The following is a 57671-nucleotide window of genomic DNA, read 5'->3' on the forward strand; positions in this document are numbered from 1 at the left end:
GATGGCATTTTCTGATCATTCTCGTCGTGATTCTGCTCTTGTTCGGCGCTCCGAAACTGCCAGGGCTCGCCCGCAGTCTCGGTCAGTCGATGAAGATCTTCAAGAGCGAGATCACCCCGGAGCGCACCGAGGAAACACCGACCGACAGCAGCTCCGGCACCGATTCGAGCGGCACGCCTAACCCGAAGGTCTAGGCCAGATGGTCGTGCAGGGGGTGCGGAGCGCCCCGGATAAAGGTGCAAACAAGCGCACAGGCAAGATGTCTCTCGGACAGCACCTGCTGGAGTTGCGCAAGCGGCTCTTTCTGGCGGCCCTCGGCATCCTGGTCGGTGCGATCGCCGGCTGGTTTCTGTCGAGTTTCGTCTGGGACGGCCTGCGCGAGCCGATCTACGCGATCGTGCGAGCCCAGAATCGCAACGCGCAGATCAACTACCCCGACATTACGAGTGCGTTCGACCTCAAACTGCGCATCTCGTTCTATGTCGGCCTGATCGTCTCGAGCCCGATGTGGCTCTACCAGATTTTCGCGTTTCTCACCCCCGGGCTTACCCGCAAGGAAAAGCAGTACACCTTCGGTTTCTTCTTCACTGCCGTGCCGCTGTTTCTTTCCGGGTGCGCGGCCGGTTGGTACGTGCTGCCGCACGTGGTCGAGCTCATGACGAGCTTTGCGCCCCGACAGGATGCTGCGCTCATCAACGCGCAGAACTACTTCGACTTCGTGCTCAAGCTCATGATCGCCATCGGAATCGCGTTCGTGCTGCCGGTGTTCATCGTGCTGCTGAACTTCGCCGGGGTGATCAGCGCGCGCTCCATCATCAAATCCTGGCGCGTGGCGATGCTCGTCATTATTCTGTTCACCGCCATCGCGACCCCGGCCGCCGACCTGGTGTCGATGTTCCTGCTCGCCATTCCCATGGTGGTGCTCTACTTCGCCGCCTACGGTATCGCGGTGCTCCACGATCGCCGGGTGGCTCGCCGGCTACCCCCGGTCGGCAGCGACGGGCTCCTGCTCTGACTCGCTAGCTGGCACGAGCGGGCGCGGGCTGCCGGCATCCGCTCTGCTGGCGTCCAGTCGCGCCGGAAAACATACAGAACGCACAAACCTACAAAGTGAGCATAATTCTTATCGTTTGCTTACGTCCGTGTCCAGCCATCCGGGAGATTGATTTGAGCGGGTAGGTTGCCGTTGTTACTTCAGACCCACCCGGCACATTCGCCAATCGACAGGAGAACAAGAATGTTTGATCAGGGTTTCATTACCAGCGCTATCAACCGCAGTGCAGAGAATTCTTCGGACCGCCGAAACTTTCTGCGGGCGGCTGGTGTGGCCGGGTTCGGTGTGGGAGCAGCCATGCTCGCCACTGGCTCACCGGCTTTGGCCGCGGAATCGACCGGCCCGGCAGCCGCGCCGAGTGACGCGTCCATTTTGAACTTCGCACTCAATCTCGAGTACCTCGAGGCAGAGTTCTATCTGCGGGCTACGACCGGCAGCGGGCTGCCCGACAGCATGACGACCGGAACCGGTACCCGCGGCGGCGTGACCGGTGGTCGGATGGTGCACTTCAAGACGTCGATCATCAAGAAGTACGCCGCCGAGATCGCCGCCGACGAGAAAGCTCACGTGGCCTTCCTGCGGTCCGCGCTCGGTAGCGTCGCCGTGTCACGCCCCAAGATCAACCTCGACGCGAGCTTCACCGCCGCCGCCCAGGCGGCCGGACTGGTCAAGCCCGGACAGAAATTCGACGTGTACGCGAACGAGGCGAACTTTCTGTTCGGCGCGTTCATCTTCGAAGACGTCGGAGTCACCGCCTACAAGGGCGCGGCGCCACTGATCTCGAACAAGACCTACCTCGAAGCGGCCGCCGGCCTGCTCGCGGTCGAGGCCTACCACGCCGGCGTCATCCGCAGCACGCTCTACGCGCTCGGTGTGGCACTGCCCTCGGTGTACACGACCGTGCAGGCGATCTCCGATGTGCGCGACGCCGTCGACGGCCCGACCGACCTCGACCAAGGCATCGGCAACGCCTCGAAGTCGAACCTCGTGCCGACCGACGCCAATGGCCTGGCGTTCAGCCGCAGCGCCGCCCAGGTGCTCAACATCACCTATCTCAACGCGGCTCCGGTGCGGTCGGGCGGGTTCTTCCCGGCCGGCGTGAACGGTGTCATCAACACCAGCGGTGCCAACGGCTAGCCCGTCAATACCAAAGCGCGCGGGAGTTGCGCCAGTACGCGGGAGGCGAAACTCCGGCGTACTGGCGCAGCTCCAGCGTCGCGCGTGACGCGGAAGTGCAGGTGGGGCCGCGAACACTGACAGTGACAGTGACAGTGCCGGTGGCCGCTGAGGCCGAGCGGGCGACGCTGTGGCGCGACGTGATCGTGGCGAGGGCGTCGTTCTTCGCGCCCTACGAGCACAAGGCTGGCTGCACCGTGCCGATCGCGGTGCTTCGCCCCCGCTAGACCGGCCCGGGTGCAGGTTCAATCATGAGCTCGGCAGGCAAACCTGCGCCCAGCGCGTCACTTACGAGACGGACACCGAGATCTCGTGCAGTCCGGTGGCCCCGTCGGGCGCGACGTCGGCAGTGGCTGACGTTTGCACGAGACCCTCGGCATCCGTTGCCCGCACCTTGACGGTATGGTTACCGATGGTCGCATCGCTCCAGGTGTAGGCCCACTGCCGCCAGGTGTCGACGGAGATCACGTCGGCGAGGGTGGCGTCCTTCCACGGGCCGTCGTCGATCTGCACGGAGACACTGCTCACTCCCACGTGCTGCGACCAGGCGACGCCGGCGATGACGACGGATCCGGCGGGCACCGAGGTGCCGTCGCGCGGCACGTCGACCCGGGAGGACAGCTTGACCGGGCCGAGTTCGGACCAACCGCGCGGAGTCCAGTAGCCCTGTTCCTGGTCGAATCGGGTGAGTTTGAGCTCGACGACCCACTTCGTGGCCGAGACGTAGCCATACAGCCCGGGCACGACCATGCGCACCGGGTAGCCGTGCTCGAGCGGCAGTGGTTCGCCGTTCATACCCACGGCAAGAATGGCGTTGCGACCGTCGGTCAGCGCTTCGATCGGGGTGCCGGCCGTGAAGCCGTCCTGGCTTGTGGAGAGCACCATATCCGCCCCGCTCGTGGGCGTGGCGCGGGCCAGCAGCTCGCGAATTGGGTAGCCGAGCCAGGTGGCATTACCGATCAGGTCGCCGCCGACGTAGTTCGACACACAGGCCAGGGTGGTCGTGCTCTCCTCGAGTGGCAGCGCGAGCAGCTCGGCGAAGTCGATCTCGACCTCATTCTCGACCATGCCGGTGACTCTCAGCCGCCAGGTCGTGGGGTCGATCCGCGGCACGCTCAGGGCGGTGTCGATGCGATAGAAGTCCGCGTTCGGCGTGATCAGCGGGGTGATGCCCGCCACGTCGAGGCTCGCCCCGGCCGGTATTGCGGCCTGCCGAACGGATGCCGCTGGCAGCGTGAATAACGCGCGCGCGGCATCCGCTGCCCTGGTCGCTGCGGCGCTGAGCTGGCCGCCGACCAGGGCGAGCAGCCCGATGCCCGCAGCGACGCCGGTGTAGACGAGAAAGCGGCGGCGGTCGGGGCCGGGCGTCTCGGCGCGGTCCGAGGTGTCAAAGGGTGCGCCCAGTTCGAGCGCCCCGTCGGGTGTGGCGGCGGTGCTCTCGGTGGCTCGAAGTGTCGGCAGCCTCGTGGTGAGGAAGGTCAGCGCGATCGCGGCGACCCCCATGGCGACAACCGCCGGCACCGCGTCTAGGGTGGAGGCGCTCGAGCGGGAGAGCGCCGCGAACAGGGCGATCGCGCCGATCAGCACGACAAGCAGACGGCCGAACGGTGGACGCCTCGATTCAAGAATGCCGGCCAGAGCGGCGACCACGGCCAGCACGAGCACGATGGTGACGATGAGCACGAACTTGTCGGCCGTGCCGAACAAGCCGATCACGAGTTCTTTGACACCGGGCGGAACAATGTCGATGACGAGCGCGCCGACGGTCAGCACCGGGCTCGCGCCGGGGGCGATCCATGCGGCAGTCAGCTCGGCCAGGCCCAGGCCGGCCAGGGCTGCGGCGAGTCCCGCGGCCGCCGGGCGCCAGAGGGCCCGGGCGCGGCGGGGGGTCCGAGCCGCAGCGGTATCGGGGGTGACATAAACCATGCAGCCAGCCTAGAACCGGCGGCTGTGATTAGCACTCTGCCCGGGGTCCGCGCCGGTTTCGTCAGACATCCGTCACATCTTGGCTCCGGGTTTGGTGGCTAAGTCAGGAGATCGGCGATGAAATGACCGATTGCCCCGCCTTCGTGCACCTTTCCGAGGGGATTTCCGGAATTAGCCACGGGGGAGGGACGGCGTGGGTACCGTTCGTGGGCGGGAGCGGCAGAAGTAGTGCAGTGTTAAGGGACTATGTCTTTGCTTGTGCGCCTCGAAAACGAAACCGACCCCGACGTTCTCTTCGAGGCGTTCGAATCCTGGGCGACCGACCAAGGCCTCACCCTGTACCCGGCCCAGGAGGAGGCGGTCATCGAGATCGTCTCCGGGGCCAACCTGATCCTCAGCACCCCGACCGGAACCGGCAAGTCGCTCGTGGCCGTCGGCGCGCACTTCGCCGCGCTCTCGGCCGGCAAGCGCAGCTTCTACACCGCGCCAATCAAAGCCCTCGTGAGCGAGAAGTTCTTCTCCCTGGTCGAAACCTTCGGCGCCGAGAACGTCGGCATGATGACCGGCGACTCGAGCGTCAACGCCGACGCCCCGATCATCTGCTGCACCGCCGAGATTCTCGCCAACCTGGCACTGCGTAACGGCGAAGACACCGAGGTCGACCTCGTCGTGATGGACGAGTTCCATTTCTACGGCGACCCGGAACGCGGCTGGGCCTGGCAGGTGCCGCTGTTGCTCCTGCCGCGCGTGCAGTTCATCCTCATGTCGGCCACCCTCGGCGACGTGAAATTCATCAGTGACGACCTGACCCGGCGCACCGGGCGGCCAACCGCCGTCGTCACCGGGGTGGAACGCCCGGTCCCGCTCAGCTACTACTACGAGCAGACGCCGGTGCATGAAACGGTCGAAGAGCTGCTGCACACCGACAAAGCGCCGGTCTACATCGTGCATTTCTCCCAGGCGGCCGCCCTGGAACGCGCGCAGGCCCTCGCGAGCGCCAAGGTCGCCACTCGTGAACAGCGCGACGTCATCGCCGAACTGATCGGCGAGTTCCGGTTCACGACGAGTTTCGGCAAGACCCTGTCGCGGCTCATCCGCATGGGAATCGGCGTGCACCACGCCGGCATGCTGCCCAAGTATCGGCGGCTGGTCGAGCAGCTCGCGCAGCGCGGCTACCTGCGGGTGATCTGCGGCACGGACACCCTCGGCGTCGGCATCAACGTACCGATTCGCACCGTGCTGTTCACCGCCCTCACCAAATACGACGGCGTGAAAATGCGCCAGGTGAACGTGCGGGAGTTCCACCAAATCGCCGGGAGGGCCGGGCGGGCCGGCTACGACACGGCTGGCACGGTGGTCATCCAGGCGCCGGAGCACGAGAGCGAGAACCTCAAGGCCATCGAGAAGGCCGGCGACGACCCGAAGAAGAAGCGCAAGATTGTGCGCAAAAAGGCGCCGGACGGCTTCGTGTCCTGGGGCGAACCAAGCTTTCGCCGTCTGGTCGATGCCGAACCCGAGACCCTGTCGCCCTCCATGCAGATGACCGCGGCGATGCTCATCAACGTGATCGGGCGCGGCGGCGATGCCTTCGCCCACGTGCACTCCCTGGTCTTCGACAACCACGAACCATGGCGCCGCCAGCTGGTGTTAGCCCGACGCGCCCTGGGCATCTACAAGACCCTGCGTGAAGCTGGAATTGTGGAGCAGAGCGCGAGCGGCAGCATCCGTTTGACCGTTGACCTGCAGGCGAATTTTGCGCTCAACCAGCCGCTGTCACCGTTTGCGCTGGCCGCGTTCGAACTGCTCGACCCGGAATCGCCTACCTACTCGCTCGACATGATCTCGATTCTGGAGTCGACCCTCGACAACCCGCGGCCCGTGCTCATGGGGCAACAGTTTGCCGCCCGGGGTGAGGCCGTGAACGCGATGAAGCGCGAGGGCATCGAATACGACGAGCGGATGGCGCTGCTCGAGGAGATCACGCACCCCAAGCCGCTCGAAGAACTGTTGAACTACACCTTCGACACCTATAAGGCTTCGCAGCCGTGGATCGCGGACTTCGAGCTCCGGCCCAAGTCCGTGGTGCGCGATATGTATGAGCGGGCGATGTCGTTCGGCGAGTTCATCGCGTTCTACAAGCTGGCCCGCAGCGAGGGCGTGGTGTTGCGCTACCTCTCGGACGCCTATCGGGCCGCGCGGCAGACCATTCCCGACGAGGCCAAGAGCGAAGACTTGCTCGACCTCATCGAATGGCTCGGCGAACTCGTGCGTCAGGTGGACTCGAGCCTGCTCGACGAGTGGGAAGAGCTGCTGCACCCCGACCTAGCCGCGCACGAAGCGGATGCCCACGCGATCCTGCCGCCGCCGCCTCGCCGCCTGACCACCAACGTGCGGGCCTTCCGCATTCTGGTGCGCAACGAGCTGTTCCGTCGGGTGCAGTTGGCCGCGCTGGAACACTACGACGAGCTCGGTGAACTCGATCGCGAGCATGGCTACTCGGCCGATGTCTGGGCAGACGCGATGGACGGCTACTTCGCCGAGCACGACGAGCTACTCACCGGCGGCAACGCGCGCAGCTCCGACCTGCTCATGATCGGGGAGGGCGTCGAGGAGTGGACCGTGCGGCAGATTCTCGACGACCCGGCCGGCGACCACGACTGGGGGATCAGCGCGAGCGTGAACCTGGCCGATTCCGACGAGCTCGGCGCGGCGGTCGTGCGCGTCACCGGGGTGAATCGCCTCTAGCGCGGCGTCGCGCAGGCGCGTGCCAGTGGATCTGCCCAGGACTGTGCCCGATCTCGGTGGCCGCTAACGAACCGACCTAGCGGCCACCGAATTCCGGCGCGCTCATCCGCGGCGGGCGTCGGCGCGGGTGCTGTGGGCTACGCGCCGGGCGCGTTCAGCGGCGCCGCGGCGTCGGCGGCCCACTCGTCGAGCGAGCCGTCGTAGATCGATACGTGCTCGTTACCGGCGCGGATGAGCGCGAGAGCACTCGCTGCCGCGGCGATACCGCCGCCGCAGTAGGTGACGAGGTGACCCGACGCACCCGCCGCTGAAGCCGTGACGGCCGGGGAAAGCGTTGCATCGAGCTGGTCACCGCGCAGGAACGCGTTCGTGGCAGGATCCACGAGCGTGCTGGCCGGCAGGCTGATGCTGCCGGGGATGTGCCCGGCCCGCGAGCGGGACCCGGCCGTGCCGGCGAATTCCGCCGGCGGCAGGGAGCAGACGAGGGCGGCATCCGCTACGCCTGCCACGATGGACTCGACGAAGCTCTTGTCGACCCACAGCTCGGGACGCGGCGCTGCCGTGAACCCGCCGACAACCCGCGGACGCACGCCGCCGGTCGCAAAGGGGCGTGTTTCGGCGTGCCACTTGGTGAGGCCGCCGTCGAGCACGGCGACATCGTCGTAGCCAAAGGCGCGGAACAACCACCAGATGCGGGCCGCCCACTGGCCGACCACGGCGTCGTAGACGACTACGGTCGTGCCGTTGTCGATACCGACGGATGCCGCCGCCTTCTCGAACAGGTCGGCGTTCGGCCGGGAGAAATCAAATTCACCGGCCGGGTCGGAAAAGACGTCGAACAGGTCGGCGAACACGGCCCCGGGAATGTGCCCCTTGGTGAGGTAATCGTCACGACCGCTGAGGTAGCGGGGACCCGCCGCCCCCGACTCGGTCGTGGACGGGGCTAGCGCAAACACGGTGGCGTCGAGAATGACCAGGTTGTCGGAACCGAGATGATCGGCAAGCCACTGGGTCGAGACAACGGGGCTGGAGACAACGGGGCTGGACACAAGGCGCGAAGGCGGAACGGGAGAACTCATGGTGCAAGGCTAGCGGGGGCCGCCGACAGCCGACGGAACCGGTGCCGGGTCGAGTCATCCGGCGACACAGTGGCCGGTGAAACTCCGGCCGGTTAGCGCGTCGTGGTCCAGTCCAGGTTGATGACCTGCTTGATGTAGATGTTTTCGCCGAGCCCCGGTACCGAGGGGTTCATGGTGAGCAGCAATTGCACCGGAATATTGAACCGCTGAGCTATGTCGAAGAACGCGTCGCCTTCGACGACGGTGTAGGTGAGTAGTGCGCCCGCACCGTCGGCGGTCGTGGTGCCGCGGGCTCCAGGCGTAGCGCCCTGGTCAGCCGCCGGCCCCTGCGGGAGCGGCACCGGCTCTGCGTTGGGAACGAGGTCGGGCACCGTCGGGTTCGGAATCAGCGCCGCCTCCTCGGTGGGAACGGGCGTCGGTGTCGGCGTGGGACTCGGTGTGGGCGTCGGCGTGACGTCCGGGGTGATGGTCACAGTGACGGCCGGAGCCGGTTCGCCGGCACAGCCAGCCATCGCCACGAGCAGGAGAGTGGCGACGATGATGCCCCACGGGCGGCGTGCGAGTGTGCTGCGAATGGTTCAACCCTTTCAAGAGGCGCGATGCGACATCGTCGATGCACGCGTTCAGCCAGTTTAGGCTGCCGACATGGCGGCAACACGGAGCTGACTACCCCCATTCAGGGGTGTCCGTCAGCACTCGATGACGTTCACGGCGAGCCCGCCCTCGCTGGTTTCCTTGTACTTCGTCATCATGTCAAGTCCGGTCTGCCGCATGGTCTCGATCACGGTGTCGAGCGAGACCAGGTGGGTTCCGTCGCCGTGCAGCGCCAGCCGGGCTGCCGACACCGCGGTCGACGAGGCAATGGCGTTGCGCTCGATGCAGGGCACCTGCACGAGGCCCCCGACCGGATCGCAGGTGAGCCCCAAATGGTGTTCCATGGCAATTTCGGCCGCATTCTCCACCTGTCGCGGAGTGCCGCCGAGCACAGCGCAGAGCGCGCCGGAGGCCATGGCGCAGGCCGCGCCCACCTCGGCCTGGCAGCCGCCCTCGGCTCCGGAGATCGACGCGTTGGCTTTGACCAGGGAACCGATGGCCACAGCCGTGAGCAGATACCGACGGATGCCGGCGGCATCCGCTCCGGGAACGAAGCGCAGGTAGTAGTGACCGACGGCCGGGATGATGCCGGCCGCCCCGTTGGTCGGTGCGGTGACCACCCGGCCGCCAGCCGCGTTTTCCTCGTTCACCGCGAGCGCGAAGGCGTGCAACCACTCGGTGGAGGTATCGCGGTCGCGCAGCGGCAGCCCGTCATATTCCTCCAGGCGCATACGTACCGCCGCGGCCCGACGCTTGACCTTGAGGCCCCCCGGCAGCAGCCCCGTGTGACTGAGCCCGGCGTCGACGCAGGTGTGCATGGCATCCCAAATGGCGTCGAGGCCCGCGTCGAGCGTTGCGGCACCGTGGATCGCTTCCTCGTTGCGGCGGGCAACCTCGCAGATGGTGAGCTCGTGCGCGTCACACAGGGCGAGCAATTCGGCACTGGAATCGTAGGGGAGTGGTTGAGCGACACGGGCCTGTGCGCTCGAGCGTTCGGTGCCGCGGCGGATGAACCCGCCACCGATCGAATAGAAGGTTTCCTCGAGCAGGGGCGGGGCATCCGTTGCGCTGTCGGTCGCCCAGGCCGAGAGGGTGAGCGCGTTGGGGTGGCCGGGCAGACGGGTGCGCGGCTCGAAGAGCACGTCGCTCGTGCTGATCGGAATGCGGTGCCTACCGAGCAGAGTGAGGGTGGCGCCATCGCGCAGGCCGGACCAGGCGAAACGTACCTGGTCGGGGTCGCAGGTCTCCGGGCGCAGCCCGGTCAGCCCGGCGAGGACGGCATCGGGCGTACCGTGGCCGAGACCGGTTGACCCGAGCGATCCGAAGAGGGAACAGCGGATGCGTCCCACCTCGGCCAGACGGCCGGTCGCCACGAGGTCTTCGGCGAAAACGCGGGCAGCACGCATCGGACCCACCGTGTGGGAACTAGACGGGCCGATTCCGATGGAAAAGAGGTCCAGGGCTGAGACGTACGCTGTCACGGTCTTCATGGTACGGCACCCGCACGCGGGAGTTAACCCAACAATGCCCCGCACCCTGAGGTGCGGGGCATTACCCGAGAGGTCCATGGACCTGCCGAGAACGGTGGCTACGCGATGGTGAACGTGATGGTCGACACGCAGGGGTCGACGGCGGTACTGCCGACCGCATCCGAGTAGTTGGAACGGAAGGTGTTGGCCGGAACGCTCAGGGCGAAGGTCGGGGCGAGCGTGAGGGTGCCCTTGCCAAGGGTCGTCGTGTAGACGAGCGACTGGGCGACGTTGCGGATGGTGAGGGGGCAGCCGTAGGCGCGGCGTCGGAACCGGTTCCGGCGGTGGTACTGCCAATTAACTGCATCAGGCCGCCTCCCAGAGGGGAAACGGCCTGAGGCAAACTGGGTGGTGTTAGTGCGTGCGGAAGCGTTGCACCATTGGGCAATCGAACGGGTCACGCGCGGCCAGGCCCACCTTGTTGAGGTAGGCGATGACGATGCCGTAGCTCTCGAAGACGCCGGTTTCGGTGTACTTCACGTCGTGGGAGATGCAGTATTCCTTGGCGATCTCCTGCGCCTTCCGCAGGTGCGGTCGGGCCATGTTCGGAAACAGGTGGTGTTCGATCTGGTAGTTGAGCCCACCCATGTAGGTGTCGATGAAGGTGCCACCGCGAATGTTGCGGCTGGTGAGAACCTGGCGGCGCAGAAAGTCGACGCGGCTTTCGGCCGGAAGCTGCGGCATCCCCTTGTGGTTGGGAGCAAACGATGCGCCCATGTAGACACCGAACACGGCCATCTGCACACCGATGAAGGCGAAGGCCATGCCGAGCGGCAGAAAGTAGAAGATGACGGCGAAGTAGGCGGTGATGCGCGTGACGAGCATCGTGATCTCGACCCAGCGTTCGCTGACCTTGTTCTTACCGAAGACGGTTTTGAAACCCTGGATGTGCAGGTTGATGCCTTCGAACATGAGCAGGGGGAAGAACAGGTAGCCCTGCTTGCGGGTGACGATAGCGCCGAGCCGGCTCACCTTCTTGGCGTCTTCTTCGCGGAACACGATGAAGTCTGGCTCGATGTCGGGGTCCTTGCCGATGACGTTCGGCTGGGCGTGGTGCCGGCTGTGCTTGGTCATCCACCAGGCGTAGCTGATGCCGACGAAGAGGTTGGCCAGGACACGGCCGGCCCGGTCATTTGCCCTGCCGGAGGTGAACACGGCGCGGTGCGAGGCTTCGTGGGCCAGAAAAGCGAACTGGGTGAAGATGATGCCGAGCGCGCCGGCGATGATCAGCTGGTACCAGGTATCGCCGAGCAGAACGAACCCGGCAGCAGCGCCGAGCGTGGCCACGACGAGAATGGAGAAGACCATCCAGTAGAAACCGGTGCGACGGCCGAGAAGGCCGAGATTGCGCACGGTATGCAGGAGCGCCGAATATTCGGTTGTGGGATTCTTTGTGTCTCCACCCGGCCGGGTCCTGATGATGCGGACCGAGGGTGCGGCTAGTGCTTCCGACATGAGGCCTTTGTGGATCGGGACTTCTCAGCCGGGACGTGAGCAATTACTCGTGGATCAGATAATCGTCAGTCTACGTTCGCCGGAGCGTAATCCGTGCCTCATTCACACAGCATTCTCAGTCATTATATGCCAAAAATGGAATGTATCTGACCGATCTATCGCCAACTTGGCATCCAAATGTGGAGCTGCCAAAACGCGAATGGAGTCTGCATTCCGGTCCATTCCGGGAAGAAGAACGCGGTCAGCAGCAGCGCCACCCCGAGGCCGACAATGACGGCGCCAAGCGCTCCGACCCGCGGTTGGGGGTCATATTCGTACACCTGCGAATGTGCTGAATGCCGGTGTTCTGGCCTGGACAGTTCGGGAATTCGCTTGAGGAACATGCCGATGACGAAAACGAGGCCGAGCAGCAGATAGGGTTCGAACGCGATCGTGTAAAACTGAAAAACCGTGCGGTTCAGGTACATCAGCCACGGCAGGTAGCCGGCGACCATTCCCATGAGAATGAGGCCGACCCGCCATTCCCGGTAACGGGCCAGTCGGTAGACCAGGTAGAACAGCGCGGCGGTCGCCGCCCACCAGATCAGCGGGTTGCCGACCGAGGTGATCGCCTCGGAGCAGTTCTGAAACTGGCAGCCGAATTCGCCCTGACTGGAACCGCGGTAGTACATGCTGGTCGGGCGAATCATGAACAGCCAGGTCACCGGGTTGGCCTGGTACGGATGCGGCGTGGCGAGGCCCACGTGGTACGTGTATGCGGCCGCCTGGTAGTGCCAGAAACTCTGCAGGGTGTGCGGAACCCAAGCGAGCGGACCGGTCCAGGCCGCTCCAGCCCCGTCTGCCCACTCCCGGTAATACCCGCCGCGGGTGACGAACCAGCCCGTCCAGGACACGAAGAACGTGGTGACGGCCACGGGAACCAGGAGCAGGAACGTGGCGGGGGCCTGCTTCAGAATGGCGGCACTGGCCCAGAAAGTGACGCCGTTACGGCGCCGAGCGAGCGCGTCGACGACAACGAGGTAGACGCCGAAAGCGGCCAGAAAGTACAGCCCCGACCATTTCACCGAACTGGTCAGGCCGAAGGCGAGACCGGCGGCAAGCAGCCACGGTCGCCACCACAGGGTCGGGCCCCATCCGACGTCGCTCACCCTGGCCATCCGGGCGGCCAGACGCGTCGCGTGCCATTGCCGATCCATCAGGATCGCCCCGAAACCGAGCAGTGCGAAGAACATCACGAAGTTGTCGAGCAGAGCAACCCGACTCATGACGATGGCATGACCGTCGATGGCGAGCAAAAAACCAGCGATCACGGCCAGTAGGCGCGACTGGAACAGCTTGCGGGCCACGAGCATGATGAGCACGACCGCGAGCACTCCGACCACCACGGTGGCCAGGCGCCAGCCCCACGGGTTGCCGGGACCGAGCAGGTTCATGCCGAGGGCGATGAGCCACTTACCGAGCGGCGGGTGCACCACGAACGACGGATCCGTCGTGAAGATGTCGGTCTGCCCGGCCTCGAACAAGGGATTGGCGTCGGCCGGCCAGGTGGACTCATACCCGTTATTGAAGAGGGTCCAGGCGTCCTTCACATAAAAGGTCTCATCAAACACGAGAGCGTGCGGCACGCCGAGGTTCCACAAGCGTAATCCGGCGGCCAGCAGGACCACGAGGAGGGGCGCGCCCCAGCGAACCCATCGACTAGTTGCGAGCACCTGACTATCGTACCGAGCAAGCGAAGAACGAAAGGCTCGCCCGAGGCTGCGAGAATTGCAGCATGATCATCCTTGCTGCCACCCCGATCGGAAATCTCGGCGACGCCTCCCGGCGCCTGATCGAGACCCTGAGTACCATCACGATCGTGGCCGCCGAGGATACCCGCGTCACCGTGCACCTGCTCAAAGCCCTCGGCATCGAGAATCGGCCCAAGCTCATTGCCCTGCACGACCACAACGAACGCGGCAAGGCCGCCGAACTGGTCGAGCTCGCCCGCGACGTCGACATCCTCGTGCTGAGCGACGCCGGAATGCCCACCGTCTCCGATCCCGGCTTTCATTTAGTGGATGCCGCGGTGGCGGCCGGCGTGCAGGTCACCGCCCTGCCCGGGCCGTCCGCAGTGCTGACCGCTCTCGCCGTCTCCGGGCTGCCGACCGACCGGTTCACCTTCGAAGGCTTCCTGCCGCGTAAGCACGGTGAGCGGATCAAGCTGCTGCGTGACCTCGCCGCAGAACGCCGCACCATGGTGTTCTTCGAATCGCCCAACCGTCTGGCCGACTCTCTGCTTGACCTCGCGGCAACGCTCGGAGCTGACCGTCGCGTCGTGGTCTGCCGGGAACTGACCAAGTTCTTCGAAGAGGTCAAGCGCGGCACGGCGGCCGAACTGGCCGAGTGGGCGGCGGCCGGCGTGCGCGGCGAGATCTGCATCGTCGTTGCGGGTGCTGAAGTGCGGGTACTGGACCTGGCCATGGGCGTGGCGGAGGTGCTCGACCTGGTAGCGGGTGGCATCCGCTTGAAGGATGCTGCGGCCGACGTGTCGGCGGCCAGCGGCCTCGGCAAGCGTGAACTCTACGAGCACGCGCTGCAGGCCAAGACCGGGGCATCCGCGCCGAAACCCGACCGGTCGGCCTTTCCGCTCGGTTAGGCCGAGGCCCGCCCGGCGTAACAGGGAGGAGAGTCGGTGGCCTGGCGCATAAGATGAACGCATGTCCGCTGGCTCTTTTTACATCACCACGCCCATTTTCTACGTGAATGATGTGCCGCACATCGGGCACGCCTACACCGAGGTCGCTGCCGACGTGCTCGCGCGCTGGCACCGGCAGTCCGGCGATGACGCCTGGCTGCTCACCGGCACCGACGAACACGGCCAGAAAATTCTGCGCACCGCCATCGCCAACGGCGTCACGCCCAAGGAATGGGCCGACCGTCTGGTCGAGACCGCGTGGAAGCCGTTGCTGGAGACCGTCAATATCGCCAACGACGACTTCATTCGCACCACCGACGAACGCCACGAGGTGAACGCGCAGAAGTTTCTGCAGCACCTGCACGATGAGGGTCATATCTACACTGGCGAGTACGAGGGCTACTACTGCGTCGGCTGCGAGGAGTACAAGCAGATCAGCGACCTCGTCGACGGCACCGGTGACTATGCCGGCCAGCCGGTCTGTGCGATTCACTCCAAGCCGGTGGAACTGCTGCACGAGAAGAACTACTTCTTCAAGATGAGTGCCTTTGCCGACCGACTGCTGGCCCTGTACGAGGAGAACCCCAACTTCGTGCAGCCGGAAGCGGCCCGCAACGAGGTCATGTCCTTCGTCAGGCGCGGCCTGAGTGACCTGTCGATCTCCCGGTCGAGCTTCGACTGGGGCATCAAGGTGCCGTGGGACGAATCGCACGTCGTCTATGTCTGGTTCGACGCTCTGCTGAACTACATCACCGCGGCCGGCTACGGCCAGAACGACGAGGAATTCGCGAGCCGCTGGCCTGCCACCCACATCGTCGGCAAGGACATTCTGCGCTTTCACGCCGTCATCTGGCCGGCCATGCTCATGGCCGCCGGCATCGAGGTGCCCAAGCAGGTCTTCGGCCACGGCTGGCTGTTGGTCGGCGGAGAGAAGATGAGCAAGTCCAAGCTCACCGGTATCGCCCCGAGCCAGATCACCGACACCTTCGGTTCCGACGCTTTTCGGTACTACTTCATGCGCGCCATCAGCTTCGGCCAGGACGGCTCGTTCAGCTGGGAGGATCTCTCGGCCCGCTACCAGTCTGAGCTCGCCAACGGCTTCGGCAACCTCGCGTCCCGCGTGATCGCCATGGTCGTGCGGTACTGCGACGGCGTCGTGCCCGAAGCTGGCACGTTGACGGCCGACGACCTCGCGATTGCCGCGACCGAACAGCGCGTGACGGATGCCTCGCGCGCCTTCATCGTGACCCTCGCCATCCACGACGCCCTCGCGAGCGTGTGGGAACTGGTCGACGAGCTCAACGGCTACATCACCCTGCAGGAGCCGTGGGCGCTGGCCAAGAACCCGGAGACGCGGGCGCGCCTGGAGAGCGTGCTGCACACCGCCGTGCGCGGCCTCGGCACCCTCACCGTGCTGCTCTCGCCGGTCATTCCCATCGCGACCGGCAAGCTGTGGACCGCCCTCGGTGGCGACGGCGCGCTCGCCGACCAGCGCATCGACCGGGCCTGGGAATGGGCCGGCGGCGCACACGCCAGCCCGCTCGAGCCGCTGTTTCCGCGCATCGAATCGATCGTGGAGCCGGCCGATGCCTAGCGACGCGGTGCCCAGCGATTCCCTCACCAGTCTCGACGGAGGCGTCGACGGCTACGGCAGCGCCATTCGGAAGCGCGAGAACACTCAGGGCCGTGACCTGAGCTACCCGCCGCTGCCGGAACCGCTCACGGTGCCCGTCTACGACAACCACACCCATCTCGAAATCAGTGACGGCGAGCATCCGCTCAGCTATCGGGAACAGCTCGATCGCGCCTCGAGCGTCGGCGTGCGCGGGGTGATCCAGGTCGGCGGTGACGTGGAAACGTCCCGCTGGTCGGCCGCGTGCGCCCTGATCGAGCCGCGCATGCTGGCCGCCGTCGCCATCCACCCCAACGAAGCGCCAGCACTCGACGCGGCCGGCACCCTCGACGACGCCCTCGCCGTGATCAACGAACTCGCCGGACAGCCGCGCGTGGTCGCGGTCGGCGAGACCGGCCTCGACTTCTTTCGCACCGGCGAAGAAGGCCGCGCCGCCCAGTTTCGATCCTTCGAGGCGCACATTCGCATCGCCAAGGAGAACAACCTGGCGCTGCAGATTCACGACCGCAACGCCCACGAAGCCGTCATCGAAACCCTGCTCAAGGTGGGCGCCCCCGAACGCACCGTCTTTCACTGCTTCTCCGGCGACGCCGACATGGCTCGCCTCTGCGCCGATCATGGCTGGTATATGTCGTTCGCCGGCAACGTCACGTTCAAAAACGCCTCCATGCTGCGCGACGCCCTGTTCGCTGCCCCACGCAACCTGCTGCTGGTCGAAACGGATGCCCCCTTCCTCACCCCCCTGCCCTACCGTGGCCGGCCCAACGCGCCCTACCTGCTGCCGAATACGCTGCGCGGCATGGCTGCCCACCTCGAAACGGATGTCTCCCTGCTCTCCGCTCAAATCACCGCCAACACCGAGCTGGTCTACGGCCGCTGGGACGCCGAACCGGTCACGGCCGCCCACGACGATCCAGGCCCGGACCCCACCCCGCGCGGCGGCATCGCATGACCGACGTTGCTGACGAGCCGAAGCCCGCGAAGACCCTCCTCGGTCCGGCTGAGATTCGCGACCTCGCCGAGATGCTCGGCGTCAACCCCACCAAGAAGCTCGGCCAGAACTTCGTCATCGACGGCAATACCGTACGGCGCATCGTCAAGGTCGCCCGGGTCGCACCCGGCGACACCGTGGTCGAGGTCGGACCAGGCCTCGGCTCGCTCACCCTCGGCATGCTCGAGGTCGGCGCCGTCGTCGTCGCCGTCGAAATCGACGACCGCCTGGCCGAGCAGCTGCCACTCACCGTCGAACTCATGCAGCCCGGCGCCAGACTGTCGGTCATCCGTGCCGACGCCCTGAAGATCACCGAGCTGCCCGGCGACCCCACCCGGCTCGTCGCCAACCTGCCCTACAACGTCTCTGTGCCGGTGTTGCTCTACCTGCTCGAGCACTTCGAGTCGATTCGCGCCGGTGTCGTCATGGTGCAGGCCGAGGTCGGCGAACGCCTCGCAGCCCCGCCCGGCAACAAGATCTACGGCAGCCCGAGCGTCAAAGCCGCCTGGTACGGCGATTTTCGCACCGCTGGCAAAGTAAGCCGCCAGGTGTTCTGGCCGGTCCCCAACGTCGACTCGATCCTGATCGCCTTCGACCGGCGGCCCCAGCCGCTGGAATCCGAGGAGCTCCGGCTCAAGACCTTCGCGCTCGTCGACGCCGCTTTCCAGCAGCGCCGAAAGATGTTGCGGCAGTCCCTGTCGGTCGTCCTTGGGGACTCGGCCACGGCATCCGCTCTGATGAGCGCGGCGGGCATCGACCCCGAGGCGCGGGGCGAGCAGCTCACCGTGCACGATTTTCTCGCCATCGCGCGCGTCTGGTCACCCGCGTAGCTGCGGCGGCGGTCGGTGCGGGCACACGGGCTGGGCTAAGTTAAAAGCATGATGACGACCGCCGGTACCACCGCTGTGCACGCGCGGGCACCGGGCAAAATCAACGTCTTCCTCAAGGTCGGCGCCGTCATGGAAGACGGTTACCACGACCTCGCGACCGCCTACCAGGCTGTCTCCCTGTTCGAGGACGTGCGTGCCACGCCGGCCAGCGACTTCTCGGTCGAGTTCAGCGGCAGCATCGACACCTCCGGCCTCGCCACCGGCGGCAGCAACCTCGCCATCAAAGCAGCCAGGGCCCTCGCCCGCAAGACCGGCTATCGCGGCGGCGTGCACCTCGAGATCGAGAAGAACGTGCCCATCGCCGGCGGGATGGGCGGCGGCTCGGCCGACGCCGCGGCCACCCTGCTCGCCTGCGACGCCCTGTGGGGGACCAGCGCCACCAAGGACGAGCTGCTCGCCATTGCCGCCACCCTCGGCGCCGACGTACCGTTCTCCTTCACCGGCGGCACCGCTATCGGAACCGGTCGCGGCGACCAGCTGAGCCCGGCGCTGGCCAAGGGAAAATTCCAGTGGGTACTCGCCCTGGCCGACTTCGGTATGTCGACGCCCGGTGTGTACCAGGAGCTCGACCGGCACCGCGATCGCCACGCGCAGGACATCTTTCCGGCCGAGCATCAGCCCAGTGTCGACGCGAACGTGCTGCAGGCACTGCGCGCCGGCGACCCGCACATGCTCGCCGACGTGCTGCACAACGACCTGCAGGCTCCGGCGCTGCACCTCGCGCCCGGGCTCGGCAAGGTGCTGCAGCTCGGCGAAGAGAACGGCGCCCTGGCCGGCATCCTCTCCGGCTCCGGCCCGACCGTGGCTTTTCTGGTAGCGGATGCCGACAGCGCGCTCGAATTGCAGGTCGCGCTCTCTGCCTCCCGCCTCAAGGTCGTGCGAGCCACCGGCCCGGTGCATGGGGCCCGCCTCATCTGAGCCTTCGCATTCGGCCCGGGATGACAGCGCCCAGCGTGCCGTAAACTCGGAGGCTATGGCACATCTTCTCGGGGCTGAGTCCCTGCACCTCGAATTTCCCACCCGCGTTATCTTTGACAGCGTCACCGCCGGCCTCAACGAAGGCGACCGCATCGGCGTCGTCGGCAAGAACGGTGACGGCAAATCCACCCTCATGCGTCTGCTGGCCGGCCGCATGGAACCCGACGAAGGCCGGGTCACCCGTCGCCGCGGCGTCACTATCGGCATGCTCGACCAGTCCGACGACCTCGCCAGCGGCCAGACCGTCGGCCACACCATCGTCGGCGGCATCGAAGAACACGTCTGGGCGGGCGACGCCAAGGTGCGCGACGTCATCGGCGGCCTCGTACGAGACATTCCCTGGGACGCCCTGGTCGACGACCTCTCCGGTGGCCAGCGCCGTCGGGTAGCCCTCGCCGCCGTGCTCATCGGCGACTACGACTGCATCTTTCTCGACGAGCCCACCAACCACCTCGATGTGGAAGGCATCTCCTGGCTCGCCGGGCACCTCAAGACCCGCTGGGCCGCCCAGTCGGGCGGACTCGTGGTCGTCACCCACGACCGGTGGTTCCTCGACGAGGTCTGCAACATCACCTGGGAGGTGCACGACCGCCTGATCGAGCCCTTCGAGGGAGGCTACGCCGCCTACATTCTGCAGCGCGTCGAGCGCGACCGCATGAGTTCGGTCGTCGAGTCCAAGCGCCAGAACCTCATGAAGAAGGAGCTGGCCTGGCTGCGCCGCGGCGCCCCGGCCCGCACCGCCAAGCCCAAGTTCCGCATCGATGCCGCCAACGTGCTGATCGAGAACGAGCCGCCGCCCCGCGATACCGTCACGATGCAGTCGATGGCCATGCAGCGCCTCGGCAAGGACGTCGTCGACCTCATCGACATCGGCGTGAAGTTCGGCGACAAGACCGTGCTGAACGACATCACCTGGCGCATCGCACCGGGGGAGCGCACCGGAATCATGGGCGTCAACGGGGCGGGCAAGTCCACCCTGCTGAACCTCGTCGCCGGCACCCTGCAGCCGACCAGCGGGCACGTGAAGCGCGGCAAGACCATCAAGGTCGCCGTACTCACCCAGCAGCTGTTCGAACTCGACGAAATCCGCAACGACCGCGTGAGCGACGTCATCGGCCGCCAGAAAACCAGCTACATGGCCGGCGGTAAGGAGATCACGCCCGGCCAGATGCTCGAACGCATGGGCTTTCTGAGCGCGCAGCTCACCACCCAGGTCAAGGACCTCTCCGGTGGCCAGAAGCGCCGACTGCAACTGCTGCTGATCGTGCTCAGCGAGCCGAACGTACTCATCCTCGACGAGCCCACCAACGACCTCGACACCGACATGCTCGCCGCCATGGAAGACCTGCTCGACTCCTTCCCCGGCACCCTGCTGGTCGTCTCGCACGACCGGTACCTCATCGAGCGCGTCACCGACAACCAGTACGCCGTCATGGACGGCGGCTTTCGCCACCTGCCCGGCGGCGTCGACCAGTACCTCGAGGTGCGCCGCAAAGCTGTCGCCGGCCCCGCTCAGGGGTCGCCGACGGATGCCGCTGGCAAGGCCAAAAAGATCCCCACCCTGGGTGGCGCCGAACTGCGCAACGCCCAGAAAGAGCTCGGCTCGATCGACCGCAAGGTGGTCAAACTGCAAGAGCGCATCGCACTCAAGCACGAAAAGCTCGCCGCGCACGACCAGTCCGATTTCGCCGGTCTCGGCGCGCTCGGCGTGAAACTGACCGAACTGGAAGAGACCATCGCCACGCTCGAAACCCGCTGGGTCGAACTTACCGAGTTGATCGAGGGGTAACGTCGCAGAAGCTGTGACGCAGTGTGTCGGGGGAGGCCACGCGTCGCAGTTTCAGCGCGTATCGTTGTTGAGTGCCTCGCAGAGCTGCGGCACAGACCCCCACCCCCAACACCCGGGGTTGATCTGTGCCCAAAAAATCGCTGTGCCCATAATCGCCATCGGCGCTCTCGGGGAATTCACACAGCGAAAGAGACCCTCCATGAAAAAGCCACGTTCCTTCAAGAAGTCCGTACTGGCCGCACTCGCGATTCTGCCGCTTGCGGCACTGCTGGCCGGGTGCGCAGGCGCTGCTGGTGGCGACGACGTCGTGAAGATCGGGGTCGTCGACGCGAGCGAACCGTACTGGGATGTCTTCACACAAGCCGCAGCCGACGCAGGGATTACGGTCGACCTGGTCAACTTCGCCACCTACGAACAGCCGAACCCTGCCCTGACCGCCGGCGAAATCGACCTCAATCAATTTCAGACCATCGTCTACCTCGCAAACTACAACGTGGCGAGCAGCCAGGACATCTCGGCAATCGGCGCCACCGCAATCTACCCGCTGGGTCTCTATTCCACGCAGTACACCAGCGTCGATGAGATTCAGAAGGGCGACACGGTCGCCGTGCCCAACGACCAGAGCAACATGGCCCGCGCCCTCGTCGTACTCCAGTCAGCCGGTCTGATCGAGCTCACCGACGGCGGCACGATTTCGTCGTCACTCGACGACATCGACACCGCCGCCTCGCGGGTGAAAGTGACGGCTCTCGACGCGTCGCTCACGACGACCTCGCTGCCCGACGTCGCCGCCGCGATCGTCAATAACGAGTTTGTTGGAAAGGCCGGGCTCAGTTTCTCGGATGCCATCGCCCAGGACGATCCGGCCGACTCCAAGTCCGTGCCCTATGCGAACGTCTTTGCAGCGCGCGCCGAGGACAAAGACAACGCGACATACCAGAAGCTCGTCGAGATCTACCAGACCACGAAAGCCGTTCAGGATGGTGTTCGCGAAGCGTCCGGCGACACGGCAGTGCTGTTGACGACCCCGGTTGCCGAGCTTGAAGAGTCGCGCGTCGCGGTCGAGGCCGACACCAAGGCTCAGAAGTAAGCATCAGCGTTACCGCGTGAGCAGTTTCGGTTCTTTCTAAGATTTACGCCCAATAGCCGAGACTGCTCGTTCGCGTTCCCGGCGCGACATCACGATAGACCAGCAACGAGAAGGTTTTTGAGGAACAACGGATGGCTCTAGTAAGCCTGAGGAATGTCAGCAAGGTGTACCCGCCCGCGAGCAAGGGTGCACCGAGTGTCACGGCGATCGACTCGGTCAGTCTCGACGTGGAGGCCGGGGACATCTACGGGATCATCGGATACTCCGGTGCCGGTAAGAGCACACTTGTGCGACTCGTGAATGCTCTCGAACATTCAACGAGCGGCGAGATCATCGTCAACGGGCAGGATATCGCCCTGCTGTCGGAGCGCGAGCTGCGCAAGGTGCGCCTCGGCATCGGCATGATCTTTCAACAGTTCAACCTGCTCGGTTCACGCACGGTGGCGCGCAACGTGGCCTACCCGCTCGAAGTGGCCGGGCATCCCAAGGAGCAGCGCGCCGCCCGCGTGGCCGAACTACTCGACTTCGTCGGCCTCTCTGATAAGGCCGGGTCCTTTCCCGACCAACTCTCCGGCGGGCAGAAACAGCGGGTGGGCATCGCCCGCGCCCTCGCTACCCAGCCGAGCATTCTGCTGGCTGACGAAGCCACGAGTGCTCTCGACCCGGAAACCACGCACGAGGTGCTCGCCCTGCTGAAGCGGGTGAACGCGGAATTCGGCGTCACCATCATCGTGATCACCCACGAAATGGACGTCATCCAGACCATTGCGACCAAGGTCGCCGTGATGGATCAGGGGCGAGTCATCGAACGCGGCCCCGTCTTCGACGTGTTCTCGAACCCGCAAGCCGCGGCATCCGCTCGTTTCGTTTCGACCGTGGTCAAGGGGATTCCGTCGCCCGACGAACTCGCCGTGTTGCGTGAGCGGCACGCGGGCCGCATCGTGACGCTGGCCTTTCGCGACAGTGCGGTCGACCAGAAGGCCGTCTTCGGCGAGTTCTCGAGTGCCGGAGTGGCGTTCGAGGTCGTCTACGGTGGCATCAATGAGATACAGGGGCGCCCGTTCGGGCATCTCACCCTCGCGCTCACTGGCTTAGACCCGGTCATCGACCAGGTGCTCGCCCACATTCGAACGCTCACGACCGTCACGGAGGTGCGCTGACATGGATGCACTCATCGACCTGCTGCCCGAACTGTGGACGGCCACCTACGAGACCCTGTACATCGTCGCGCTGACCCTGTTCTTCGGTGGCTTGGGCGGCCTGCTGGTCGGTCTCGGGCTCTACTTGACCCGTGCCGGCAGCATCCTCGAGAACAAGCCGTTGTTTTTCGTGCTGAATCTGCTGGTCAACTTCATTCGCCCGATTCCGTTCATCATCTTTCTGGCGGCGGCGCAACCACTGGCCCGGGCCGTCACCGGCAGCGGCATCGGTAATAACGCGATCATCTTCACGATCGCTCTCGCAGCCTCCTTCGCCATGGCTCGAATCGTGGAGCAGAACCTGCTCACCGTGACGCCCGGCGTGATCGACGCGGCCCGCAGCGTCGGCGCCGGGCCGATTCGCATCATCTTCACCGTGTTGCTGCCGGAAGCGCTCGGACCGCTGATTCTCGGCTACACGTTCATCTTCGTCGCGCTCGTGGACATGTCAGCCGTTGCCGGTTACGTCGGTGGCGGGGGCCTTGGTAATTTTGCGCTGCTCTACGGCTACCGTCAGTTCAACCCCATCGTGACCTGGGCGGCGGTGCTGCTGATCATCGTGCTGGTGCAGGTCGTGCAGTTCTTCGGCAACTACCTCGCGCGCAAGGCTCTTCGCCGGTAGCGGTAGCTAGTCGAAGTCGAGGCTGAGCTTTCGCAGCAGGCCGGCCAACCGCTCCTGGTCGGTCACCGAGAGGGTATCGAGCAGGTCGGCTTCGGCGTCGACCAGCCGGGTGATGGCGGCATCCACTCGTGCAAGCCCGGAAGGCGTCATGCCCACCAGGATGCCGCGACCGTCGTTGGGTGCGGAGCGGCGCGTGACCAGACCGCGGTCAACGAGCCCGTCGATGCGGTTCGTCATGGTGCCACTTGAGACGAGCGTCTGCAGCAACAACGCCTTCGGGCTGAGCTCGTAGGGCGTGCCGGCGCGGCGCAGGGCCGAGAGCACATCGAACTCCCACGATGCGAGCTCCGACCGGGAGAAGGCGGTGCGGCGGGCCCGGTCGAGGTGCTTCGACAACCGGGCAACCCGGCTGAGCACCTGCAGCGGCGCAAAATCCAGATCGGGCCGTTCGCGCAGCCACGAATCGACGATTCGGTCGACTTCATCATGGGCAGGCATTGCTCCATTATCCCGCTTACCCGGGGGTTTCTTCGCCCAGAGGCTGTCTGGCCGCCGTCAGCGGTGCTGCGCGCCGCTCAGAATCTGGCAGACTTGACTGGTTGCTGGCCTCGGCCAGCATGGTCCGCCATAGTGTAACGGCAGCACGGCAACCTTTGGAGTTGTTCGGTCCAGGTTCGAATCCTGGTGGCGGAGCCCTCACTTTCTTCACCAAATGCGTTAGGAATCTCGTGACAGACGCCCGCCTCGCCATTGTTGTTCTGGCCGCCGGCCAGGGTACCCGCATGAAGTCCAGCCTGCCCAAGCTGCTGCATCCGCTCGCCGGCGTACCGATCGTCAGCCACGTGCTCGCGACCGCGCGGGCGCTCGACGCCGCCCACGTAGTGACCGTCGTGCGGCACGAACGCGACCTGCTGGCCGCCGTCGTGGCCGAAGACCTGCCGGAGAGCACGATCGTCGACCAAGACGAGATTCCCGGCACCGGCCGCGCCGTCGAGCAGGCGGTCGCCGCGCTGCCGGCCGATTTCGACGGTGACGTGCTCGTGATCAACGGCGACGTCCCGTTGCTGAACGCCGCAACGCTCGCCTCCTTCATCGCCTCGCACCGCCAGGGCAACGCGGCGGGAACCGTGCTGTCCGCCTATCCGGACGATGCGACCGGCTATGGCCGCATCATCCGCTCGGTGGAGGGTGCGTTCGACCGCATCGTCGAGCAGAAGGATGCGACGGATGCCGAACTGGCCGTCACCGAGATCAACGCCGGCGTCTACCTGTTCGGCCTGGCCGCGCTGCGCGAGCAGCTCGCCCAGCTCACCACCGCCAACGCCCAGGGTGAGAAATACCTCACCGATGTGATCGAACTGTTGCGCCGGGCCGGCTCCGAGGTGAGCGCTGTTCCGGTCGCGGATGCCTGGATCGTCGCCGGAATCAACGATCGCGCCCAGCTGGGCGACACAGCCCAGAAACTCAACGCCCTCATCGTGCGCGGCTGGCAGCTGGCCGGAGTGACCGTGCAGGACCCGGCCACCACCTGGATCGACCTCAAAGCCGTGCTCGCGGCCGACGTCACCCTGCTGCCCGGCACCCAGATCATCGGCGCCACCGTGGTCGCAACCGGTGCCATCGTCGGCCCGGACACCACCCTGCGCGACTGCGAGATCGGCGAGAATGCCCGGGTTAATCGCACCGACGCGACCCTCGCGGTGATCGAGGCGGGGGCATCCGTCGGCCCGTTCTCCTACCTGCGCCCCAATACCGTGCTCGGTGCCGACGGCAAGATCGGCGCCTTCGTCGAGACCAAGAACGCGCAGATCGGTGCCGGCAGCAAGGTGCCGCACCTGAGCTACGTGGGCGACGCCACCGTCGGCGAGGGGTCGAATATCGGTGCCGGAACAATCTTCGCCAACTATGACGGCGTGGCCAAACACCACTCGGCGATCGGGTCGCACGTGCGCACCGGGTCGCACAACGTGTTCGTCGCGCCGATTACAATTGGTGACGGGGCGTACACGGGAGCAGGCACGGTCGTTCGCAAGAGCGTTCCGGCCGGCGCACTGGCCATCAACGTGGCCCCGCAACGCAACATGGACGGCTGGGTTCACGCCAACCGTCCGGGCACAGCCGCGGCTCACGCCGCGACCGCCAGCCTGAGCAACACAGAACGCGCGGACAGCACGAAGACTGGAGAATAGGTGTCGGAAATCAAGACCAGCGGCGACAAACGACTAGTACTGGTTTCGGGGCGAGCGCACCCGCAGCTCGCTCTCGACATCGCCACGGAGCTTGGTTCTGAGCTGCTCCACACCGACGCACGCACCTTCGCCAACGGCGAGCTGTATGCCAGGTTCGACGAGAGCGTGCGCGGCTCGGATGCCTTCGTCATCCAGTCCCACACCGCTCCGATTAATGAATGGCTGATGGAACAGCTCATCATGGTCGACGCGCTCAAGCGGGCCTCTGCCAAGCGCATCACCGTGGTCGCTCCGTTCTACCCCTATGCCCGGCAGGACAAGAAGGGTCGCGGACGCGAGCCGATCTCGGCCCGCCTCGTCGCCGACCTGTTCAAGGTCGCCGGCGCCGATCGCATCATGTCGATCGACCTGCACGCCGCCCAGATCCAGGGTTTCTTCGACGGTCCCGTCGACCACCTCTTCGCGATGCCGGTTCTGCTCGAGCACTTCCGCGAGAAGCTCGACCCGGCCACCCTCACCGTGGTCTCGCCCGACATGGGTCGCGTGCGCGTCGCCGACATCTGGAGCGACCGCCTCGGTGTGCCGCTCGCCATCATCCACAAGCGCCGCGACCCACTCGTGCCCAACCGGGTCTCCGTGCACGAGATCGTCGGCCAGGTCAGCGGCCGCGTCTGCCTGCTCGTTGACGACATGATCGACACCGGACGCACGATCGCCCTGGCCGCCGAGGCACTGCGCGAGGCCGGCGCCATCGGCGTCGTCGTCGCCGCCACGCACGCCGTGTTCAGCGACCCGGCCGTTGACATGCTGCAGAACCCGGCCATCAGCGCCGTCGTCGTCACCGACACGCTGCCGATCCCGCCGGAGAAGCGCTTCCCGACGCTCACAGTGCTGCCGATCGCTCCGTTGTTGGCCCGCGCCATCCACGAGGTCTTCGACGAGGGTTCGGTCACCTCGATGTTCGACGGCGCCGCGTAGGTTTAGGCGCTGCCGAGGTGTGAGTTCGAGCCTGATTTTCGTGATTTTCGGGTCAAAACTCACACCTCGTTAGAGAATTATGTGCGCGTGGCCGGGGCGAGCTGGTGCGGCGCGGAGGGAATGATGCCGAGCGGCGTCACGAAGGTCTCGCGCTCGTTCACGTCGATCGCGTAGCACTGCCAGCCGAACCCGCCGGGCCCGGCGAACTCGAATCGCGCGTCGAAGTCCACGGCTGAGGGATAGTACTGGGCCACCGCGGTCACACAGGCGTTGCTGGCGGTGTCGGAGGCGACGCGCATGGTTGTGAGCACGCCCGGCACGACCAGGGCGATCAGCCCGAGCACCACGACGACGCGCAAAATGGCCGTGAAGTGCTTGCCGCGCAGGGGGCGGTAGTCGTCGTTCGGCTCGTAGCCGGAGAGCTCGGGGTGATTGTCAGTCATGGGTACCCCCATTCTCCCAGACCTGGGTGTGAAGCGACCCGGTTACACGAAGCGGCCGGCGGCATCCGTTCTCTACGCGTGAGAAGTGGATGCCGCCGGCCGACACGGCCGCTAGTGCGTCGACGCCTCGGTGGCGATCTCGGTGCGGTCGCCGGACCACAGGGTGTGGAAGGTGCCGGGCATGTCGACGCGGTGGTAGGTGTGCGCACCGAAGAAGTCGCGCTGGCCCTGCACCAGGGCGGCCGGCAGGCGTTCGCTTGCGAGCGAGTCGAAGTAGCTCAGGCTCGAGCCGAAGCCGGGAACCGGGATGCCCGACAGCGCGGCGGTGGATACGACGCGGCGCCAAGCGGCCTCGCCGGCGGCGATGGCGTCGGCGAAGTACTGGTCAACGAGCAGACTCGGGATGGACGGGTCGTTGTTGTAGGCATCCACGATGCGATTGAGGAACTGGGCGCGAATGATGCAGCCGCCGCGCCAGATGGTGGCGATGGCGCCCTTGTCGATGCTCCAGTTGTACTTGGCCGCACCGGCGATGATCGCGTCGAAACCCTGGGCGTAGGCAATGATCTTCGAGGCGTAGAGCGCCTGGCGGACGTCTTCCTGGAAGGTGTGGCCGACGACGGCGACTTCGGGGCGGGCGGTGATGGTGGCCCGCACCGGTTCGCGCTGCTCCGGGTGGGCCGAAACGGCGCGGGCGAAGACGGCCTCGGCGATGCCGCCGACGGGAACGCCGAGGTCGAGCGCGTTCTGTACGGTCCAGACGCCGGTTCCCTTGGAGCCGGCCTCGTCGAGCACGACGTCGATGAAGGGTTCGCCGGTCTTCGCGTCGACCTGGCGCAGAATCTCCGCGGTGATTTCGATCAGGTAGCTATTGAGCTCCCCGCCGTTCCAGTCGGTGAAGATATCGGCGATGGCCTCGGGGGAGTGCCCGCCGACCTTGCGCAGCAGGTCGTAGGCTTCCGCGATGAGCTGCATGTCGGCGTATTCGATGCCGTTGTGGATCATCTTGACGAAGTGACCGGCACCGTCGGTGCCGATGTGGGTGACGCAGGGCACACCGTCGACGACGGCGGCAATGGACTCAAGGATGGGGCCGAGAGTTTTGTAGGCCTCCACCGAGCCGCCGGGCATGATGCTCGGGCCGTTGAGGGCGCCCTCTTCGCCACCGGAGATGCCGGCGCCGACGAAGTTGATGCCCTTGGCGCTCTGCTCCTTTTCGCGACGAATGGTGTCGGTGAATTCGGCGTTGCCGCCGTCGACGATGATGTCGCCGGGTTCGAACAGCTCAGAGAGCTGGGAGATGACGGCGTCGGTGCCGCGGCCGGCCTGCACCATGACGATGGCGGTGCGCGGCTTCGTCAGCGAGGCGACGAAATCGGCGATGTCCTCGGAGGCGACGAAGTTCGCCTCCGGGTGCTCGGTCGTGAGCAGGCGGGTGCGTTCGGGGGAGCGGTTGTAGACCGCGACGGTGTTCCCCTCGCGGCCGGCGAGGTTGCGGGCGAGATTCGAGCCCATCACCGCCAGACCCACGACACCAATGTTTGCCTGTGCTGAACCGGACTCTGACACGTTTTCTCCTTTGGGGCTGTACTGAACAGACCACCCACGAGTTTAGCGCACAGGCCTGAATGGTCCCGCAATCGGGGGACAGCATTGCGCAATGCTGGTCCTATTTCGTGGGCTTGCCGTCCCAGATGGAACTCATCTCGTTGAAGGCGCGTTCCATGATGCCGAGCATGGCTTCGTGGGCTGCCTCCGGGTTGCCGCGCTGAATCGCGCTGGCCACATCGACGTGCAGTTGCAGTGCTTCGTTGTGCGGATGCCGCGGCATCAGTCCGTAGTTCGTGCGCCCGGTCAGCACCTCGGCCACCAGGGTGTTGAGTTTGGCGAACATTTCGTTGCCCGAACTGGCCAGCACAAGACGGTGAAACTCGATGTCGAGCACGAGGAAGGCCTCGGGATCGTCGGCCTGGCCGGCGGCCCACAGCTTGCCGGCCAGCCCCATTAGCTCGCTGGCATCCGCCAGGGGAGCGCGGATGGCGGCGAGCCGGGCGGCCTGCGGTTCAATGGCGGTGCGCAGCTCGGTCAGGGAACGCAATTGGGCGATGCGGGCCGGCGACGCGAGCCTCCAGCGGATGACCTGTGGGTCATACAGGTTCCACTCGGAGGCTGGCAGAATCTGCACGCCGACGCGACGGCGAGAAGCGAGCATACCCATGGAGGCGAGCACGCGGATGGCTTCGCGCACCACCGATCGGGAGACACCGTATCGTTCCTCGAGCTCTTCGATGCGGAAGACCGACTTGCTGGCAAGTTCACCGGCGCAGATGGCCAGGCCCAGCAGATCGACGACGCGCGCGTGCAGGCTGGTCGAGGGGGTTCCGTCGTCAAGGTTCTGGGGCAAGTCGACGAGCGGGTCGGCGCCCGGCCCGGTCGTCAGATTGTGCGTCATGCGGTTGATCATATCGTTCCGGCAATAAACTTGAATAAGTATGCTTTATTCGGTAACGTTTTCTCTCGAGACAGATGTAAAGATGCATTCTGTTGGGAACCGTGGCTCAAAGCGCCGGTTCTTTCGAATGGAGACACAGTGAAGCGTCATTCAGTTGTTCGCGTTGCGGCCATCGTCGCAGCGACATTCTTCGCGGCGGGCACACTTACCGCGTGCAGTGCCGGTGCCGGTGATGACGGGGGCTCGAAGACTCTTCGAGTGACCCTCGCCAACCACGTGTGGACCGACACGATCAAGAGCAAACTGCCCGAGTTCGAGGCAGCCACCGGCCTCACCGTCGAGCTCAGCCAGTACGGCGAAGACCAGCTCTCCGATCAGTACAACGTGAAGCTCAATGCGGGCACCGATGAGATCGACGTCATGATGTATCGCCCGCTCCAAGAAGGCAAGCTGTTCGCGAAGAACGGCTATCTGGCCGACCTGACTGACAACGTCGAGTCGAACGCCGACTGGAACTGGAGCGACTTCCAGTCCGGGCCGGTCGAGTCGACCACCTACGACGGCAACGTCGTTGGCGTGCCGATCATCACCGAGCAGGAAGTGCTCTACTACCGCAAGGACCTCCTCGCCAAGGCCGGACTCGAGGTGCCGACCACGATGGACGAGCTCGAAGCCGCGGCCAAGGCAATCAAGGAACAAAACCCCGGCGTGGCCGGCTTCGTCGCCCGTACCGGCAAGTCCGCCGCCGTCACCCAGTTCTCCAGCTTCCTCTACAGCTTCGGCGGTGACTTCATCGACGAAGACGGCAACTCAGCTATCGCCAGCCCTGAGGCCAAGGAAGCCTACGCGTTCTACGGCGGACTGATCCGCGACTACGGTCCGGAGAATGTCAGCACCGACATGAGCTGGCCTGAGGCCATGGCCATCTTCACCCAGGGCCAGGCCGGACTGTACACCGAGGCCGACAGCCTCTACAAGAACGCGACCGACCCCGAGACCTCCAAGGTCTCCGACACCGTCGGCTTCGCACCGATGCCGGCCGGTCCTGGCGGATCGGCCGCCTACAACGTGCCGTCCTGGGCACTCGGCGTCAACGCTGAATCGGCCTACACGGATGAAGCCTGGTCGTTTATCGAATGGGCCACCAGCGCGGACCTGACCCTGGAGGTGCAGCAGGACGGCGTTCCCGGTGCGCGCCAGTCGGTCTGGGAAGACCCGGAGGGCACGTCGACTTACCCGGCCGACCTCGCCGCCGCGATCGCCACGAGCACCAAGAACGGTGTCGGTCATGACCGCCCCCTCGTCATCAAGGTGCCCGAAGCACGCGAGATCGTAGGAGACCCCATCGTCATCGCCATCACCGGCGGCGACTCCGACGCAGCAGCGGATGCCGCGAGCGAGGCGTTCCAGGGAATCCTCGACGACGAATAACCCGCACCACTGAGGCGGGGCGGATGCCCGAACGCGGTCGTCCGCCCCGCCACCCCCTTCTTTCTGAACGTGCAATACCAAGTGTGAGGTGAACGATGACCACAATGGTCACCACCAAGCCCTCAATGTGGAAGAACTATTCCACCTGGGCAAACCGTCATCGCAAGTGGCTCTTCGCCTCCCCAGCGATGATCTTCGTCGGGCTGCTCATCGCGGTGCCGCTGGGCTGGACGCTGTACCTCAGCGTGACGGACTCCGAGGGCTCGGTGCGCGCAGCATCCAACCTGGTCGGATTCAGCAACTACGTCGAGGTGCTCACCGACACGGATCGCTTCTGGCCCGCCGTGATGCGCACGTTCGTCTTCACCGGCGGAGCGCTGGCCATTGAGCTTGTCCTCGGCATGTGCATCGCCCTGCTGCTCTGGCGCCCGTTCCGCGGCGAGAAATGGGTTCGCGTCGCGATCCTGCTGCCCCTGGTCGCCACCCCGGTCGCCGTCGGCATGATGTGGCGCCTCATCTTCGACCCGAACATCGGCTTCGCCAACCAGGTGCTCAGCTGGATCGGTATTCCGGCCCAGCCCTGGCTGTCCGGCCAGTACACCGCCCTGCCGACGCTCATGTTCGTCGATATCTGGCAGTGGACACCGATGGTCGTACTGATGCTGCTCGCCGGCCTCACCTCACTCTCCGACGAACCCGACGAAGCTGCGCGCATTGACGGCGCCAACGCCTGGCAGCGATTCTGGTTCGTCACTCTGCCACTCCTGCGGGCCACCGTCATCGTGACCATCGTGCTGCGCGGAATCGACGCCCTCAAGACCTTCGACATCCTCTATGCCACCAAGGGCAAGGGCGGCGGGTCATTCCACGAAGTCGAGACGCTGAACATCTATGCCTTCGGCCTGAGCTTCGACTACAACGACTACGGGATCGCGTCCACCGTGCTGATCCTGTTCTTCCTGCTCATCATCGCGATCATGTGGGTACTCACCTACCGCAGAAAGGCGAACCGGTCATGACAACGACCCTGCCAGCCCGTCCTGTCACCCAGACTCCGCGCCCGGTCGCGATTGCACCGCGGCGCCGCAAACCGCGAGCGTACAAAATCTTTCGGGTCGTCGCCCTCACCCTCACGGTGCTGCTGTTCGTCGCTCCGCTGGTCTGGATGTTCGTCGCGTCACTCAAGACCAATGTCGACATCTACGACGCCAGCAAGACCCTGTTCTTCACGCCGACGCTCGACAACTACGACAACGTGCTCAGCCGCAATAACTATTTCGGATTCATCTTCAATAGTTTCTGGGTGGCGCTGTTGTCCACCGTCTTCTCCCTGCTCATCGGAGTTCCGGCCGCCTACGCGATGAGTCGTTTCGCAATGCACCGCTCCGCGCTGGTCGTCCTCATGGCACGCATCATTCCGGGCGTCAGCCTGCTCGTGCCGTGGTACTTCATCTTCGCCAACATGCGCATGGTCGGCGGCTTCGGCGTGCTGATTCTCTCGCACATGTTCGTCGCCCTGCCGCTCATCGTGTACATCATGATCAGCTACTTCGACTCGACTCCGCTCGAACTGGAGGAGCAGGCGCAGGTGGACGGCCTCACCCACATCGGCGCGTTCCTACGGATCACCCTGCCGCTGTCGGTTCCGGGACTCGCGACAGCCGGCATCCTCTCCTTTATCTTTTCGTGGAACAATTTCATGTTCGCGCTGGTGCTCTCCGGCGCGAATACCAAGACCCTGCCGGTGGCGATCTTCAACTTCGTCTCGTATGCCAGCATCGACTGGGGAAGCCTGATGGCGGCAGCCGTCGTGGTCACCGTTCCGATCATGGTCATCGCGCTGTTCACCCAGAAGTACATCGTGTCCGGCCTCACCGCCGGTGCGACCAAGGGCTGAGGGTGGGCCTCCCGCCGATCGTCGTCATGGGGGTGCAGGGCTCTGGCAAATCGACCATCGGTGAATTTCTGGCCGAGCGCCTCGGCGCCCGGTTCCTCGACGGCGATACCCTGCACCCCGTCGCGAACAAGGCCACCATGGCCGCCGGAAACGCGCTGCAGGATGAACACCGGCTGCCGTGGCTGCATGAGGTGGGGCGCTGCCTGGCCGGGGACTACCCGAACGGCATCGTCATCGCCTGCTCGGCCCTCAAACGCAGTTACCGCGACCTGCTGCGCGATCACGCCGTTGACCTGTTCGTGGTTGATCCGGAAGGGTCGATCGACCTGATCGCAGCCCGGCTACGCGCACGCACCCACGAATTCATGCCTCCCGCGCTGCTGCAATCGCAGTTCGACACGCTCGAGGTACGCACAGACGATGAACGCGGCGTAACCGTGGACATCGTCGAACCGCCCGGCACCATCGTCGAACGGATCCTTGCGGCTCTCGCCGCCGAAACAGAAAGCGGTGAGGCTGCCCGTGTCACACATTGAACGAGTGGAAACTTTTCTCGTGGCACCCCGTTGGCTATTCGTGCGGCTTGAAACCAGCGATGGCGTCGTCGGCTGGGGCGAAGCCAGCCTGGAAGGGCATTCGGATGCCGTGCGCGCGGTCGTCGAACAGTTCGCGGAATATCTCATCGGCGCCGACCCCGACCGCATTGAAGACCACTGGCAGGTATTGACCAAGAGCGGTTTCTACCGCGGTGGACCGGTGTTCGGCAGCGCTGTCTCCGGCATCGACCAGGCTCTGTGGGACCTCAAGGGCAAGTCGCTCGGGGTACCGGTCTACCAGCTGCTCGGCGGCGCGGTGCGCGATCGCATCCGCATGTACGGCTGGGTCGGCGGCGACGACCCGAGCGGCATCGCCGACGCGATCGCGGCGCAGATGGCCGTGGGGCTGACCGCCGTCAAGATGAACGCCTCCGGCATCATGAGCCGAGTCGGCACGGTCGCTGAAATCGACGGTGTGCTCGAACGGGTCGCCGCAGCGCGGGCCGTGCTCGGCCCCGACCGTGATGTGGCCGTGGACTTTCACGGTCGGTTCACGCTCGCCAATACCCGCCGGATCGCCCCGTTGCTCGAACCCCTGCGGCCGTTCTTCATTGAAGAACCGGTCGTGCCGGAGAATTCCCACCTGATTGGTCAGCTGGCCCAGGCCACCTCGATTCCGATCGCGACCGGGGAGCGGCTCTACACCCGGCAGGATTTTCTGCCTGTGTTCGAGGCTGGCATCGCCGTGGCGCAGCCCGACCTCTCCCATGCCGGCGGAATCTCCGAAGTACGCCGCATCGCGGCGATGGCCGAGGTGTACGACGTACAGCTGGCCCCGCACTGCCCGCTTGGCCCGATCGCGCTCGCCGCCTGCCTGCAGGTGGGCTTCGCCACTCCCAACTACCTGATTCAGGAGCAGAGCATCGGCATCCATTACAACCAGGGCGCCGAAGTTCTCGATTACGTGCTCGACAAGGAGCCATTGAAATTCGTCAACGGAAACATTGAACTGTTGACCGGCCCCGGTCTCGGCATCGAGATTGACGAGGCCGCAGTACGGGCCGCCGACTCGCGCGGGCACACGTGGCGGTCGCCGATCTGGCGGCACGCGGACGGCGCACTGGCGGAGTGGTGACGGCCATCACCCTGCCGAGCCCCCTTCTGATGACACGCACGACCAAGGAGAACCATGAAGATCGACAGAGCAGAAGTCATCGTCACCAGCCCGGATCGCAATTTCGTGACCCTGCGCCTCACCACCGACGACGGGCTCGTCGGGCTCGGTGACGCCACCTTGAACGGCCGCGAACTGGCCGTGGTGGCCTACCTGCAGGAGCATGTCGTGCCGCTGTTGCTCGGCGCCGACGCCCACCGCATCGAAGACACCTGGCAGTTTCTCTATCGCAGCGCCTACTGGCGCCGGGGCCCGGTCACCATGGCCGCGATTGCCGCCGTTGACGTGGCGCTCTGGGATCTCAAAGCGCAGGCCGCCGGGATGCCGCTGTACCAGCTGCTCGGGGGAGCCAGCCGGGACAAAATTCTCGCCTACGGTCACGCATCGGGGCGCGACCTGCCCGAACTGTTCGATTCCATCCGCAAGCACCAGGCGCTCGGCTACCGGGCCATCCGGGTGCAGACTGCCATCCCCGGCCTGAAAGCCATCTACGGCGTTGCCGCGCAAACCCAGACCAGCGGCAAACGCTACGACTACGAACCGGCCCAGCGTGCGGCCAGGCCTGCGGAGGAAGACTGGGACACCCGCGCCTACCTGCGGCACCTGCCGACCGTGTTCGAGGGGGTTCGCGGCGAGTTCGGCGCCGAACTGCCCCTGCTGCACGACGGTCATCACCGGATGACGCCGATCCAGGCCGCGAGACTCGGTAAGTCGCTTGAACCGTACGATCTGTTCTGGCTCGAAGACTGCACCCCGGCCGAAAACCAGGATGCCCTGCGGCTGGTGCGCTCGCATACCACCACCCCGCTCGCGATCGGTGAGGTCTTCAACACGGTCTGGGACTACCAAACCCTGATCAAGGACCAGCTCATCGACTACGTGCGGTCGGCGGTCACCCACACCGGTGGTATTTCGCCCCTGAAGAAGATTCTCGACTACGCCGCCCAGTACCAGATCAAGTCCGGCATTCACGGCCCGACCGACATCTCCCCGGTGGGCATGGCGGCGGCGCTGCACCTCGACCTGGCCATTCACAACTTTGGAATCCAGGAGTACATGCAACACGGCGACGCCACCAACAGCGTTTTCGAACAGTCCTTCAGCTTTTCCGACGGCTACCTGCACCCCGGTAACAAGCCCGGCCTGGGCGTTCAACTGAACGTGGACGAGGCCGGCAAATACCCGTACCAGACGGCGTACCTGCCCTTCAATCGTCTGGCCGACGGCACCGTTCACGACTGGTAAGGCAAGCCGACGACACGCCCGGGCTGCAGGGGTGGCTCGAACTGTGTAGGATTGAAACGAACTTCGGCGAGGGATAGTGTCGTGCCTGCATTCTGGGCCGGCGGCATCCGTTATCGACGCGGCGGACGAGGCCTTGGGCTTTTCCTCACGCTGACATGCGTTCGAGTTGAATCAGTACCCCTCTTTTTCGGGCTTCGGCCCGTGAACCACGATCTGGGCTTAGGCCCCGCAAGGAGAAATACCATGGCTAGAGAAGTTACCGCCGTCGAGGCAGACCTCCGCACGAACTTCGGCAAGGGTGCGGCCCGCAAGCTGCGCGTACTCGGCAAGATCCCGGCCGTCATCTACGGCCACGGCACCGATCCGGTGCACGTGTCGCTGCCCGCCCACCGCATCGCCCTGCTGCTGCGTCGCGCCAACATGCTCCTCGAGCTCGACATTGAAGGCGCCAAGCAGCTCGTGCTGGTCAAGGACGTGCAGAAGGACCCGGTGAAGGCCATCATCGAGCACATCGACCTCGTCGTCGTGCGCAAGGGTGAAAAGGTTCAGGTTGAAGTTCAGGTGCACATGTCCGGCGAGTCCTTCGCCGGCACGATCGCCGACTTCGACACCAAGACCCTGTTGCTCGAGGTTGAAGCCACCGACATCCCCGAGAACGTCACCGTGTCGATCGAAGGCCTCGAAGACGGCGCCCAGATTCACGCCAAGGACGTTCCGCTGCCCACCGGCGCCGTGCTCATCTCCGATGAAGACGCTCTCGTCGCGTACATCCACACCCCGCGTGGCGAAGACGAAGAAGAGGCCGAGACCGAGGTCATCACGGCCGGCACCCCGGCCGCTACGCCTCCCGCCGCGTAGCACTTATCATCAACTGGTTCCGTCTGGGCTTTCGCCCGCTTACACGGAGGAATCCCCTGGATACGAACCTGTGGCTCGTAGTCGGGCTCGGCAACCCCGGGCCCGACTACGCCGGAAATCGGCACAACGTCGGCCAGATGGTGACGGCGCAGCTCGCCGATCGTCTCACGTCGAACTTCAAGCGTCACAAAACGGCCGCCCTCGTCGCCGAGGGACGCCTCTCACCGGGTGGCCCCAAACTGGTGCTGGCCAAGCCCACCACGTTCATGAACGTCTCCGGCAGCCCGGTCGCCGCCCTGCTGCGCTTCTATTCGCTGCCCGTCTCCCGGCTCATCGTCGTGCACGACGACCTGGACCTGCCCTTTGACAAGCTCAAGATCAAGGTCGGCGGGGGTCACGGCGGTCACAACGGCCTGCGCGACATCATCGCCGCCACCGGAACCAACGAATTCATTCGCATTCGCATGGGCATCGGTCGCCCGCCCGGTCGCCAGAACCCGGCCGATTTCGTGCTGCACGACTTTGTCGCTGCCGAGCGCAGCATTCTGCCCAACCTCATAGCGGATGCCGCCGACGCGGTCGAACTGATCGCCTCCGACGGCGTCGTGGCCGCGCAGCAGAAGTTTCACTCGCCCTCCTAGGCTGCGTAGACTCGTTCAGTGATCCTTCAGGGCTTAATCGCAGTGCTCGCGCGCGCCTCCACGTTCGATAACGCCCTCGCCTATGCCAGCCGGGACGCTGATTTCTCTCTAACCGAGGGCCTGCGTGCCCCGTTGCTGGCCGCGCTGCTCGACCTGCGCCGGGACGATGCCCAGGCCCTGTTCGTCATCACCGCGACCGGCCGCGAATCCGAGGCGCTGCGCGAGAACCTCGGCTGCTTCGCCACGAGCGCTGAAATCATTGACTTTCCGGCCTGGGAAACCCTGCCGCACGAACGGCTCAGTCCGAGCGCCGAGATCGTCGGCAAGCGCCTGCACGCGCTCCGCCGCATGCGCGAGTGGCAGGCGCAAGACGCGAGCGAGCGGTATCCGCTTATCGTCGTCGCCTCGGTGCGGGCCGCGTTGCAGCCGGTCGCCGACAACCTCACCGACTACGAACCGATCGAGCTCACGGTCGGCGGGCGCGGGCACGACCTCGCGGCGATCGTGCTGCAACTGGTCAACGTTGCCTACGCCCGGGTCGACATGGTCACCCGGCGTGGCGAGTTCGCTGTGCGCGGCGGCATCCTCGACGTATTCCCGCCGGTCGCCTCGCACCCGTACCGGGTGGAGTTCTTCGGCGACGAGGTCGAGCAGATTCGCCTGTTCAGTGTTGCCGACCAGCGTTCACTGCCCGAGCCGGTCGAGTCGGTCAGCCTGCCGCCGAGCCGGGAACTGCTGCTGAGCCCCGCTGTGCGGCAGCGTGCCCGTGAAATGCAGCACGAGTTTCCGAGCCTGGCCGGACTGCTGGCCAAGATCGCCGAGGGAATCCCGGTCGAGGGCATGGAAAGCCTCGCTCCCGCCCTGGTCGACCGGCTGGTGCCGGTCACCCACTACCTGCCGACCAACGCCGCCGTCGCCGTGATCTCGCCGGAACGGGTCGCGAGCCGGGCCATCAGCCTCGCCGAAACCAACCGCGAATTCCTCGGTGCAGCGTGGAGCGCCGCCACGGCCGGTGCCGACGCCCCGATCGACCTCGAATCCGGTGATTTTCTCACCCTCGGGCGCCTGCGCGACAGCGTGAAGTACTCGGCGCCGGGGGCGCCCGCCACCGGTCACAGCTGGTGGACCCTGAGCACTTTTCAGGCAGCGCCGACCGATGCGCCCGTCTTGCCCGAACACCTTGAGATGGACGAACTGCTCACCATTCGCATCGAAGCGGATGCCGTCCCTACCTTCGCCGGCAGCGTCGACGGCGCCGTCGGGCACGTGGCAAGCCGGCTGCACGACGGTTGGGTCGTCGGCATCGTCGCCCAGGGCACCGGCCTCGTGGAACGAGCCGCGCAGGTGCTCGCGGAGCGTGAACTGCCGGTGCGCGTCGTGGACGTGTGGCCGCTGGAGCCGGAACCGGGTATCGCCTACCTGCTGAAAGCATCCGTCGATCACGGTTTCGAACTGCCGCAGAGCAAGCTCGCGCTGATCAGCGAGAGCGAGTTCTACGGTCGCACGGTCGGATATGACGCGCGTCAGATCAAGAAGCTCGCCAGTCGCCGCAAGAATGTCGTCGACCCGCTGCAGCTGGTGGCTGGCGACCACGTGGTGCACCAGACGCACGGTATCGGCCGTTTTCTCGAACTGACCCAACGTGAGGTGTCCAGTGGTGGCCGCAACCCGGTCAAGACCACTCGGGAATACCTCGTGCTGGAATACGCGCCATCGAAGCGCGGGCACGCCGGCGACCGGCTCTATGTGCCGACCGACCAACTCGACTTGGTCACGCGCTACGTCGGCGGTGAAGCGCCGACCCTGAGCAAAATGGGCGGCAGCGACTGGTCCAGTGCCAAGACCAAGGCACGTAAGGCGGTGCGGGACATCGCCGTCGAACTCGTCAAGCTCTATTCGGCGCGCATGGCCAGCAAGGGGCACGCGTTCGGGCCGGACACCCCGTGGCAGCGCGAGCTCGAAGAAGCCTTTCCGTTCGTGGAGACGCCCGACCAGCTCACCACGATCGACGAGGTCAAGGCCGATATGGAACGGCCTATCCCGATGGACCGACTGCTCAGCGGCGACGTCGGTTTCGGCAAGACCGAGGTTGCTATTCGCGCAGCGTTCAAGGCCGTGCAGGACGGCAAGCAGGTGGCCATGCTCGTGCCGACCACCCTGCTGGTCAGCCAGCACATGGAAACCTTCAAGGAACGCTTCGCCGGATTCCCCATTCACCTGCGGGCCCTGTCGCGGTTTCAGACCGACAAGGAGTCGCGCGAGACGATCGCCGGCATGCTCGACGGCACCGTCGACGTCGTCATCGGAACGCACCGGCTGCTGTCGCCGTCGATCATATTCAAAGACCTCGGCCTGGTCATCATCGACGAGGAGCAGCGCTTCGGCGTCGAGCACAAGGACGCCCTGAAGAAGCTCAAGACCAACGTTGACATTCTTGCGATGAGCGCGACGCCCATCCCGCGGTCCCTGGAAATGGCGGTCACCGGCATCCGCGAGATGTCGACCCTGGCGACTCCGCCCGAAGACCGGCACCCCATTTTGACGTTTGTGGGGCCGTATTCGCAGCGGCAGGTGGCCGCGGCCATCCGTCGTGAGCTGCTGCGCGAGGGCCAGATCTTCTTCGTGCACAACCGGGTGACCAGCATCAACCGCATCGCCGCGCAGATTGCCGAACTCGTGCCGGAGGCACGCATCGCGGTGGCACACGGACAGCTGCCAGAGGCACAGCTCGAACAGGTGGTCGGTGACTTCTGGGAGCGCAAGTTCGACATCCTGGTCTGCACCACGATCATTGAGACCGGCCTCGACATCAACAACGCCAACACCATCATCATCGACCGCGCCGACAAGTTCGGGCTGAGCCAGCTGCACCAGCTGCGCGGTCGGGTCGGTCGCGGGCGCGAACGGGCCTACGCCTACTTTCTCTACGACGAGAACAAGCCACTGTCGGAGACCGCGCACGACCGGCTCGCCACCATTGCGGCAAACAACGAGCTCGGCGCCGGCATGCAGGTGGCCTTGAAAGACCTCGAGATTCGCGGTGCCGGCAATCTGCTTGGCGGGGAGCAGGCCGGCCACATCGCGGGGGTCGGCTTCGACCTGTACCTGCGCATGATCGGTGAGGCCGTGTCGACGTTCCGCGGCGATGTGGCCGAGGGGCAGACCGAGCTGCGGCTGGAGCTGCCGGTGGACGCGCATATTCCGCACGACTTCGTCGACAGTGAGCGGTTGCGCCTCGAGGCCTATCAGAAGCTTTCCAGCGCAAGCTCGCCCACCGCGACCGACGACCAGATCGACCTCGTGCTCGACGAACTCACCGACCGATATGGTGAGCCGCCCGTGCCGGTGCAGAACCTCGTGGCCGTGTCCCGGCTGCGCTGGCAGGCCCAGCAGGCCAACCTCAGCGAGGTCGTCGCCATGGGGTCGAACCTGCGTGTGGCACCGGCCGACCTGGCCGACTCGATCCAGGTGCGATTACAGCGGATGTATCCCGGCTCGCGTTACGTGTCGGCCACGGGGGCGCTCAGCGTGCCGATGCCGCGGCCGAACGGCGAGCCGCTCGATGACAACGCCCTGATCGAGTGGACGAAGACGCTGCTCGCCGCGATCTTTCCGCCGCCCGTGCCGGCAGTTGCGGGGCCGGCCTGACTTCAGGGGCTTCTCCGCGGTGCGCGGGTGTTGCGCCGGTGCGCGCGAGGCACACCTCCCACGCACTGGCGCAGGTCCAGCGCCTCGCGTGGCGCGGCAGTTCTGGCCAGACCGGAACTCCCGCGCACTGGCGCAGGTCCCGCGCAGCGTGCTCGGTCGGACCCGTATCAGTGCCGGATCTCCCGCGCACTGGCGTACCTCCGGCGCACTGCGACACGGCCGAACGGATGCCCGCTACCGGAACCCCCGCGCACTGGCGCAGGTCCCGCGCGGCCGACTCGAGTGGTGCTCGGCAACGGAACGTGTCGGGCGCTATCGGGCTTCTTCCGACTGGTAGACATCCGGAATGCCATCGTTGTCGCTGTCGATGGCTTCCTTCTCGGCGATCCGCCCGTAGTGGCGGTTACGCGAACGCAGGATAGCCGTGGACAGCAAGGCGGCCAGGAGCGAACCGACCAGAATGGCGACCTTGGCGTGGTCGTCGTGCGGGCTGCCCTGGCCGAAGGCCAGTTCGCTGATCAGTAGGGAGACGGTGAAACCGACGCCGGCCAGCAGGGAGACGCCGATGACGTCGATCCAGGCCAGGTCGGGGTCGAGCGTGGCCTTGGTGGTTTTGGTGACGATGAAAGTTGCCAGCAGCACACCGATCGGCTTGCCGACGACGAGAGCGACGACGATGCCGATCGCAACCGGGTCGGTGATCGCCTGATACAGGCCGGCTGCGCCGCCAAGGGTGACGCCGGCCGAGAAGAAGGCGAATACGGGAATCGCGAATCCGCTGGAGAGCGGGCGAATGCGATGTTCCAAAGTTTCGGCCAGGCCGGGCCCGGCGTCGGGCCCACCGCCACGCTTGCTGCGCAGTACCGGCACGGCGAAGCCCAGCAGCACCCCGGCTACGGTCGCGTGCACGCCGGAACCGTGCACGAGCGCCCAGACGATGAAACCGAGAGGCAGAAGCAGCGTCCACGCCGCCCAAGCCCGCGTTCCGAAGAAGTAGGAGAACTTGTGGGTCAACACCCAGAACAGGGCCAGCGGCACGATCGCGAGCAGCAGCAGCGGAACATTCATGTCGGTCGTGTAGAAGAAGGCGATGATCGCGATGGCGAGCAGGTCGTCGACCACGGCGAGGGTCAGCAGAAAGATGCGCAGGGCCGGCGGGAGCTTTGAGCCGATCACGGCGAGCACGGCGAGAGCGAAGGCGATGTCGGTCGCGGTAGGGATCGCCCAGCCGCGCAGCGTCTCAGCTCCGGTTTCGAGGTTGATCAGCACGTAGATGACCGCGGGGATGATTACTCCACCCACGGCGGCGGCCACCGGCACGATGGCGCGGTTGACGCTGCGCAAGTCACCCGCAACGAATTCGCGTTTGAGCTCGAGCCCGGCGAGGAAGAAGAAGATCGCGAGGAATCCGTCAGCCGCCCAGGCGCCGAGGCTCAGCTCGAGGTGCCACGGTGCGTAGCCGATCTTGTAGTCGCGAAAGGCATAGTAGGCGTCGGAGAATCCGGAGTTGGCCATGATGAGCGCGGCCACGGTGGCGGCGAGCAGAATGGCTCCGCCGACGGTTTCTTCGCGCAGGATACCGGAGATGCGCACAAACTCGTTGTGGCTGCCGCGGCGCAGAATGATCGCGGTTGACGGTGCAGATTTCGGGGGCGTGGGCAGATTGGATGGTTCGGTCATAAGAATTCCTCTGGTGTTTCGAGCGCGCACAAGCAACTGCCGACCAGACTTCCCGGCTCACCGTGCACCAGAATACACGACGTACCTGAGCGACCCTCTGGCAGCAGGCCCGCCTACGATTGAAACGACGATCCAGGAGTGCTGACCATGACGAACCCGCTGTTTTCCTCCGCCCCCGCACCGAAGCACGAGGTGCCGACGAGCTCGCTCGACACGCTCATCGCGACCGTCGCGCGGCTGCGCGCTCCCGGCGGATGCCCGTGGGACGCCGACCAGACGCACGCCTCGCTCGTGCGCCACCTGGTCGAGGAGACCCATGAACTGATCGAGGCGATCGAGGTCGGCAGTCGTGACGATCTGCTCGAAGAACTCGGTGATGTGCTCTACCAGGTGCTCTTTCACGCCGACCTGGCCGCGCACACGCCCGAGGAGGACTTCGATATTCAGGCAGTCGCTGCCCGGCTGACCGAGAAGATGGTCGGGCGGCACCCGCACGTGTTCGGTGATGTCACGCTGGAGACGGCGGAGGAGGTCTCGGCCGCCTGGGACCGTTTCAAGGCCGAGGAGAAGCCGGGGCGCACGAGTGTGCTCGACGGTATTCCGACCGGCATGCCGGCGCTGGCGCTCGCCGACAAGGTGCTCGGTCGGGCCGAGAAGATCGGCCTGCTCGATGCTGACGAGGGCTTCCCTCTTCCGATCGAGTCCGAGGCCGACCTCGGGCCGCTGCTGTTGGCCATTGTGGCGTCGGCTCGCTCTCAGGGCCTCGACGCGGAGCGTGCCCTGCGCGCCGCCGTGCGCGATCTGCAGGTGGAGATCCGCGGAGCGGAAGCCCCCACAGCTTCAGGCAACGCGGTCGATGACGACGCCTTCGACGCCGGAATCATCGCCTTCCCTTCCTGACATCTAGGCGATACGACTTCCGGTGGGGAGGTGCGTCGCGGGGGTGCGAGTGCGACGCCAAGCCCAGGTCAGGGCGCCCGCGCCGAGCAGCAGATGAATGGTGAGGCCGATGAACCAGCTCGGCACCGCGCCGTCGTAGGTCTCCTGTGCGGTCGGTCCCTGCCCGTAGGCCTGGACGGAGCCGTTGGCAGCCTCGTCGCATCCGTTGTACTCGGTATACAACTCCGGCGCGGTCTGGGCTCCGCGAACGCCGACGGCGATCTGCCCGAACAGGTCGGTCGGGGAGCCGTTCTCATCGAAGCTGCCGGGCGCGGCATCCGCTACGACAACGTAGGGGTTCGCCGCGAGAATCCACCAGTAGTAGTCGAACCGCGGCACCGGGTAGGTCGAGGTCTGCGCGGTGGAGCAGACGATGTCGGACTGCTTGCCGGTTTGCTCGTCGTAGGTCGACGACACCACCTGGTAGTTCACACTCGTCGCGTCCTGCTGCGTGGCGGTACCGAGCAGCGCGAAGGCGATAAGCGTGCCGAGGCTGAGTGCCGCGACCACGAGATAGGTCAGCACGATCGAGAACAGCGGCCGGGTCAGGATGCCCGACAGCCCAACGCCGACCGCAGCGATGACCCCGAGCTCGGCGGCGAGCACGAGTACGGAGACGCTGATCGTGCCGAGGGAGACCTCGCCGAGAACGACCGCGAAGATGAGAAACGGTAGTGTCGCCGCGAGAAAGGCGAGCGCTGTGATCCAGGCGGCCAGAAACTTGCCGAGCACGAGCTGCCCCGTGCTGATCAGCGTGACCTGCGTGGTGGCGAGGGTGCCGGCATCCCGATCGCCGTTGATCGCATTGCCAGACAGCGCCGGCGAGACCAACGTGCCGAGCAGCAGCACGAAGAAGATGATGGTCGAGAACACGCCGCCACCGCCGGACAGCCAGGCGGAGGTGGCCAGCCAGAGCAGAAAAGTGACGATCCCCACGAGCAGCATGAAGATGCCGAGCAGTACGTACCAGGAGACGCCGCGCACCCGTTGGCGCAGTTCCAGGGTGACGATCAGCCAGAGTCCGGTCAGGAACACGCGCTTGTTCATGGGGTTACCTCCGGGTTGACGACGATCGAACTGTGTCGTGCCGGTCTCTCCCGGGTGAGGTCGAGAAAGGTGTGTTCGAGGTTGCCGACGGCCGGGCCGAAATCGCAGACCGGAACCCCGCTCAGCACGAGGTTGTGCAGCAGGGCCGCGGCCGAGGCTTCGTTCTCGACCTGCACGAGGGTTCCGAGCTGGTCAACGCCGAGAACCTGCACGAGCGCACCGACCACACCGGGGGTTGCCAGCGCACGTTCCAAGGCTGCTTCATCGAGTGAGCGGATGCGCCAGGCCCTGGCGCTCGCGCCGGCCGCGGCCACCTGCTCCGGGCTCGCTGTGCGGCCGTCGGACAGGTACACCGCGGCATCCGCCATCTCGTCGAGCTCGGCGAGAACGTGACTGGACACGAGGATGGCGGCGCCCTCACCGGCCAAGCGTCTCAGCAGCTGGCGCAGCGCGGCGCGGGCTGCCGGGTCGAGGCCGGAGGCCGGCTCGTCGAGCAGCAGTACGCCGGGGGAGTGCACGAGCGCCCTGGCCAGGCTCAGTCGTTGCTTCTGGCCCCGCGACAACACCCGCGAGGGTCGGTCGGCGAAGTCCGTGAGGTCGGTCAGAAGGATCAACTCGTCGGCGCGCACGGCGGCCTGCTCGCGGGTCATGCGGTACATGCGCCCGGTGGTCTGCAGGGCCGCGCGGGCGGAGAGGCTCGGCCAGGAGCCGAGGGTGTCTGGCATCCAGCCCATCAGGGCGCGCACGCGCTCCGGTTCGGTGACCGGGTCGTGACCGTTGATGCGAATGCTGCCCGCATCGGGTGTGAGCAGCGTGGCGAGCATGAGCAGCAGCGTGGTCTTGCCCGAGCCGTTCGGCCCGATCAGTGCCGTGACCGACCCGGCCGGTACCGTGAGGGTCGCATCGAGCAGCGCGAACACGCTGCCGAATGCCCGGCTCACCCCGGTCACCGCGATGCCGCTCGGCACGATCCCCTCCGAGCCGAAAATCGTCGTCGCTGACATAGCCACCACCCCCAGTTGTTTCCCCCGAGTCTAGGGGGGCTCCCGTTCGGGGCTGGGCGGTGAAACGCATCGACGGCACCTGAGAGAATTGCCCCATGGCTATTGCAGTGACCCCACCGCGCGGTATGCGCGATTTTCTCCCCGCCGACAAGGCCGTGCGTGAGCGTTCGCTCGGCATTATCCGCGACAGTTTTCGTGCTCACGGTTTCGATGAGATCGAAACTCCGGTCATGGAAGACGCCGCCCGCCTGCACTCGGGCCTGGGCGGCGACAACGAGAAGATCGCTTTCGCGGTGCTCAAGCGCGGTCTCAGCCCAGCGGATGTTGCCGCCGCGGCCGAGCAAAACGACCTCGCGTCCCTGGCCGACCTCGGCCTGCGCTTCGACCTGACGGTTCCGCTCGCCCGGTTCTATGCCACCCACCGTGCCGCGCTGCCCACCGTGTTCCGGTCGATTCAGATCGCTCCGGTCTGGCGAGCCGAACGCCCGCAAAAGGGGCGTTACCGCCAGTTCATGCAGTGCGACATCGACATCATCGGCGAAGCCGGCCAGCTCGCCGAGATCGAATTGATCACCGCGACGGCCGCAACGCTGGAAAAGCTCGGCCTCACCGGCTTCTGCATTCGAATCAATGACCGGCGCATCCTCTCCGCGCTGCTCGCCCACTGGAAAGTCGCGGCCGAGCTGACCGAGCGGGCGCTGATCGTGATCGACAAGCTCGACAAGATCGGTGTCGACGGCGTCTCCGCCGAACTGCAAGCCCTCGGCATCGACGCGCCCGACCTGGCCACGCTGCTCACCGAGCTCGGTACCGGCGGCTGGGCCCTCGGGGCAGGTGCGCCGGACTGGCTCGACCCGGCGGCCTTCGCCGACCTCGAAGCCCTTCGCGCTGCACTCCCCGGCGTCGACCTCGAGTTCGACCCCACCCTGGTGCGCGGCATGGGCTACTACACCGGCACCATCTTCGAAATCTCACACCCGTCGCTTGGCTATTCCCTCGGCGGTGGCGGCCGGTACGACGGCATGATCGGTCGGTTCCTCGGCACCGACGTGCCAGCTTGCGGGTTCTCGATCGGCTTTGAACGCATCGTCGACCTGCTGCAAGCGGATGCCGCATCCGCTCTTCACGCGGTTGTGTTGGTGCACGAGAAGGACGCCGACCCGGTGAGTCTGGTCGCCCTCAAGCGCGACCTCGTTGCCGCAGGGCTGCGGGTGCGGCTGGAACGCCGCACCAAGAACCTCAAGGCCCTGCTCGATCGGGCCGGCGAGGCCGGCTACGGACGCTTCGCGTTTGTGACCGCTGACACCGTGACCAGCGACGATCTCGACTTCAAACCGCTCGGCGTCTGAGCGGACCGGCCGGCCCCTGCAGTTCAGCGGATCGGCTGACGGGTTTGGTTAGACTGAATCCGCGACACATCCGAGCGTCCACCCAGACGTTCACCCCGACAAATCAGGAGACAGTTGTGGCCCTAATTGAGGCAGTAGACGCACGCGAAATTCTCGACTCTCGTGGCAACCCGACCATCGAGGTCGAAGTTCTGCTCGGCGACGGAACAGTCAGCCGTGCTGCCGTGCCGTCCGGAGCGTCCACCGGCGTGTTCGAGGCCTACGAGCTGCGCGACGGCGACAAGGCCCGCTACCAGGGCAAGGGCGTGCTCAAAGCCGTCGAAGCCGTCATCGACGACCTCGGCCCCGCGGTCGAAGACATCGACGCGACCGACCAGCGCATTGTCGACCTCGTGCTTATCGAAGCCGACGGTACCGACAACAAGGAGCGTCTCGGCGCCAACGCCATCCTCGGCGTGAGCCTGGCCGTGGCCAAGGCCGCAGCGAGCTCGGCCGGGCTGCCGCTGTTCCGCTACCTCGGTGGCCCGAACGCGCACACCCTGCCCGTGCCGCTCATGAACATCATCAACGGCGGCTCGCACGCCGACAACGATGTCGACATCCAGGAATTCATGATCGTCCCGCTCGGAGCAGAGTCGTTCAGCGAGGCCCTGCGCTGGGGTGTTGAGACCTACCACTCGCTCAAGGCGCTGCTGCAGTCCAAGGGACTGTCCACCGGCCTCGGCGACGAGGGCGGCTTCGCTCCCAACCTGCCGAGCAACCGTGCTGCGCTCGACCTCATCGTCGAAGCCATCGAAAACGCCGGCTACGTTCCCGGCAAGGACATCGCCCTCGCGCTCGACGTGGCCGCGAGCGAGTTCTTCAAGGACGGCAGCTACAACTTCGAGGGCAAGAAGCTCTCGGCCGAAGAGATGAGCGCGTACTACGCCGAGCTTGTCACCGACTACCCGCTCGTCTCCCTCGAGGACCCGCTCGAAGAAGACGACTGGGACGGCTACGTGCACCTCACCGCATCGCTCGGCGACAAGGTGCAGATCGTCGGAGACGACCTGTTCGTCACCAACCCGGTGCGTCTGGCCAAGGGCCTTACGCTCAAGGCAGCGAACTCCATTCTGGTCAAGGTCAACCAGATCGGTACCCTGACCGAGACGATGGATGCCGTCTCCCTCGCCCAGCGCGCCGGTTACACGGCGATCATCTCGCACCGCTCTGGCGAGACCGAGGACACCTTCATCGCTGACCTCGCCGTCGCAACGGATGCCGGCCAGATCAAGACCGGTGCGCCGGCGCGCAGCGAGCGCGTCGCCAAGTACAACCAGCTGCTGCGCATCGAAGAAGAACTCGGCGAGGCCGCGGTCTACGCCGGTCGCACCGCGTTCCCCCGCTTCACCGCGTAACAGCGCCCCACAAGAAAGCACGGGAGCGGGCTCCCGACCACCGATTCGGCTGGTCGGGGGCCCACAGCTTTCACTTGGTACCATTTTCACCAGCACGTTCAGCCAGCGGAAGGAGTTGCCGTGGATCAGAAACGACCTGCCCAGAGCACGTCGGCAGCACGGCAACCCGCTGTTTCGGAAACCGAGACGCCCGCCGGCGGCTGGCTGCGCAGCATCCGCTTCTCCGGATTTTCCCTCGTGATGATGGTCGTACTGATTCTTGCCGTCGTGGTGCTCGCGCCGAGTCTGCGCACCTACGCCGAACAGCGGCAGCAAATCAGCCAGCTCAGTGCAGCTGTCGCCGACCAGAAAGCCGAGGTCGACCAGCTCACGAGCCAGCGGGAGCGCTGGAACGACCGCACCTATGTCACGACGCAGGCCCGAGAGCGGCTGTCGTACGTGCTGCCAGGAGACATCAGCTTTCTCGTCATCAACGATCTGCCGGTCGTCGCTCCGCTCGAAGCGGATACGAGCCCGGTCAGCACCAATATTCAAAGCACCACAATTGATTGGCTGGGTTCCTTGTTCGCCTCCACCATGACGGCCGGCCTCGCTCCGCAAGCACCCGCACCGGTGGTGCCATGACCCGGCCGCCGTTCGACCCGTTCACTGCGGCCGATATCGATCTCGTTTCGGCGCAGCTCGGTCGCCCGGCCCGAAACGTGATCGGCATCGCCGCTCGCTGTGTCTGCGGAGCGCCGACCGTGGTGGCCACGGCTCCCCGGCTGGCCGACGGCACCCCGTTTCCCACGCTGTACTACCTCTGCCATCCGGCCGCGACGGCGGCGATCTCTTCGCTCGAGGCCACCCAGGTCATGAACGAATACAACGACCTGCTCGCCGACGATGACGAGGTGCGGGCAGCTTACGAGCACGCTCACGAAAGCTTTCTGTTCGACCGCGACCAGCTCGGCACCGTGCCGGAAATCGCCGGGATCTCCTCCGGCGGCATGCCGAACCGGGTCAAGTGCCTGCACGCCCTCGCCGCGCACTCCCTGGCCGCCGGGCCCGGCGTGAACCCGATCGGCGACCTCGCGCTGGCGCGTGCGGCCTGGTCGCCCACGGTCTGTGTCTGCCTGGACTACACCGCGTTGGCCGCTGCTTCAGGGTCGGCTTCGGAGTGACCGCACGCTCTCGCCCTGTCACCACCGGTGTCGCGCTCGCCCTCGCCACAACGCTGTTCGCCGGCACTATCGCCGGCTCCGTCATGGTCGACGCGCCCGCAGCCCACGCGGACCAGATTCGTGACCTGCAGTACTGGCTGAACGACTACGGGTTCACCGAAGCCTGGAACACCACGCGGGGCGCTGGCGTCACCGTCGCCGTCATCGACTCCGGGGTCAACGGCAGCGTTCCCGAGCTGAACGGCGTCGTGACCGGGGGAACGGATGTTTCCGGCCTCGGTTCCGCAAATGGCCAGACGCCGGTCGCCGGCGACGACGATGACGGAGAGCACGGCACTCTGGTGGCCTCGCTGCTGGCCGGTCGCGGAACCGGTGACGGCGCGGGCCTCATCGGGGTGGCGCCGGAAGCATCCATTCTGGCGGTGTCGGTCGGGTTCGGAAGCACCCGTTCCGCGGTGAGTAACGATGACCAGATCGCGCAGGGCATCCGCTGGGCTGTCGACAACGGTGCTGATGTCATCAATATGTCGCTGACTCGCAACACGCTGTACTGGCCGGAAAGCTGGGACGACGCCTTTCTCTACGCGTTTGAGAACGATGTCGTCGTCGTTGCTGCGGCCGGCAACCGGGGGAGCGGTACCACCGAGGTCGGTGCTCCCGCGACTATTCCCGGTGTGCTCACTGTGGCCGGTGTTGACCGCAACAAGACGGCAAGTTTCGACGCGTCCTCGCAGGGAATCACCATCGCCATCGCCGCTCCGAGTGAGAAGTTGGTGGGTGTCATGCCGGACTCGTCGTACGTGCAGTGGGACGGAACCAGCGCGGCGGCGCCGATTGTGTCCGGGCTCGTTGCGCTGGTTCGAGCCGCGTATCCCAACCTTGACGCGGCGGGGGTCATGAACCGGGTGATCGCCACCGCGAACGCGAACGGGCAATCAGTGCCGAGCCCGATCTACGGCAATGGTCTGATCGATGCCGCGGCCGCGGTGACCCGATATGTCGCTCCGGCGACCGGGGCCACTCCGAGCGAGTTGCTGACGGAGTGGATCACCCTGCACCGTCGGGCCCAGATCGAGGTGGTTCCCACCGAGGAACCCGCCGCCGAGGCGCCCGCAGCCGTGGACGACGACCCGGCGCTACCGACCCAGAACGTGCTCACGGCCTGGCTTCCCAACCAACTGACATTGACCTATATCAGTCTGCCGCTCGCTGTACTCGTGGTGTTTGGTATCCTAGTAACGCTGTTGGGCATTGGGGCCACTCGGCAAATCAAGCGAATTCGGCGCAACCCCAAAGATTTCGCACAAACATAATCATGTAGGAGGCCTTCTCATCGTGCCCAAAATTCTCATTGTTGGTGGCGGCTACGCCGGTTTTTACACGGCGTGGAAGCTCGAGAAATGGCTACGATCCGGCGAAGCCGAGGTCACCATTGTTGACCCGTTGCCGTACATGACGTACCAGCCCTTCCTGCCGGAGGTGGCTGCCGGGTCTATCGAGCCGCGTCACGTGGTTGTGTCGCACCGTCGGCACCTCAAGAAGACCAATGTTGTCTCCGCCAAGGTTACGTACGTGAACCACGCCGAGAAGACGGCCACGATCACTCCGCCGATCGGTGAGCCGTACGAGTTCAAGTACGACATCGTCGTCGTCACGGCCGGTGCTGTGTCGCGCACCTTCCCGATCCCGGGTGTTGCCGACCAGGCCATCGGCCTGAAGACCGTCGAAGAAGCCGTCGCCATTCGCGACCGCGTGCTCACCAACTTCGACCGGGCCGCTGCCCTGCCGGCTGGCCCGGAACGCGAACGTCTGCTTACCTTCGTCGTGGTCGGTGGCGGTTTCGCTGGTATCGAGGTGTTCGCCGAGCTGCGCTCCTTCGCCACCTCGCTGCTTACCCTCTACCCGGAGATCAGCTTCGAAGAGACCAACTTTCATCTCATTGAAGCCATGGGTCGCATCATGCCCGAGGTTTCGCTCAAGACAAGCCTGTGGGTTATCGACAACCTGGCCGGTCGCGGTGCGCAGATTCACCTCGACACCCAGCTGACCAGCGCGGTCGACGGCAAGATCGAGCTCTCCACCGGAGAGACCTTCGAGACCGACCTCATCGTCTGGACGGCCGGAGTCATGGCCAACCCCACGATCGTGCGTCACACTGATCTGCCGATTGAAGAGCGTGGTCGTCTGCAGGTTCGTGCCGACCTGCGTGTTGGAACCGAAGACGACATCATCGCTGACGCCTGGGGTGCCGGCGACGTGAGTTGCGTTCCCGACCTGAGCGGTGGCGGTGTCGGCGGCAACTGCGTGCCCAACGCCCAGCACGCCGTGCGTCAAGGCAAGCTGCTCGCCAAGAACTTGGTTGCTGTGCTGCGCGGCGAAGAGCCCGTGCAGTACCTGCACAAGAACCTCGGTGCCGTGGCCGGTCTCGGCATTGGTGTCGGCGTGTTCCAGAGCGGTAACCTCGCCATCACCGGTCTGCCGGCCTGGTTCGCGCACCGCGGCTATCACGGCCTGGCCATGCCCAGCTGGGAGCGCAAACTGCGCGTCGTCTGGGGCTGGGTCAACAACGTGTTCCTCGGTCGCGATGTCGTGTCGCTCGGCGCCACCGAGAACCCGCGTGCTGTGTTCGAAGAGTTCGCGTCGCGTCCGAAGCCGCCGGCACCGGCTGCTGCTGCACCCGCAGCCAAGGCGCCGACGGCTCCGCGTGCGCCTCGTGCGCCGCGCAAGCCCACGGTCAAGGCTGCTGCAGCGGATGCCGCCGCTGGCGCCACGAAGGCACCCGCCGCGCAGGCGCCGGTTGCGGAGAAGGCGGCCGCTGAGGCATCCGCTTCGAAGTAGCTTTTCGGTAGGTGCTGCCGGGCGGTATTCGCGCTCGGCAGCACCTACGCTGTAACTGCCCGTCACCGGGTATGCCCCCATAGCCCAATTGGCAGAGGCAGACGACTTAAAATCGTCACAGTCTGGGTTCAAGTCCCAGTGGGGGCACCACGAGAATTTCTACTCTGATCTGGGATTTAACTTGGTCACCGGGGCCTCAGTACCCTGTTTGCCCATATTCCGCCCAGACTTGAAATCATTCGGGCCTGATCGAGGGCCACTGCGACGCTGTTCAGGTCGTCGTCGAAGAGCTCCGCGTACACGTCGAGGGTCATCGCGGCCGAGGCGTGGCCGAGCATCCGCTGCAGCGCTTTGACGTTCGCGCCGGCGGACACAGCCAAGCTCGCGGCGGTGTGCCGTAGATCGTGCGGCGTGACGCGCGGGAAAGTCGGATCGACCTCCCGGGCGCGTTTGAGGGCGTAGACCAGCCAGCCGTCCCGAGTTGACGGGGTGCGCTGGTGCGACAGCCCGTTGCCGAACAGGATCTGGTCGGGTGTCTTGTCGGCGCAAGCAGTGCCAAGCGGTCCGCCAGGAACGGCGGGAACGGAACCGTGCGTGCCTCGTGCGACTTGGGCGTGCCGAGGAGAATCTTGCCGCCGACCCGCACGGCGTTCTCCCGTACCGCCAGACGCCTGCGGGTGAGGTCCACGTCTCGCACCCGTAATCCGGTCACCTCACCCCAGCGTAGGCCGGTGTGGGCGAGGGTCAGTATGACTGTTCCGTGCGTCGTCGCCGAGGTTGCGAGCAGGTCTACCTGTTCGTGTGAGAGATACGTGTGCGGTTTCTTCAACCGTAGGCTTCACCGAGCCTCAGATACCTCTCACCAACCGAGTTCAAGCAAGCCCGCTACGCGGCCCTCAACCGAGAGCCGCAATCCGCATAGGAACGGCAGTAAACCTGGGGCGATTCAGCGAGGGAAACAACGCCGTCGACACCACTCGGGAAGGTGCCTCGGAATGAATCGAAATTCGTGGCGTCGTGGGGGTTGGCCTGGACGCGGGCGTCGGGTCAGGGGTTGCAGTAGTCACACCAGGTGGGGTCGGCGCGAGTGTTGTCGCGTGGGACTCTGGTCCGGTGGTCGCATTTGCCGCAGGCGTGGATGTCGGCGGCGATGACGCGGGTCGGGGAACCGCATTGGGAGCAGGGGAGGCCGTGTTCGACGTCGACTTGCCCGAACCCGGGGGTCTGACAGGTGGGGCATTCGGTGGCGAGACGTTGGGCCATTTGGGCGCAGAGGGTTCGGATGGTGTCTGCGCGGGAGGGTGCGTGGTGCGCCCGGTAGTCGGGTAGAACGATCACGGTGGACCCATTCTTGAGCATTGCTTGAACGGTCTGCTCAAGCTGGTCAAGGTTCGTGATGTTTTTGTGGGCGGTGGTTAGGGCAGCTTTCGTGCTTTGCACGATCACTCCTTGGGCGGGGAAGCCTAGCGCTTCACCGTAACGTCGGGCTTGGGGTGCCGCGGTGATGGTGTGGCCTCCGGGGATGGGGGAGGTGGTGCGGGTGCCTTCAATGAGTTCCAGTCCGAGGTCGTCGTCGATGAACAGCAGAATCTCCATGTGCTCGACCGGCCCGAAGGTTGCGCTGAAGCTTCCCTCGGAGGCAAGACCGAGGGTGCTGCTGGCCATTTGCATGCCGAGGCGAGCTTTTGCGCGGGCGGCAGCTCTGGGGGTGAGGGTACGGGGGATATCGCCGGCGAAGGTTCCGAACTGGTCGGTGTCCAGTCCTTCGGGGGCGGTGACTGTCGCACCGAGAACGTCGCGGAATGCGTCGCGTGCGAGGTGTTCTTTGCCATGCATGGTGGCGAAGGTGATGTGGCGGTCTTTGTAGTGCGTGGGGCGGGGAGTCATTGGAAGTACTCGGGGCGGGAGACGTAGGTGTCGGCCACGAACATGACTCCGCTGGAGGTGCTGAGCAGCTCGCGGATGGCGTCGATGAGCTCGCCGGCTTTGCCTGGGGGAAGGACGGTGATGAGCATGGTGAGGGTGTCGTATTCGTTGAACAGCAGGGCACCAGAGTGTTGGCCATGGTGGCCGATGCCAGACACCCCGGATACCGAGGTGTAGCCGGTGGCGCCGGCGGTGGTGATCAATTCGCGGATGGCGGAAGCGTCACGGGCGGGTACGATCACCTCCAGTCGAGTCATCTGAGTCAGGTTGTTCACAGTGAGGTCCCTTCCGTGGTCGAGTTTGTCGGTTTCCACCCGTAGGCGCCGTACTGGTGCCAGGGTTCGTGGGCGGTGCTGCGGGCGGTGAGGGTGATCCAGTCGTTGTCGAACAGGTTCCTCAGCACCTGGTTGCGGGAGATGATGACACCGATCCGCTCCAGGGGTGCCTCGATGATGACGGCCAACCGCATCGGCTCATGGAAGAGTGTTGTGCCGACCCCGACCGATTGCCAGGGCAGCCCGCGCCGGAGGTCCCCGGCCTGACCGGCGATCACTCCGATGGTGCCGATGGCGTTGTGAATGGTTTTCGTGCCCGCACCCAAGGTGTCGGGGTTGAGCGCGGAGAAGTAGTACTGGTGGTTGATCCACTGCGCGACCACAAGGGGGGCGGTCATGATTGTCTCCAGGGCGGTCCCGTCCGGGTCGAGGGAGGTGTCGTAGGAGTGCAGGAACACGCGCCGGCCGAGGTCGATCCCGCGGGTCAGGGTGCGGGAGCCGATGACCATAGCGGCGTTGCCGGCGAGCCCGAGCTCGGGGTACACCTCCGCCCAGTCATACGCCCGCGCCCGCACCCGTGCTGGGGACTGCCTCCTCGTCGCTCCCGGAAGATCTGCCGCGCGCTCGTTCAGGAGCGCTAGTCCAGCGTCGTAGTGCAGCTGATCAAACTGGCTAGTCAGGCCGCGGTGGGTGTCGGCGACGAGGTGATGGTCGAGCAGGGTGATGGTGTCGCGGGTGGTGTTGTGGTCGGCTGCGACGAAAACCGTGTCTTCCGGGATGTCGATTCCTCGCAGCATCAGCAGCGCCCGGACGGCCGGGTCGTTGAAGATTGTTGCGGCGGCGCGAGCGTTGGCAGCGCCAGGGTTTCCGCCACACGCGCCGCAGTCCAGGGCGGACTGGTAGAGGTTGTTGGCCGACTCGGAGGAATGTCCGGCCAACACCACCAGTGGTGCGAAATCGGTTATTCCCATCATCCTTACGGCGGTTTCGGCGATGCCGGCGCGTTCCTCGAGCGTGAAAGCGTCCGCGATCGTCACAGAACTATGCAGCGGAACTGAATGCCAGCGGTTCAGTCGTCGATGCAGGCTGGGTGCAAAGGTGCGTAGCATGCTGGTTGGACCGTAGAGCCAGCCGGCCGTTTCCGCGAACGCGAAGGGGGTTGCGGTGCTGGAGTCAGCGTTGTGCACGGCCCGACGAAGCGCGTCCCGGGCACGACCGCGCGCCACATACTTCTCAGCGTGAACGGTGTCGGTCGGGTCCTCAGTGAGGGTGTGACGTGGCGTGAGCAGAGCGGGCAGCGAGTTGATGCTCCCGCGGGCGCTGTATCGGGCGAACCGGACGGGTACCCCGAAGAACCCGGCGAACCCGAACGTCTCCACCTCGTCCGTGATTTCTAGGTGACGTCGCATGCCTTCCGATCTGGGGTCGATGCACATCACCACCTGAAATGTGGGCCGCACTCCACGAGTCGAAGTCGCCGGGCTCAGGGACCGGATCAGGGTGGTGCGGTAGTGCAGTTCGTAGGCTTTCTGCCAGGTGAACGGGTGCTCAGTGATCGGGTGGTGGGCCAGCACGCGGGCAATGGCCGCCACGGCTTCACGCGTGGGTCGTTCACTGAGGCGCGCGGTGAGCTGTTCAGCCCGCTGCCAGAGCCCGGCCCGCTCATCGGCTACGCCAGCGGGCGACGGCACTGCTGCCACTGGGAGGGTGAGCACTGCTCGTAGGACGAACCGGCTGGCGAGGTAGGAGGTCAGGTCAATATCGCCGTGCTTTTCTGCCCGCCACTTGATGTAGCCGACCCATCCTGGCTGGTGCTCCAGTTCTTGGGCGAGGGTACCCCGGATCAGTTCTGGGGCGATAGCGAGCCGGGCCAGCGCCCAGTCGAGGGCCGCGTCCGCCTGCACTGGTGCTTCCCGCAGGGTCCGTCGCGCGGCCCGAGGCAGACAGGGGTCCCGGAGGGCCAGGCGGCGCCAAGCCCCAAAGAACCCGTCTTCGATGTGAGGCATTGGCCACAGCGGATCCGGGGTCAGGCCCGCGGGCAACCATGCAGCCAGATACTCATCAAGCCACCGCGTCGAGCGCGAAGGTGCGGACGGTGTCGGGATCGGAGCCCACGAGGCGGTGGTCATGTCGAGGACGGCGACTCGAACGGCGGGGACCGTCTGCCCGTCCACGCTGAACGTGGCGGAGGAAAGTTCCGGGATTCGTTCGCTGATTGCTTGGGCAAGGTCGGCATCGGTAATGCGGCCCTTCCTCAGATCCTCCAAATAGTCGTGCTGATCGCGGGTCAGCGCAACCCCCGCCGCGGTGACAGTGTGGAAAGGGTCGGCCTCGTGGCCGGCCAAGGGGTTCACGGCGATGAACGACTCCACCGGCCACCCGGACACGATGTTCCGGGCGGCAGACGCGATCTGCGCGCGAAGAATCAAACTCATGACACAACTCTCTGAACACTCGGCGGTCGGGATACGGTCGTCGTCACAGCGCGGGCATAGACGAGATTGCGGAAACCGGTGAGGCACTGGGTGCTGGCAAGCAGTTGCACGCCCAGCAGACTGAGCCCCGGAAGCAGCAGCAGCCATGCGGGGGCAGCAGTGATGGAGAAGACCGGCTGTAGGGCAGCGGTGAAAGTGTGGAGGAACGCGACGTAGCCGACCAGGAGGAGCACTGTCGCGCCGACACCGGACACGAAGGTGCGGAGCGTGAAGTGAGTGATCAGGGCGGAAGCCAGGGCGACGGAGGCGGTCAGGGAGACGAAGCCGAGCAAGCCGATCGTTGCCGCTGAGGCTGTGGGCGCCAGGACCAGTTTTGCGGCCAGCAGCGTGCCGCCTGGCACGAGGACACCCACCGCTACCGCGATGCCGTAACTGACACGGGTGCGAGGTTTCGGGTCGGGTAGGTCGCGGCTGACGGTGTGTTGGGTGATGCCCGCGCCGGCTCCCAAGAACAGTGCGGACTTGAAGAGGGAGTGAGCGATCAGGTGGAAGATCGCGGCGGCGAACAGCCCGAGGCCGCAGGCCATGATCATGAATCCCATCTGCCCCATCGTCGAAAACACCAACCGACCCTTCACGTCCGCACGCACCAACCGCACCGCAGCAGCGTAGGTGAGTGTTGTCGCTCCCACCAGAAAA

General features: G+C 65.5%; 51 protein-coding genes and 2 tRNA genes (2 of these 53 only partly in view). 34 read left to right on the plus strand and 19 right to left on the minus strand.

What is annotated here, in order from left to right; translation table 11 throughout:
* The 4 genes from tatA to E3T35_RS19410 all read left to right on the plus strand — a co-directional run.
* On the plus strand, positions 1–194 hold the 3' portion of the coding sequence (tatA, locus tag E3T35_RS17075; protein WP_134380235.1) for a twin-arginine translocase TatA/TatE family subunit. The gene continues 19 nt to the left of window position 1, outside the view; 194 of the gene's 213 nt are visible here — the last part of the coding sequence; the start codon falls outside the window, past its left edge; the stop codon is at positions 192–194.
* Positions 195–259: 65 nt separating this feature from the next.
* Positions 260–1015, plus strand: a complete 756-nt coding sequence (tatC, locus tag E3T35_RS17080; protein WP_134346376.1) for a twin-arginine translocase subunit TatC — start codon at positions 260–262, stop codon at positions 1013–1015.
* A gap of 222 nt (positions 1016–1237) precedes the next feature.
* Entirely contained in the window at positions 1238–2191 is a 954-nt protein-coding gene (locus E3T35_RS17085) for a ferritin-like domain-containing protein (RefSeq protein ID WP_134346375.1), read from the plus strand.
* Positions 2192–2313: 122 nt separating this feature from the next.
* Positions 2314–2457, plus strand: coding sequence for a hypothetical protein (locus E3T35_RS19410; protein ID WP_206750661.1), 144 nt, complete (start codon positions 2314–2316; stop codon positions 2455–2457).
* 61 nt (positions 2458–2518) lie between these two features.
* On the opposite strand, the gene E3T35_RS17090 is transcribed toward E3T35_RS19410, so the two are convergent.
* A complete protein-coding gene (locus E3T35_RS17090) occupies positions 2519–4156 on the minus strand; it encodes a molybdopterin-dependent oxidoreductase (RefSeq protein ID WP_134380237.1) in 1638 nt (545 codons plus the stop codon).
* 246 nt (positions 4157–4402) lie between these two features.
* Between E3T35_RS17090 and E3T35_RS17095 the strand changes: the two genes are divergently transcribed.
* Positions 4403–6901, plus strand: a complete 2499-nt coding sequence (locus E3T35_RS17095; RefSeq protein WP_134346373.1) for an RNA helicase — start codon at positions 4403–4405, stop codon at positions 6899–6901.
* A 137-nt stretch (positions 6902–7038) separates the two neighbouring features.
* Here the strand turns inward: E3T35_RS17095 and E3T35_RS17100 are convergent, their stop codons facing one another.
* The 6 genes from E3T35_RS17100 to E3T35_RS17125 all read right to left on the minus strand — a co-directional run bounded on the left by E3T35_RS17100 (position 7039) and on the right by E3T35_RS17125 (position 13270).
* Positions 7039–7980 (minus strand): sulfurtransferase, encoded by a 942-nt coding sequence (locus E3T35_RS17100; protein ID WP_134380239.1) that lies wholly within the window; start codon positions 7978–7980, stop codon positions 7039–7041.
* Between the two features lie 92 nt (positions 7981–8072).
* Positions 8073–8492: a LysM domain-containing protein gene (locus E3T35_RS19535; protein WP_166790004.1), complete on the minus strand. Its 420-nt coding sequence runs from the start codon at positions 8490–8492 to the stop codon at positions 8073–8075.
* 177 nt (positions 8493–8669) lie between these two features.
* The gene (locus E3T35_RS17110; protein ID WP_134380447.1) at positions 8670–10055 is read right to left on the minus strand and encodes an L-serine ammonia-lyase; all 1386 of its coding nucleotides are present in this window, start codon (positions 10053–10055) and stop codon (positions 8670–8672) included.
* A gap of 107 nt (positions 10056–10162) precedes the next feature.
* On the minus strand, positions 10163–10504 hold the full coding sequence (locus tag E3T35_RS17115) for a hypothetical protein (RefSeq protein WP_134380243.1): 342 nt from the start codon (positions 10502–10504) through the stop codon (positions 10163–10165).
* Positions 10458–11558 carry an acyl-CoA desaturase gene (locus E3T35_RS17120; RefSeq protein ID WP_134346369.1) on the minus strand — a complete coding sequence of 367 codons (1101 nt, stop codon included), beginning with the start codon at positions 11556–11558 and terminating at the stop codon, positions 10458–10460. Before E3T35_RS17120 ends, E3T35_RS17115 begins: the two co-directional genes overlap by 47 nt.
* A gap of 155 nt (positions 11559–11713) precedes the next feature.
* Positions 11714–13270: a dolichyl-phosphate-mannose--protein mannosyltransferase gene (locus E3T35_RS17125; protein ID WP_134380245.1), complete on the minus strand. Its 1557-nt coding sequence runs from the start codon at positions 13268–13270 to the stop codon at positions 11714–11716.
* A 62-nt stretch (positions 13271–13332) separates the two neighbouring features.
* On the opposite strand from E3T35_RS17125, the gene rsmI reads away from it, so the two are divergent.
* The 9 genes from rsmI to E3T35_RS17170 all read left to right on the plus strand — a co-directional run bounded on the left by rsmI (position 13333) and on the right by E3T35_RS17170 (position 23427).
* Positions 13333–14196, plus strand: a complete 864-nt coding sequence (gene rsmI / locus E3T35_RS17130) for a 16S rRNA (cytidine(1402)-2'-O)-methyltransferase (RefSeq protein ID WP_134346368.1) — start codon at positions 13333–13335, stop codon at positions 14194–14196.
* Positions 14197–14257: 61 nt separating this feature from the next.
* The gene (gene metG, locus E3T35_RS17135) at positions 14258–15829 is read left to right on the plus strand and encodes a methionine--tRNA ligase (RefSeq protein ID WP_134380247.1); all 1572 of its coding nucleotides are present in this window, start codon (positions 14258–14260) and stop codon (positions 15827–15829) included.
* Positions 15822–16820, plus strand: a complete 999-nt coding sequence (locus E3T35_RS17140) for a TatD family hydrolase (RefSeq protein ID WP_134380249.1) — start codon at positions 15822–15824, stop codon at positions 16818–16820. The genes metG and E3T35_RS17140 overlap by 8 nt, the downstream gene beginning before the upstream one ends.
* Positions 16817–17689, plus strand: coding sequence for a 16S rRNA (adenine(1518)-N(6)/adenine(1519)-N(6))-dimethyltransferase RsmA (gene rsmA / locus E3T35_RS17145; RefSeq protein ID WP_134380251.1), 873 nt, complete (start codon positions 16817–16819; stop codon positions 17687–17689). The genes E3T35_RS17140 and rsmA overlap by 4 nt, the downstream gene beginning before the upstream one ends.
* A gap of 51 nt (positions 17690–17740) precedes the next feature.
* On the plus strand, positions 17741–18667 hold the full coding sequence (locus E3T35_RS17150) for a 4-(cytidine 5'-diphospho)-2-C-methyl-D-erythritol kinase (protein WP_092340781.1): 927 nt from the start codon (positions 17741–17743) through the stop codon (positions 18665–18667).
* A gap of 55 nt (positions 18668–18722) precedes the next feature.
* Entirely contained in the window at positions 18723–20516 is a 1794-nt protein-coding gene (locus tag E3T35_RS17155) for an ABC-F family ATP-binding cassette domain-containing protein (RefSeq protein ID WP_134380253.1), read from the plus strand.
* A gap of 199 nt (positions 20517–20715) precedes the next feature.
* Positions 20716–21606: a MetQ/NlpA family ABC transporter substrate-binding protein gene (locus E3T35_RS17160; protein ID WP_134380255.1), complete on the plus strand. Its 891-nt coding sequence runs from the start codon at positions 20716–20718 to the stop codon at positions 21604–21606.
* 131 nt (positions 21607–21737) lie between these two features.
* The gene (locus tag E3T35_RS17165; protein WP_134346365.1) at positions 21738–22766 is read left to right on the plus strand and encodes a methionine ABC transporter ATP-binding protein; all 1029 of its coding nucleotides are present in this window, start codon (positions 21738–21740) and stop codon (positions 22764–22766) included.
* Position 22767: 1 nt separating this feature from the next.
* Positions 22768–23427, plus strand: coding sequence for a methionine ABC transporter permease (locus tag E3T35_RS17170; RefSeq protein WP_134346364.1), 660 nt, complete (start codon positions 22768–22770; stop codon positions 23425–23427).
* A gap of 6 nt (positions 23428–23433) precedes the next feature.
* Here the strand turns inward: E3T35_RS17170 and E3T35_RS17175 are convergent, their stop codons facing one another.
* On the minus strand, positions 23434–23925 hold the full coding sequence (locus E3T35_RS17175; protein WP_134346363.1) for a MarR family winged helix-turn-helix transcriptional regulator: 492 nt from the start codon (positions 23923–23925) through the stop codon (positions 23434–23436).
* 123 nt (positions 23926–24048) lie between these two features.
* Between E3T35_RS17175 and E3T35_RS17180 the strand changes: the two genes are divergently transcribed.
* From E3T35_RS17180 to E3T35_RS17190, 3 genes are all read left to right on the plus strand, one after another.
* Positions 24049–24120, plus strand: a tRNA-Gln gene (locus tag E3T35_RS17180).
* Positions 24121–24155: 35 nt separating this feature from the next.
* The gene (gene glmU, locus E3T35_RS17185; protein ID WP_134380257.1) at positions 24156–25616 is read left to right on the plus strand and encodes a bifunctional UDP-N-acetylglucosamine diphosphorylase/glucosamine-1-phosphate N-acetyltransferase GlmU; all 1461 of its coding nucleotides are present in this window, start codon (positions 24156–24158) and stop codon (positions 25614–25616) included.
* Entirely contained in the window at positions 25617–26594 is a 978-nt protein-coding gene (locus E3T35_RS17190) for a ribose-phosphate diphosphokinase (RefSeq protein WP_092340644.1), read from the plus strand.
* 77 nt (positions 26595–26671) lie between these two features.
* Here the strand turns inward: E3T35_RS17190 and E3T35_RS17195 are convergent, their stop codons facing one another.
* The 3 genes from E3T35_RS17195 to E3T35_RS17205 form a co-directional block, all read right to left on the minus strand.
* Entirely contained in the window at positions 26672–27037 is a 366-nt protein-coding gene (locus E3T35_RS17195; RefSeq protein ID WP_134346361.1) for a hypothetical protein, read from the minus strand.
* A 111-nt stretch (positions 27038–27148) separates the two neighbouring features.
* Complete coding sequence (gene gndA / locus E3T35_RS17200) at positions 27149–28552, minus strand: NADP-dependent phosphogluconate dehydrogenase (RefSeq protein WP_370449350.1); 1404 nt, start codon at positions 28550–28552, stop codon at positions 27149–27151.
* A 154-nt stretch (positions 28553–28706) separates the two neighbouring features.
* Entirely contained in the window at positions 28707–29489 is a 783-nt protein-coding gene (locus E3T35_RS17205) for a FadR/GntR family transcriptional regulator (protein WP_134346359.1), read from the minus strand.
* A gap of 138 nt (positions 29490–29627) precedes the next feature.
* Between E3T35_RS17205 and E3T35_RS17210 the strand changes: the two genes are divergently transcribed.
* From E3T35_RS17210 to mfd, 9 genes are all read left to right on the plus strand, one after another.
* Positions 29628–30920: a sugar ABC transporter substrate-binding protein gene (locus E3T35_RS17210; RefSeq protein ID WP_134346358.1), complete on the plus strand. Its 1293-nt coding sequence runs from the start codon at positions 29628–29630 to the stop codon at positions 30918–30920.
* 95 nt (positions 30921–31015) lie between these two features.
* Positions 31016–31939 (plus strand): carbohydrate ABC transporter permease, encoded by a 924-nt coding sequence (locus tag E3T35_RS17215; protein ID WP_233197388.1) that lies wholly within the window; start codon positions 31016–31018, stop codon positions 31937–31939.
* Positions 31936–32817 (plus strand): carbohydrate ABC transporter permease, encoded by an 882-nt coding sequence (locus tag E3T35_RS17220; protein ID WP_092340648.1) that lies wholly within the window; start codon positions 31936–31938, stop codon positions 32815–32817. Before E3T35_RS17215 ends, E3T35_RS17220 begins: the two co-directional genes overlap by 4 nt.
* A 2-nt stretch (positions 32818–32819) precedes the next feature.
* A complete protein-coding gene (locus E3T35_RS17225; RefSeq protein WP_241988895.1) occupies positions 32820–33353 on the plus strand; it encodes a gluconokinase in 534 nt (177 codons plus the stop codon).
* Positions 33340–34488: a galactonate dehydratase gene (gene dgoD, locus E3T35_RS17230; RefSeq protein ID WP_134380261.1), complete on the plus strand. Its 1149-nt coding sequence runs from the start codon at positions 33340–33342 to the stop codon at positions 34486–34488. The genes E3T35_RS17225 and dgoD overlap by 14 nt, the downstream gene beginning before the upstream one ends.
* A 54-nt stretch (positions 34489–34542) precedes the next feature.
* Entirely contained in the window at positions 34543–35772 is a 1230-nt protein-coding gene (gene manD / locus E3T35_RS17235; protein WP_134380263.1) for a D-mannonate dehydratase ManD, read from the plus strand.
* A gap of 243 nt (positions 35773–36015) precedes the next feature.
* Positions 36016–36630 (plus strand): 50S ribosomal protein L25/general stress protein Ctc, encoded by a 615-nt coding sequence (locus tag E3T35_RS17240; RefSeq protein WP_134346355.1) that lies wholly within the window; start codon positions 36016–36018, stop codon positions 36628–36630.
* Between the two features lie 56 nt (positions 36631–36686).
* Positions 36687–37271 (plus strand): aminoacyl-tRNA hydrolase, encoded by a 585-nt coding sequence (pth, locus tag E3T35_RS17245; RefSeq protein ID WP_134380265.1) that lies wholly within the window; start codon positions 36687–36689, stop codon positions 37269–37271.
* 18 nt (positions 37272–37289) lie between these two features.
* Positions 37290–40919, plus strand: a complete 3630-nt coding sequence (mfd, locus tag E3T35_RS17250) for a transcription-repair coupling factor (protein WP_134380267.1) — start codon at positions 37290–37292, stop codon at positions 40917–40919.
* Positions 40920–41231: 312 nt separating this feature from the next.
* Here the strand turns inward: mfd and nhaA are convergent, their stop codons facing one another.
* A complete protein-coding gene (gene nhaA / locus E3T35_RS17255) occupies positions 41232–42599 on the minus strand; it encodes a Na+/H+ antiporter NhaA (RefSeq protein WP_134380269.1) in 1368 nt (455 codons plus the stop codon).
* A 147-nt stretch (positions 42600–42746) separates the two neighbouring features.
* Here nhaA and E3T35_RS17260 point away from each other — a divergent pair, with 147 nt between their 5' ends.
* Positions 42747–43499 (plus strand): MazG family protein, encoded by a 753-nt coding sequence (locus E3T35_RS17260; RefSeq protein WP_134380271.1) that lies wholly within the window; start codon positions 42747–42749, stop codon positions 43497–43499.
* Between the two features lie 3 nt (positions 43500–43502).
* On the opposite strand, the gene E3T35_RS17265 is transcribed toward E3T35_RS17260, so the two are convergent.
* Both E3T35_RS17265 and E3T35_RS17270 read right to left on the minus strand, forming a co-directional pair.
* On the minus strand, positions 43503–44585 hold the full coding sequence (locus tag E3T35_RS17265) for an ABC transporter permease (RefSeq protein ID WP_174776433.1): 1083 nt from the start codon (positions 44583–44585) through the stop codon (positions 43503–43505).
* Positions 44582–45589 (minus strand): ABC transporter ATP-binding protein, encoded by a 1008-nt coding sequence (locus tag E3T35_RS17270; RefSeq protein ID WP_174776432.1) that lies wholly within the window; start codon positions 45587–45589, stop codon positions 44582–44584. Before E3T35_RS17270 ends, E3T35_RS17265 begins: the two co-directional genes overlap by 4 nt.
* Positions 45590–45684: 95 nt before the next feature.
* Here E3T35_RS17270 and hisS point away from each other — a divergent pair, with 95 nt between their 5' ends.
* The 7 genes from hisS (at position 45685) to E3T35_RS17305 (ending at position 52486) form a co-directional block, all read left to right on the plus strand.
* Entirely contained in the window at positions 45685–46938 is a 1254-nt protein-coding gene (hisS, locus tag E3T35_RS17275; protein ID WP_134380273.1) for a histidine--tRNA ligase, read from the plus strand.
* 116 nt (positions 46939–47054) lie between these two features.
* Positions 47055–48335, plus strand: a complete 1281-nt coding sequence (gene eno / locus E3T35_RS17280; RefSeq protein WP_104130191.1) for a phosphopyruvate hydratase — start codon at positions 47055–47057, stop codon at positions 48333–48335.
* A gap of 120 nt (positions 48336–48455) precedes the next feature.
* Positions 48456–48959, plus strand: a complete 504-nt coding sequence (locus tag E3T35_RS17285; protein ID WP_241987839.1) for a septum formation initiator family protein — start codon at positions 48456–48458, stop codon at positions 48957–48959.
* The gene (locus E3T35_RS17290; RefSeq protein WP_134380275.1) at positions 48956–49498 is read left to right on the plus strand and encodes a DUF501 domain-containing protein; all 543 of its coding nucleotides are present in this window, start codon (positions 48956–48958) and stop codon (positions 49496–49498) included. The genes E3T35_RS17285 and E3T35_RS17290 overlap by 4 nt, the downstream gene beginning before the upstream one ends.
* Positions 49495–50811, plus strand: a complete 1317-nt coding sequence (locus E3T35_RS17295) for a S8 family serine peptidase (protein ID WP_241987838.1) — start codon at positions 49495–49497, stop codon at positions 50809–50811. The genes E3T35_RS17290 and E3T35_RS17295 overlap by 4 nt, the downstream gene beginning before the upstream one ends.
* A 22-nt stretch (positions 50812–50833) precedes the next feature.
* On the plus strand, positions 50834–52336 hold the full coding sequence (locus tag E3T35_RS17300) for an NAD(P)/FAD-dependent oxidoreductase (protein WP_092340660.1): 1503 nt from the start codon (positions 50834–50836) through the stop codon (positions 52334–52336).
* A 73-nt stretch (positions 52337–52409) separates the two neighbouring features.
* Positions 52410–52486, plus strand: a tRNA-Leu gene (locus tag E3T35_RS17305).
* 35 nt (positions 52487–52521) lie between these two features.
* On the opposite strand, the gene E3T35_RS20315 is transcribed toward E3T35_RS17305, so the two are convergent.
* From E3T35_RS20315 to E3T35_RS17330, 5 genes are all read right to left on the minus strand, one after another.
* A complete protein-coding gene (locus E3T35_RS20315) occupies positions 52522–53040 on the minus strand; it encodes a tyrosine-type recombinase/integrase (RefSeq protein ID WP_370449351.1) in 519 nt (172 codons plus the stop codon).
* Positions 53041–53383: 343 nt separating this feature from the next.
* Positions 53384–54223: a DUF6671 family protein gene (locus E3T35_RS17315; RefSeq protein WP_134380277.1), complete on the minus strand. Its 840-nt coding sequence runs from the start codon at positions 54221–54223 to the stop codon at positions 53384–53386.
* The gene (locus tag E3T35_RS17320; protein WP_233197391.1) at positions 54220–54537 is read right to left on the minus strand and encodes a transcriptional regulator; all 318 of its coding nucleotides are present in this window, start codon (positions 54535–54537) and stop codon (positions 54220–54222) included. The genes E3T35_RS17315 and E3T35_RS17320 overlap by 4 nt, the downstream gene beginning before the upstream one ends.
* Positions 54534–56972 carry a putative inorganic carbon transporter subunit DabA gene (locus E3T35_RS17325; protein ID WP_166789999.1) on the minus strand — a complete coding sequence of 813 codons (2439 nt, stop codon included), beginning with the start codon at positions 56970–56972 and terminating at the stop codon, positions 54534–54536. The genes E3T35_RS17320 and E3T35_RS17325 overlap by 4 nt, the downstream gene beginning before the upstream one ends.
* A protein-coding gene (locus tag E3T35_RS17330; RefSeq protein WP_092340664.1) for a proton-conducting transporter membrane subunit crosses the window boundary here: on the minus strand, positions 56969–57671 show its 3' portion. Its footprint extends 752 nt past the window's final position; only the last 703 of its 1455 coding nucleotides appear in the window; its start codon lies off the right edge, out of view — the gene reads right to left on this strand; its stop codon occupies positions 56969–56971. The genes E3T35_RS17325 and E3T35_RS17330 overlap by 4 nt, the downstream gene beginning before the upstream one ends.

Source organism: Cryobacterium sp. TMT1-2-2 (assembly GCF_004403505.1).
GTDB lineage: Bacteria > Actinomycetota > Actinomycetes > Actinomycetales > Microbacteriaceae > Cryobacterium > Cryobacterium flavum.

Bases quoted from the DNA above. Each gene is read 5' to 3' on its own strand.
- E3T35_RS17090 (WP_134380237.1), bottom strand. From the start codon at position 4,156: ATGGTTTATGTCACCCCCGATACCGCTGCGGCTCGGACCCCCCGCCGC.
- manD (WP_134380263.1), top strand. From the start codon at position 34,543: ATGAAGATCGACAGAGCAGAAGTCATCGTCACCAGCCCGGATCGCAAT.
- E3T35_RS17315 (WP_134380277.1), bottom strand. From the start codon at position 54,223: ATGACTCCCCGCCCCACGCACTACAAAGACCGCCACATCACCTTCGCC.
- nhaA (WP_134380269.1), bottom strand. From the start codon at position 42,599: ATGACCGAACCATCCAATCTGCCCACGCCCCCGAAATCTGCACCGTCA.
- E3T35_RS17175 (WP_134346363.1), bottom strand. From the start codon at position 23,925: ATGCCTGCCCATGATGAAGTCGACCGAATCGTCGATTCGTGGCTGCGC.
- E3T35_RS17140 (WP_134380249.1), top strand. From the start codon at position 15,822: ATGCCTAGCGACGCGGTGCCCAGCGATTCCCTCACCAGTCTCGACGGA.
- E3T35_RS17095 (WP_134346373.1), top strand. From the start codon at position 4,403: ATGTCTTTGCTTGTGCGCCTCGAAAACGAAACCGACCCCGACGTTCTC.
- E3T35_RS17160 (WP_134380255.1), top strand. From the start codon at position 20,716: ATGAAAAAGCCACGTTCCTTCAAGAAGTCCGTACTGGCCGCACTCGCG.
- E3T35_RS17205 (WP_134346359.1), bottom strand. From the start codon at position 29,489: ATGACGCACAATCTGACGACCGGGCCGGGCGCCGACCCGCTCGTCGAC.
- E3T35_RS17150 (WP_092340781.1), top strand. From the start codon at position 17,741: ATGACGACCGCCGGTACCACCGCTGTGCACGCGCGGGCACCGGGCAAA.
- E3T35_RS17085 (WP_134346375.1), top strand. From the start codon at position 1,238: ATGTTTGATCAGGGTTTCATTACCAGCGCTATCAACCGCAGTGCAGAG.
- E3T35_RS17170 (WP_134346364.1), top strand. From the start codon at position 22,768: ATGGATGCACTCATCGACCTGCTGCCCGAACTGTGGACGGCCACCTAC.
- metG (WP_134380247.1), top strand. From the start codon at position 14,258: ATGTCCGCTGGCTCTTTTTACATCACCACGCCCATTTTCTACGTGAAT.
- rsmI (WP_134346368.1), top strand. From the start codon at position 13,333: ATGATCATCCTTGCTGCCACCCCGATCGGAAATCTCGGCGACGCCTCC.
- tatC (WP_134346376.1), top strand. From the start codon at position 260: ATGTCTCTCGGACAGCACCTGCTGGAGTTGCGCAAGCGGCTCTTTCTG.
- E3T35_RS17240 (WP_134346355.1), top strand. From the start codon at position 36,016: ATGGCTAGAGAAGTTACCGCCGTCGAGGCAGACCTCCGCACGAACTTC.
- E3T35_RS17220 (WP_092340648.1), top strand. From the start codon at position 31,936: ATGACAACGACCCTGCCAGCCCGTCCTGTCACCCAGACTCCGCGCCCG.
- E3T35_RS17325 (WP_166789999.1), bottom strand. From the start codon at position 56,972: ATGAGTTTGATTCTTCGCGCGCAGATCGCGTCTGCCGCCCGGAACATC.
- E3T35_RS17260 (WP_134380271.1), top strand. From the start codon at position 42,747: ATGACGAACCCGCTGTTTTCCTCCGCCCCCGCACCGAAGCACGAGGTG.
- E3T35_RS17270 (WP_174776432.1), bottom strand. From the start codon at position 45,589: ATGTCAGCGACGACGATTTTCGGCTCGGAGGGGATCGTGCCGAGCGGC.
- gndA (WP_370449350.1), bottom strand. From the start codon at position 28,552: ATGGGCTCGAATCTCGCCCGCAACCTCGCCGGCCGCGAGGGGAACACC.
- E3T35_RS17155 (WP_134380253.1), top strand. From the start codon at position 18,723: ATGGCACATCTTCTCGGGGCTGAGTCCCTGCACCTCGAATTTCCCACC.
- E3T35_RS17100 (WP_134380239.1), bottom strand. From the start codon at position 7,980: ATGAGTTCTCCCGTTCCGCCTTCGCGCCTTGTGTCCAGCCCCGTTGTC.
- E3T35_RS17165 (WP_134346365.1), top strand. From the start codon at position 21,738: ATGGCTCTAGTAAGCCTGAGGAATGTCAGCAAGGTGTACCCGCCCGCG.
- E3T35_RS17120 (WP_134346369.1), bottom strand. From the start codon at position 11,558: ATGTCGGAAGCACTAGCCGCACCCTCGGTCCGCATCATCAGGACCCGG.
- E3T35_RS17215 (WP_233197388.1), top strand. From the start codon at position 31,016: ATGACCACAATGGTCACCACCAAGCCCTCAATGTGGAAGAACTATTCC.
- E3T35_RS17265 (WP_174776433.1), bottom strand. From the start codon at position 44,585: ATGAACAAGCGCGTGTTCCTGACCGGACTCTGGCTGATCGTCACCCTG.
- E3T35_RS17195 (WP_134346361.1), bottom strand. From the start codon at position 27,037: ATGACTGACAATCACCCCGAGCTCTCCGGCTACGAGCCGAACGACGAC.
- hisS (WP_134380273.1), top strand. From the start codon at position 45,685: ATGGCTATTGCAGTGACCCCACCGCGCGGTATGCGCGATTTTCTCCCC.
- E3T35_RS19535 (WP_166790004.1), bottom strand. From the start codon at position 8,492: ATGGCTGGCTGTGCCGGCGAACCGGCTCCGGCCGTCACTGTGACCATC.
- rsmA (WP_134380251.1), top strand. From the start codon at position 16,817: ATGACCGACGTTGCTGACGAGCCGAAGCCCGCGAAGACCCTCCTCGGT.
- E3T35_RS17290 (WP_134380275.1), top strand. From the start codon at position 48,956: ATGACCCGGCCGCCGTTCGACCCGTTCACTGCGGCCGATATCGATCTC.